The 57,671-nt window shown below is 57.0% G+C and carries 43 protein-coding genes, 2 tRNA genes and 2 pseudogenes (2 of these 47 only partly in view); 25 read left to right on the top strand and 22 right to left on the bottom strand.

Annotation, left to right across the window (positions count from 1 at the left end; genetic code table 11):
• The 8 genes and pseudogenes from mutY to ACXX83_RS26130 all read left to right on the top strand — a co-directional run.
• On the top strand, positions 1-881 hold the 3' portion of the coding sequence (gene mutY, locus ACXX83_RS26165) for an A/G-specific adenine glycosylase (RefSeq protein ID WP_458549994.1). Its footprint begins 187 nt before the window's first position; only the last 881 of its 1,068 coding nucleotides appear in the window; its start codon lies beyond the left edge, outside the window; its stop codon occupies positions 879-881.
• Complete coding sequence (locus ACXX83_RS26160; protein WP_007972770.1) at positions 878-1,150, top strand: oxidative damage protection protein; 273 nt, start codon at positions 878-880, stop codon at positions 1,148-1,150. Before mutY ends, ACXX83_RS26160 begins: the two co-directional genes overlap by 4 nt.
• A gap of 103 nt (positions 1,151-1,253) precedes the next feature.
• Positions 1,254-1,329, top strand: a tRNA-Phe gene (locus ACXX83_RS26155).
• A gap of 306 nt (positions 1,330-1,635) precedes the next feature.
• The gene (locus ACXX83_RS26150; protein ID WP_458549993.1) at positions 1,636-3,798 is read left to right on the top strand and encodes a calcium-binding protein; all 2,163 of its coding nucleotides are present in this window, start codon (positions 1,636-1,638) and stop codon (positions 3,796-3,798) included.
• 87 nt (positions 3,799-3,885) lie between these two features.
• Positions 3,886-5,427, top strand: a pseudogene (locus ACXX83_RS26145) (nidogen-like domain-containing protein); the annotation flags it as partial.
• Positions 5,401-6,939, top strand: a complete 1,539-nt coding sequence (locus ACXX83_RS26140; protein ID WP_458550231.1) for a calcium-binding protein — start codon at positions 5,401-5,403, stop codon at positions 6,937-6,939. The pseudogene ACXX83_RS26145 and the gene ACXX83_RS26140, both read left to right, overlap by 27 nt.
• A 308-nt stretch (positions 6,940-7,247) precedes the next feature.
• The gene (locus tag ACXX83_RS26135; protein WP_458549992.1) at positions 7,248-10,556 is read left to right on the top strand and encodes a beta strand repeat-containing protein; all 3,309 of its coding nucleotides are present in this window, start codon (positions 7,248-7,250) and stop codon (positions 10,554-10,556) included.
• Positions 10,557-10,658: 102 nt separating this feature from the next.
• Positions 10,659-13,697 (top strand): beta strand repeat-containing protein, encoded by a 3,039-nt coding sequence (locus ACXX83_RS26130; RefSeq protein WP_458549991.1) that lies wholly within the window; start codon positions 10,659-10,661, stop codon positions 13,695-13,697.
• Between the two features lie 111 nt (positions 13,698-13,808).
• Here ACXX83_RS26130 and ACXX83_RS26125 read toward each other — a convergent pair whose 3' ends face one another.
• Positions 13,809-14,258, bottom strand: coding sequence for a carboxypeptidase regulatory-like domain-containing protein (locus ACXX83_RS26125; RefSeq protein ID WP_458549990.1), 450 nt, complete (start codon positions 14,256-14,258; stop codon positions 13,809-13,811).
• Positions 14,259-14,512: 254 nt separating this feature from the next.
• On the opposite strand from ACXX83_RS26125, the gene ACXX83_RS26120 reads away from it, so the two are divergent.
• The 4 genes from ACXX83_RS26120 (at position 14,513) to ACXX83_RS26105 (ending at position 17,588) form a co-directional block, all read left to right on the top strand.
• Complete coding sequence (locus tag ACXX83_RS26120) at positions 14,513-15,571, top strand: PDDEXK nuclease domain-containing protein (protein ID WP_458549989.1); 1,059 nt, start codon at positions 14,513-14,515, stop codon at positions 15,569-15,571.
• 68 nt (positions 15,572-15,639) lie between these two features.
• On the top strand, positions 15,640-16,614 hold the full coding sequence (locus tag ACXX83_RS26115) for an alpha/beta hydrolase family protein (RefSeq protein ID WP_458549988.1): 975 nt from the start codon (positions 15,640-15,642) through the stop codon (positions 16,612-16,614).
• A gap of 95 nt (positions 16,615-16,709) precedes the next feature.
• Entirely contained in the window at positions 16,710-17,126 is a 417-nt protein-coding gene (locus ACXX83_RS26110) for a hypothetical protein (protein WP_007972780.1), read from the top strand.
• A gap of 6 nt (positions 17,127-17,132) precedes the next feature.
• Positions 17,133-17,588 carry a hypothetical protein gene (locus ACXX83_RS26105; RefSeq protein WP_015093065.1) on the top strand — a complete coding sequence of 152 codons (456 nt, stop codon included), beginning with the start codon at positions 17,133-17,135 and terminating at the stop codon, positions 17,586-17,588.
• Positions 17,589-17,659: 71 nt separating this feature from the next.
• Here the strand turns inward: ACXX83_RS26105 and gabP are convergent, their stop codons facing one another.
• Positions 17,660-19,051 carry a GABA permease gene (gabP, locus tag ACXX83_RS26100; protein WP_015093062.1) on the bottom strand — a complete coding sequence of 464 codons (1,392 nt, stop codon included), beginning with the start codon at positions 19,049-19,051 and terminating at the stop codon, positions 17,660-17,662.
• A gap of 564 nt (positions 19,052-19,615) precedes the next feature.
• Here gabP and ACXX83_RS26095 point away from each other — a divergent pair.
• The 10 genes and pseudogenes from ACXX83_RS26095 to ACXX83_RS26050 all read left to right on the top strand — a co-directional run bounded on the left by ACXX83_RS26095 (position 19,616) and on the right by ACXX83_RS26050 (position 28,796).
• Positions 19,616-20,389 carry an ABC transporter ATP-binding protein gene (locus tag ACXX83_RS26095; protein ID WP_007972784.1) on the top strand — a complete coding sequence of 258 codons (774 nt, stop codon included), beginning with the start codon at positions 19,616-19,618 and terminating at the stop codon, positions 20,387-20,389.
• A gap of 13 nt (positions 20,390-20,402) precedes the next feature.
• Positions 20,403-21,152, top strand: a complete 750-nt coding sequence (locus ACXX83_RS26090) for an ABC transporter substrate-binding protein (RefSeq protein ID WP_217836916.1) — start codon at positions 20,403-20,405, stop codon at positions 21,150-21,152.
• A gap of 72 nt (positions 21,153-21,224) precedes the next feature.
• On the top strand, positions 21,225-21,920 hold the full coding sequence (locus ACXX83_RS26085; protein ID WP_217836915.1) for an ABC transporter permease: 696 nt from the start codon (positions 21,225-21,227) through the stop codon (positions 21,918-21,920).
• Positions 21,917-22,606 carry an ABC transporter permease gene (locus ACXX83_RS26080; protein WP_217836914.1) on the top strand — a complete coding sequence of 230 codons (690 nt, stop codon included), beginning with the start codon at positions 21,917-21,919 and terminating at the stop codon, positions 22,604-22,606. Before ACXX83_RS26085 ends, ACXX83_RS26080 begins: the two co-directional genes overlap by 4 nt.
• Entirely contained in the window at positions 22,587-23,816 is a 1,230-nt protein-coding gene (locus ACXX83_RS26075) for a methyltransferase (protein WP_458549987.1), read from the top strand. Before ACXX83_RS26080 ends, ACXX83_RS26075 begins: the two co-directional genes overlap by 20 nt.
• Before the next feature lie 343 nt (positions 23,817-24,159).
• The gene (locus ACXX83_RS26070; RefSeq protein ID WP_458549986.1) at positions 24,160-24,984 is read left to right on the top strand and encodes an FkbM family methyltransferase; all 825 of its coding nucleotides are present in this window, start codon (positions 24,160-24,162) and stop codon (positions 24,982-24,984) included.
• A 78-nt stretch (positions 24,985-25,062) separates the two neighbouring features.
• Positions 25,063-25,138 (top strand) — tRNA-Thr (locus tag ACXX83_RS26065).
• 164 nt (positions 25,139-25,302) lie between these two features.
• Positions 25,303-26,632, top strand: a pseudogene (locus ACXX83_RS26060) (tyrosine-type recombinase/integrase).
• A gap of 905 nt (positions 26,633-27,537) precedes the next feature.
• Positions 27,538-28,518 carry an integrase domain-containing protein gene (locus ACXX83_RS26055; RefSeq protein WP_458549985.1) on the top strand — a complete coding sequence of 327 codons (981 nt, stop codon included), beginning with the start codon at positions 27,538-27,540 and terminating at the stop codon, positions 28,516-28,518.
• On the top strand, positions 28,515-28,796 hold the full coding sequence (locus tag ACXX83_RS26050; protein WP_458549984.1) for a hypothetical protein: 282 nt from the start codon (positions 28,515-28,517) through the stop codon (positions 28,794-28,796). The genes ACXX83_RS26055 and ACXX83_RS26050 overlap by 4 nt, the downstream gene beginning before the upstream one ends.
• A 9-nt stretch (positions 28,797-28,805) precedes the next feature.
• Here ACXX83_RS26050 and ACXX83_RS26045 read toward each other — a convergent pair whose 3' ends face one another.
• The 17 genes from ACXX83_RS26045 to ACXX83_RS25965 form a co-directional block, all read right to left on the bottom strand.
• Positions 28,806-32,618 (bottom strand): RNA-directed DNA polymerase, encoded by a 3,813-nt coding sequence (locus ACXX83_RS26045; protein WP_458549983.1) that lies wholly within the window; start codon positions 32,616-32,618, stop codon positions 28,806-28,808.
• A 233-nt stretch (positions 32,619-32,851) separates the two neighbouring features.
• The gene (locus ACXX83_RS26040) at positions 32,852-33,994 is read right to left on the bottom strand and encodes a beta family protein (protein ID WP_443700803.1); all 1,143 of its coding nucleotides are present in this window, start codon (positions 33,992-33,994) and stop codon (positions 32,852-32,854) included.
• Positions 33,991-35,205 (bottom strand): ImmA/IrrE family metallo-endopeptidase, encoded by a 1,215-nt coding sequence (locus ACXX83_RS26035; RefSeq protein WP_421147454.1) that lies wholly within the window; start codon positions 35,203-35,205, stop codon positions 33,991-33,993. The genes ACXX83_RS26040 and ACXX83_RS26035 overlap by 4 nt, the downstream gene beginning before the upstream one ends.
• On the bottom strand, positions 35,195-35,473 hold the full coding sequence (locus ACXX83_RS26030; RefSeq protein WP_458549982.1) for a type II toxin-antitoxin system HigB family toxin: 279 nt from the start codon (positions 35,471-35,473) through the stop codon (positions 35,195-35,197). Before ACXX83_RS26030 ends, ACXX83_RS26035 begins: the two co-directional genes overlap by 11 nt.
• Positions 35,474-36,268: 795 nt before the next feature.
• Positions 36,269-37,414, bottom strand: coding sequence for a dTDP-4-amino-4,6-dideoxygalactose transaminase (rffA, locus tag ACXX83_RS26025; RefSeq protein ID WP_458549981.1), 1,146 nt, complete (start codon positions 37,412-37,414; stop codon positions 36,269-36,271).
• A 65-nt stretch (positions 37,415-37,479) separates the two neighbouring features.
• Positions 37,480-38,283, bottom strand: coding sequence for a class I SAM-dependent methyltransferase (locus ACXX83_RS26020; RefSeq protein WP_458549980.1), 804 nt, complete (start codon positions 38,281-38,283; stop codon positions 37,480-37,482).
• Positions 38,284-38,351: 68 nt separating this feature from the next.
• Positions 38,352-38,762, bottom strand: coding sequence for a GtrA family protein (locus ACXX83_RS26015; RefSeq protein WP_217836907.1), 411 nt, complete (start codon positions 38,760-38,762; stop codon positions 38,352-38,354).
• Positions 38,763-38,767: 5 nt separating this feature from the next.
• Positions 38,768-39,688, bottom strand: coding sequence for a glycoside hydrolase family protein (locus ACXX83_RS26010; RefSeq protein ID WP_458549979.1), 921 nt, complete (start codon positions 39,686-39,688; stop codon positions 38,768-38,770).
• A gap of 29 nt (positions 39,689-39,717) precedes the next feature.
• Complete coding sequence (locus ACXX83_RS26005) at positions 39,718-40,380, bottom strand: acetyltransferase (protein WP_217836905.1); 663 nt, start codon at positions 40,378-40,380, stop codon at positions 39,718-39,720.
• Positions 40,377-41,318: a glycosyltransferase family 2 protein gene (locus ACXX83_RS26000; RefSeq protein WP_458549978.1), complete on the bottom strand. Its 942-nt coding sequence runs from the start codon at positions 41,316-41,318 to the stop codon at positions 40,377-40,379. The genes ACXX83_RS26005 and ACXX83_RS26000 overlap by 4 nt, the downstream gene beginning before the upstream one ends.
• On the bottom strand, positions 41,315-42,007 hold the full coding sequence (locus tag ACXX83_RS25995) for a WbqC family protein (protein ID WP_104451184.1): 693 nt from the start codon (positions 42,005-42,007) through the stop codon (positions 41,315-41,317). Before ACXX83_RS25995 ends, ACXX83_RS26000 begins: the two co-directional genes overlap by 4 nt.
• The gene (locus ACXX83_RS25990; protein WP_458549977.1) at positions 42,004-43,227 is read right to left on the bottom strand and encodes a hypothetical protein; all 1,224 of its coding nucleotides are present in this window, start codon (positions 43,225-43,227) and stop codon (positions 42,004-42,006) included. The genes ACXX83_RS25995 and ACXX83_RS25990 overlap by 4 nt, the downstream gene beginning before the upstream one ends.
• Before the next feature lie 486 nt (positions 43,228-43,713).
• The gene (locus ACXX83_RS25985; protein WP_458549976.1) at positions 43,714-44,424 is read right to left on the bottom strand and encodes an SDR family NAD(P)-dependent oxidoreductase; all 711 of its coding nucleotides are present in this window, start codon (positions 44,422-44,424) and stop codon (positions 43,714-43,716) included.
• 44 nt (positions 44,425-44,468) lie between these two features.
• Positions 44,469-45,125, bottom strand: a complete 657-nt coding sequence (locus ACXX83_RS25980) for a DsbA family oxidoreductase (protein ID WP_217836900.1) — start codon at positions 45,123-45,125, stop codon at positions 44,469-44,471.
• Complete coding sequence (locus ACXX83_RS25975) at positions 45,122-45,343, bottom strand: tautomerase family protein (RefSeq protein ID WP_008046542.1); 222 nt, start codon at positions 45,341-45,343, stop codon at positions 45,122-45,124. Before ACXX83_RS25975 ends, ACXX83_RS25980 begins: the two co-directional genes overlap by 4 nt.
• Before the next feature lie 552 nt (positions 45,344-45,895).
• On the bottom strand, positions 45,896-47,182 hold the full coding sequence (locus ACXX83_RS25970) for an OprD family porin (RefSeq protein WP_458549975.1): 1,287 nt from the start codon (positions 47,180-47,182) through the stop codon (positions 45,896-45,898).
• 260 nt (positions 47,183-47,442) lie between these two features.
• Positions 47,443-48,114 carry a DsbA family protein gene (locus tag ACXX83_RS25965; RefSeq protein WP_458549974.1) on the bottom strand — a complete coding sequence of 224 codons (672 nt, stop codon included), beginning with the start codon at positions 48,112-48,114 and terminating at the stop codon, positions 47,443-47,445.
• Between the two features lie 263 nt (positions 48,115-48,377).
• On the opposite strand from ACXX83_RS25965, the gene ACXX83_RS25960 reads away from it, so the two are divergent.
• Positions 48,378-50,471: a TonB-dependent receptor gene (locus ACXX83_RS25960; RefSeq protein WP_458549973.1), complete on the top strand. Its 2,094-nt coding sequence runs from the start codon at positions 48,378-48,380 to the stop codon at positions 50,469-50,471.
• A 177-nt stretch (positions 50,472-50,648) separates the two neighbouring features.
• Here ACXX83_RS25960 and ACXX83_RS25955 read toward each other — a convergent pair whose 3' ends face one another.
• From ACXX83_RS25955 to ACXX83_RS25945, 3 genes are all read right to left on the bottom strand, one after another.
• Positions 50,649-50,861 (bottom strand): hypothetical protein, encoded by a 213-nt coding sequence (locus ACXX83_RS25955; RefSeq protein WP_217836896.1) that lies wholly within the window; start codon positions 50,859-50,861, stop codon positions 50,649-50,651.
• Between the two features lie 244 nt (positions 50,862-51,105).
• Positions 51,106-52,212 (bottom strand): agmatine deiminase, encoded by a 1,107-nt coding sequence (gene aguA, locus ACXX83_RS25950; RefSeq protein ID WP_458549972.1) that lies wholly within the window; start codon positions 52,210-52,212, stop codon positions 51,106-51,108.
• Positions 52,213-52,487: 275 nt separating this feature from the next.
• On the bottom strand, positions 52,488-55,400 hold the full coding sequence (locus ACXX83_RS25945; RefSeq protein ID WP_458549971.1) for an aminotransferase: 2,913 nt from the start codon (positions 55,398-55,400) through the stop codon (positions 52,488-52,490).
• Between the two features lie 258 nt (positions 55,401-55,658).
• On the opposite strand from ACXX83_RS25945, the gene rfbC reads away from it, so the two are divergent.
• Both rfbC and ACXX83_RS25935 read left to right on the top strand, forming a co-directional pair.
• A complete protein-coding gene (gene rfbC, locus ACXX83_RS25940) occupies positions 55,659-56,204 on the top strand; it encodes a dTDP-4-dehydrorhamnose 3,5-epimerase (protein WP_458549970.1) in 546 nt (181 codons plus the stop codon).
• Between the two features lie 93 nt (positions 56,205-56,297).
• Positions 56,298-57,671, top strand: partial view of a sensor histidine kinase gene (locus tag ACXX83_RS25935; RefSeq protein ID WP_015093044.1) — the 5' portion only. It continues 435 nt past the right edge of the window; the window shows 1,374 of its 1,809 coding nt (coding positions 1-1,374); the start codon lies at positions 56,298-56,300; its stop codon lies off the right edge, out of view.

The following is a 57,671-nucleotide window of genomic DNA, read 5'->3' as shown; positions in this document are numbered from 1 at the left end:
AAGCCCTGGCGGCGGCACCGGAAGACGAAGTGCTGCACCTGTGGACCGGCCTGGGTTACTACACCCGCGCGCGCAATTTGCAGAAGACCGCGAAAATCGTCGTCGAGCAGTACGGCGGCGAATTTCCCCGAGACGTTGAAAAACTCACCGATCTGCCGGGGATCGGCCTGTCCACCGCCGGCGCCATTGCCAGCATCAGCATGGGCCTGCGCGCGCCGATCCTCGATGGCAACGTCAAACGCGTCCTGGCGCGCTTTACCGCGCAAGAGGGCTACCCGGGCGAGCCGAAGGTCGCCAGACAGCTCTGGGCCAACGCTGAGCGCTTTACGCCTCACGACCGGGTCAACGCCTACACCCAGGCGATGATGGACCTCGGTGCCACGCTCTGCACCCGCAGCAAACCGAGCTGCCTGCTGTGCCCGCTGGAAAAAGGCTGCGAAGCGCACATGCTTGGCCTGGAAACCCGTTACCCGATCCCCAAGCCGCGCAAGGCCATCCCGCAGAAGCGCACGCTGATGCCGATGCTGGCCAACGCCGAAGGCGCCATCCTGCTTTACCGTCGCCCCTCTACGGGCCTCTGGGGCGGCTTGTGGAGCCTGCCGGAGCTCGACGACCTCGACGACCTGTCACACCTGGCCGCGCAGCACTCGCTGGAACTGGGCACCCAACAGGCATTGCCGAGCCTGGTGCACACCTTCAGCCATTTTCAGTTATCCATCGAACCCTGGCTGGTTCAGGTCCAGGAGACCGGCCATCACGTGGCCGAGGCCGACTGGCTCTGGTATAACCTCGCCACCCCGCCGCGCCTGGGCCTTGCCGCCCCGGTCAAAACCTTGCTCGAACGCGCGGCCGCCGTATTGAACGCAGGAGAGTCGTCATGACCCGCACCATCATGTGCCGCAAGTACAAAGAAGAATTGCCAGGCCTGGAGCGCGCTCCCTTCCCGGGCGCCAAAGGCCAGGACATTTTTGACCACGTCTCGGCCAAGGCCTGGGCCGACTGGCAAAAACACCAGACCCTGCTGATCAACGAAAAACGCCTGAACATGATGAACGCCGAAGATCGCAAATATCTTCAGGGCGAGATGGACAAGTACTTCTCCGGCGAGGATTACGCCAAGGCCGAAGGCTACGTGCCGCCGTCGGAATAACCCCGATTTATTGGGGGTCGGAACGTAAGCGACGGTAATAATTAAAATTTTTTTGAAAACTTGCTTGACGACCCCCTGAAAAACCCGTTTAATGCGCCCCGTTGCCCAGATAGCTCAGTCGGTAGAGCAGGGGATTGAAAATCCCCGTGTCGGCGGTTCGATTCCGTCTCTGGGCACCAAAATACCGAAAAACCCCAAGCGAAGATGATTCCTTGGGGTTTTTTATTGCCTGCGATTTGATGACCGCCGAACCAGGCCCTTAACACTTTCCCATGACCCATCATTCCAGCCATTCCCCCCTCCTTTCAAAAACAAATGGCTTTCGAAACTCTTGAAGCTATCGCCGAGAGCTCGCCCAAGTCGCATCCACTGACGCCGACTCAGCTACCGATTTGATTACCTGACTGATGGCAGTTTGACGCTATCGTTTTGCCCTGTAGACTGCCAGGCACTTCCGCTTCCTCTTTGCATAAAAGGAATTTGCAATGCCAACCCTGGGCGAAATCCGCGTCAACCCTACGACTGGCTATCATTCCGAGCCCTCCCTCACGGCCCTGAAAGATGGTGGTTACATCGTGGCGTGGAGCGATCAGGGAACAAGCACCACCGATTACATCTACACCCAGCGCTATAACGCCAGTGGCGTGAAGGTCGGCGGGCCAGCCCTCGTCAACACCGTTACCAACAGCGCACAGGAAGATCCCACCATTACCGCATTGGCCAACGGCGGCTACGTGGTCGCCTGGCAATCGGATAGATTCGACGATATGTCGGACATCGCCGCCCAGGTCTACAACGCCAATGGCGCCAAGGTTGGAAGTGAGTTCATCGTCAACACAACCAGAATCGGCATACAGGACAGCGCAGAGATCACCGCGCTTAAAGACGGCGGTTTTGTGGTGTCCTGGGCTTCGTACGGTCAGGACGGCAGTGGCTGGGGCGGTTACCTGCAGCGCTATAACGCCAGCGGGGCGAAGGTCGGTGTGGAAACACGCGTCTCTACCACCACTCAGTACGACCAGGATGGCCCTACCGTCACCGGCCTTGCCGATGGCGGCATGATGGTGGTTTGGGAGGGGAACGGAAAAGACGATACCGCCGGCATCTTCGGCCAGCGGTTCAAGGCCGACGGCAGTAAATCCGGCGCAGAAATTCGCATCAATACCAGGATTGCCGACGATCAGACAGACCCGGTTGTGAAGGTTCTGAGTAGCGGTAACTACGTCGTCACCTGGCAATCGGCTCCCGACGATGGTGATGGCGACGACGAAACCGATGCCCCAGGCGACATCTACGCGCAGCTTTTCAATGCCGCCGGCGTAAAGGTGGGCGCAGAAACCCGGGTGAACACCACCATTACAGGCAATCAGGAAGAACCCAACGTCACCGCCATGATGAATGGCGGTTATCTGGTGACTTGGGCAGGCCAAGGCATCGGTGATGCAAATGGCATCTTCTGCCAACTCTTCAATGCCAGTGGCGTCAAGGTGGGTACCGAAACCCGCATCAATACCACGACCACCGGCAATCAATTGTTCTCCCAGGTAACGACATTGGCCGATGGCGGCTATGTGGTTGCCTGGGAGTCCTCTGTGGTGAATGGGCAAGTTGATGTTTATACCCAGCGCTTTGACGCGAACGGCAACAAGGTTTCCAGCCTGACAGGCGATGCCTTGGCCAACACCCTGACCTGGACCGGCGCCGGCAGCGTGATCATCGACGGCGGCGCGGGCAACGACACGCTTACAGGTGGCCGTGCCAACGACCATCTGAACGGCGGAGCAGGCAATGACTCGCTCAATGGTGCAGCCGGTGCCGACCGCCTGACCGGCGGCGACGGCTCCGACCTCTACTACGTCGACAATGCCGGCGATATCGTCAGCGAAACCAATGCCACGGCCAGCATCGGCGGCACCGATAGCATCTATAGCTTCCTCGGTGCCTACACCCTGGGAAACAATGTCGAGAACCTGCGCTTGCTGTCGACCGGCGCTGCCAGCGGCACCGGTAACAGCCTCAACAACATCATCGACGCCGGGGTCGGCAACAACATCCTCGATGGTGGCGCCGGTATCGATTCCTTGTCCTATGCCTATGCCACGGCGGCGGTGACGGCCAACCTGGCGCTGACCACTGCACAAGCCACCGGTGGTTCCGGTTCCGACACCCTGTTGAACTTCGAAAACCTCACGGGCAGCGCCTATCACGACAAGCTCACCGGCAATGCGCTTGCCAACACCCTCACTGGCGGCGCCGGCAACGACACGCTCACCGGTGGAGCTGGCAACGACCTGTTGATCGGCGGCACGGGCCTGGACAAGCTTTATGGTGGCACCGGGGCCGACAAGTTCGACTTCAATGCCTTGAGTGAAATGGGCCTGGGCGCCGCCCTGCGCGATGTCATTGGTGACTTCAAGACCAGCGAAGGCGACAAGATCGACCTGTCGACCCTGGACGCCAACCTGGCGACAGCGGCCAACGATGCGTTCAGCTTCATCGGTTCCAGTGCGTTCAGCAGCAATGCCGCAGGGCAGGTACGGTTCGCCGGCGGCATTCTCTACGGCAGCACCGACGCCGACACTGCCGCTGAGTTCGAAATTCAGTTGCTGGGGGTGAACACACTGAAAGTTACCGACCTGATTGCCTGATCGGCCGGACATTGCATATCCGATGTTTCATGGTAGTCCCGAAAAAAACTGACAAGTAAGTTATAAACAAATGACAGGGGTGTTGATATGGCTAGCTTGATAAACGGACTTGGTGGTGCGGCGGGTTTCGGGGAGAACCAGCTGACTCGAAACGATGACAGCTACACCTCCTACATTGATATCAGCACTGTTTTCGGGGCGGCCGGACTCAACTTCTTCGGCACCAACTACACCGACATTTCCGTCAACAACAACGGAAACATCACATTTGGCGGCGGTCTTTCCACCTATACCCCCTACGGCATGCAAGATTCCAGCAGGCCGATGATTGCTCCCTTTTTTGCCGACGTCGATACACGTGGTGGAACGGTCAGTGCCACGCCGGGCGGTACATCGACTGGCAGCAACCTGGTTTATTACGACTTCAATTCCGCAGGCAATGGCACGCTGACCGTTACCTGGGATGACGTCGGTTACTACAACAGCAAGGTAGATAAGCTCAATGCCTTCCAACTCCAGCTTGTTGGAAAGGGCAACGGCAACTTCGATGTCATCTTCAGATATGAAACCGTCAACTGGACGACCGGTAGCGCCAGTGGCGGCACCGATGGCCTGGGAGGAACCGTTGCCCGTGCCGGTTACTCGACTGGCGACGGCTCCTCCTGGTATGAACTGCCGCAATCGGGAAATGAATCCGCCATTCTCGGGCTGGAAACCACTCCAGGTAACACAGGGGTAGCCGGTTATTACAAGTTCAGCATCGTCAGCGGCACATCCGGCAATGACAACATGCAAGGCACTGCCGGGAATGACTCTCTCTATGGCTCAGCGGGCAATGACGTCATCAATGGTTATGCCGGAAATGACGTGCTCTACGGCGCAGCGGGCAGCGACAGGCTCTTGGGCGGACTGGGAGACGACACCTATATCGTGGATGCGCTGGATACGCTTGTGGAACTGGCCAACCAGGGTATCGACGTTGTTCAGTCAGAAATCAGCTATACGCTCGGTGACAACCTGGAGAACCTGATTCTGACTGGCAACAGCAGTATCAACGGCACAGGTAACGCACTGAACAACACCTTTGTCGGCAACTCATTCAACAATGTATTCAATGGTGCGGCGGGCACCGACTTTGTTTCGTATGCCTATTCCAACTATGGCGTCAGCGTCGACCTGTCCAACACCGGCTCGCAATATACGTCCCAAGGCTACGATACTTTCGTGTCTATCGAGGGTGTCATCGGTACCGATGATTCCGACACACTAACCGGCAATGCCTTGGCCAATATCCTTTACGGCGGCGCAGACAACGACACCCTCAATGGCGGTGGCGGCAACGACTCCCTCGATGGCGGCAGTGGTGCCGACCAGATGACTGGCGGCGATGGTTCTGACGTCTATTACGTCGACAATGTCGGCGATATCGTCAGCGAGACCAATGCAGTCGCCAGCACGGGTGGTACTGATTCCGTTTATAGCTACCTCGGTACCTACACCCTGGGTAACAATATCGAGAACCTGCGCCTGCTGTCGACCAGCGCTGCCAACGGCACCGGGAACAGTCTCAACAACGTCATCGACGCCGGAGCCGGCAACAACATCCTCAATGGCGGCGCCGGTATCGATACCGCGTCCTATGCCTATGCCACGGCGGCGGTAACGGCCAACCTTGGGCTGACTACCGCGCAAGCCACTGGTGGTTCCGGCTCCGACACCCTGCTGAACTTCGAAAACCTCACGGGCAGCAACTATCACGACAAGCTGACCGGTAACGCGGCCGCCAACACGCTCAGCGGCGGCCTGGGCGGCGACCAACTCAATGGCGCCGCCGGTGCCGACCGCATGATCGGCGGCGATGGCTCCGATCTCTACTACGTCGACAATGCGGGCGATATCGTCAGTGAAACCAATGCTGTCACCGCCACCGGTGGCATCGATACCGTTTATAGCTCCATCAGTGCCTACACCCTGACTGACAATGTCGAGAACCTGCGCCTGCTGGCGACCGGCGTTGCCAACGGCACCGGTAACAGCCTCAACAACGTCATCGACGCCGGGGCCGGCAACAACGTCCTCAATGGTGGCGCCGGCATCGATACCGCGTCCTATGCCTACGCCACGGCGGCGGTCACAGCCAACCTGGGGCTGACCACTGCGCAAGCCACCGGTGGTTCCGGTTCAGACACCCTGTTGAACTTCGAAAACCTCACGGGCAGCAACTATCACGACAAGCTGACCGGTAACGCGCTTGCCAACACACTCAACGGCGGCCTGGGCAGCGACCAACTCAACGGCGCCGCCGGTGCCGACCGCATGATCGGCGGCGATGGCGCCGACCTCTACTACGTCGACAATGCCGGCGATATCGTCAGTGAAACCAATGCTGTTGCGAGCACCGGTGGCATCGATACCGTTTACAGCCTCATCAGTGCCTACACCCTGACTGACAATGTCGAGAACCTGCGCCTGCTGTCGACCGGCGCTGCCAACGGCACCGGTAACAGCCTCAACAACGTCATCGATGCCGGAGCCGGCAACAACGTCCTCAATGGTGGCGCCGGCATCGATACCGCGTCCTATGCCTACGCCACGGCGGCGGTCACGGCCAACCTGGCGCTGACCACTGCGCAAGCCACCGGTGGTTCCGGTTCCGACACCCTGTTGAACTTCGAAAACCTCACGGGCAGCGCCTATCACGACAAGCTCACCGGCAATGCGCTTGCCAACACCCTCACTGGCGGCGCCGGCAACGACACGCTCACCGGTGGAGCCGGCAACGACCTGTTGATCGGCGGAGCGGGCCTGGACAAGCTTTATGGTGGCACCGGGGCCGACAAGTTCGACTTCAATGCCTTGAGTGAAATGGGCCTGGGCGCCGCCCTGCGCGATGTCATTGGTGACTTCAAGACCAGCGAAGGCGACAAGATCGACCTGTCGACCCTGGACGCCAACGTGGCGACGGCGGCCAACGATGCATTCAGCTTCATCGGCTCCAGCGCGTTCAGCAGCAATGCCACGGCGCAGGTACGGTTCGCCGGCGGCATTCTTTATGGCAGCACCGACGCCGACACCGCCGCGGAGTTCGAAATTCAGTTGCTGGGTGTGAGCAACTTGCAAACTGCCGACCTGATTGCCTGATCGTACTGACATGACAAAAGGCTGCCTCGGGCAGCCTTTTGTTTTTCTCGCGGCTGCAGGGTCGGACCAAAGCCATCTGGCCCAATTCTGCTCCCTCCCTGAAACCCGGCACACCTCCCGTGCGAGGCGACGACCGGGCAAGCGCAATGGCAAATGGCTACTTACAATGAATGCCATTACCTGTGCGGCCAAGAAGTTGAAGGTTGCTAATAGGATGCCCGGCGTTTTCACCCCGCCAGTCATCGTTGACAACAAATTGACGCGGCTGCGTGGCTTCCACTCGCCGCACTGAATCAAGGAAATCAGACATGGCCGTGATAACAGGCACAACAAGCAACGATGATCTATTGGGGACAGGTGAGCCCGACAGCATTACTGGCCTGGCGGGAGATGACATTCTCAACGGTGGTGCAGGCCTGGACACGCTGGACGGCGGCAGCGGGAATGACACTTACATTCTCGACAAGATCCCCGAGCTGAAGTCTGACTTTACCACTGTCTCCGGGATTTCCGGCTTCACGAGCCCCACCTATGCCATGTTCAACCACTGGCCTGGAACCGATCAGCTGCAAATCGACGCTATCTACTTTTCCGAGTCATCCGCACTGTATTGGGGCCAAGGCAGCTACTACACCGCTAACGGCAGCTTTGTCACCCAGTGGTTTTCCTTTGCATCCGTGGGGGGATTAGCCTCCGAACAGGGCATCGGTGAAAGCTTTTTCTACAACTACTACGTAGATCAAATAGTGCAGGACAGTGGCGGTACCGATCTGGTCAAGTCCAGCCTGGACAGCTATACCCTGGGCAGCACCCTGGAAAACCTGGAATTGACAGGCAGCGAAAATATCAGTGGCTTTGGTAACAACCTGAATAATCTACTCACCGGTAACAGCGGCGCCAATACCCTGGCGGGCTACGGTGGCGACGATATTCTGGATGGAGGTACGGGTGCCGACTTGATGCAGGGCGGCGACGGGGCCGACACCTATTACGTCGACAATCTCGGCGATGTGGTCAGCGAAACCAGTACGGGAGGCGTCGACCTGGTCGTCAGTTCCCTCGCCAACTACACGCTCGGCGCGAATATCGAGAATGGCCGCATTCTCTCGACCGGGAGCTCCAATCTGGCCGGCAACGCTCTCAACAACATACTCTACGCAGGTAGCGGTGGAAATTTTCTCGACGGTGGCGCAGGCGTCGATACCGCTTCATACCACTATGGGGGCGCTGTCACCATCGACCTGAGCATCCGCGGACCACAAGTCACAGTCGGCTCCAGCGTGGACACCCTGGAAAGCATCGAGTCGGTGATCGGAAGTCAGTTTAACGACATCCTGATAGGTAATGCGGATGCGAATACCCTGGACGGCAATGTCGGCTTCGATCTTGTCGTGGGAGAAGGCGGCGACGATACCCTGATGGCCGAAGGGGGGTATTCGGCGGCGATGACCTGGTCGAGTGCCGGGCATACGTTCGATGAGTTTGGCAATCCGATTGGCGGCTTCGATGCCTGGTACTACCAAGGCGAAACCCTCGACGGTGGCACTGGCCGCGATAGCGTCAGTTATGCCAACGCCCAATCCGGTGTGGTTGTGAACCTGACCAGTGACCTTGGGTATGCGACAGGTGCCATTGCTGTGCTCGACAGCCAGGCAAACGTTCTGGTCACTAGCAGCGGGAATTTCATTTTTTCCGTGACAGAAGCCATCTCCGACTTTGCCGACCATCTGTTCAGTATCGAGAACATCGTCGGCAGCAGGTTCGGCGATTTTCTGACCGGCGATAGTACGGCCAATTTCCTCAACGGCGGGGCGGGTGCGGACACCCTGGTCGGCGGGCTCGGCGACGACACCTACTACGTAGACAATATTGGCGATGTCGTTACCGAAACCAATGCCACGGTCAGCACCGGCGGCAGCGACACGGTCTACAGCTTTCTCAGCGCCTACACCCTCGGCGCCAATGTCGAGAAGGGTCGCCTCCTTTCGACCGGGGTCGCCAACCTTACGGGCAACAGCCTCAACAACACCCTCTACGCCGGGGTCGGCAACAACGTCCTCGATGGCAGTACCGGTATCGACTCGGCCTCCTACCTCTATGCCACCAGCGCCGTCACCGTCAGCCTGGCCGTGACCACCGCACAGACTACCGGCGGCTCAGGCGCCGACACCTTGATCGCCATCGAAAACCTCACGGGGTCCAATTACAACGACACGCTCACGGGTAACGCTGCCGCCAACCTGCTGAGCGGTGGCGCCGGTAACGATACGCTCAACGGTGGGGCGGGCAATGACGTTTTCGATGGTGGCACAGGCCTCGACCGGATGACGGGGGGCGATGGCTCTGACGCCTACCATGTCGACAACGCGGGCGATGTCGTCATTGAAACCAATGCGACGGCCAGCACCGGCGGCAGCGACACGATCTACAGCTACCTCAGTGCCTACACCCTCGGCGCCAATGTCGAGAACGGTAGCATTCTCGCCACCGGGGTCGCCGCCCTGACGGGCAACAGCCTCAACAACACCCTCTATGCCGGGGCCGGCAATAACGTCCTAAATGGCGGCATCGGGACCGATACCTTGTCCTATGCCTTTGCCACTGCTGCAGTCACGGTCAACCTGGGGCTGACCACCGCGCAAGCCACCGGTGGTTCTGGCACAGACACCCTGTTGAATTTCGAGAACCTCACCGGCTCGAACTACAACGACAAGCTCACGGGCAACGCCGCCGCCAACACGCTCAACGGTGGCGTCGGTAACGATACGCTCGACGGTATGGCGGGCAATGACGTTTTGGAGGGCGGCGCAGGCCTCGACCGGATGACGGGCGGTGATGGGGCTGACATCTACTACGTTGACAACACCGGTGACGTCGTCATTGAAACCAATGCGACGGCCAGCATTGGCGGCAGCGACACGGTCTTCAGCTCGCTCAGCGCCTACACCCTCGGCGCCAATGTCGAGAGTGGTCGCCTCCTCGCCACCGGAGTCGCCAGCCTGACGGGCAACAGTCTCAACAACACCCTCTATGCCGGGGCCGGCAACAACGTGCTCAACGGCAGCACCGGCGTCGACACGGCCTCCTACGTCTATGCCGACAGCGCCGTCAACGCCAGCCTGGCCGTGACCACAGCCCAGGCCACCGGTGGCTCAGGCGCCGACACCCTGGTCGCCATCGAAAACCTCACCGGCTCCAACTACAACGACAGGCTCACGGGCAACGCCGCCGCCAACACGCTCAACGGTGGGGGCGGGAGCGACATCCTGATCGGCGGTACGGGCAAGGATGTCCTCACCGGCGGCGCCGGCAACGACATCTTCGATTTCAATGCCCTCACTGAAACGGGGCTGACCAGCGCCACCTGGGACATCATCAGCGACTTCACCCGGGGCGCCGACAAGATTGATCTGTTGACGCTCGATGCCAACACGGCGACGGCCACCAATGAAGCTTTTCATACGGTCATCGGCAGTACCGCTTCCTTCAGTGCGGCCGGGCAATTGAAATTTGCAGGGGGCGTGCTCTACGGCAACACCGATGCCGACAGCGCCGCCGAGTTCGCCATCCAGATCACCGGCATCAGTACTCTGACGACCTCGGACTTCATCGTCTGACCAAAGGAGGGGGGCATCGCAGAGGCATGCCCCTCGACTTGACCACCTGGTGAAGAGGTTCAAAGAACAAGTCCAGGCAACCCTCGCACGGAGCTTTGACCCATGGCAACGCCCACTACCCTGTACGAGTTCTATACCGGTATCGGTCTGACCCTTCCGCCCATCGATACCCGGGCTCAGCTGTACGAGTCATTCGGCCTCGGAAGCAGTGCGAGCTATGTGGGCACAGCCAGCCAGAACGACGCCTTGCTTGGTGTTCTGGTCGAGTACACCAGCCCCCACGGTGCGCTGGATGCACTGGCGCAGTTCAAAGACGCCTTGAGCAGCCTGACCATCGGCGACCTTCTGGCCAATCTGGACCCTGCGGAGCTCGCCAGCGTCCTCGCCATGGGCACCATCCCCGCTGAAGCGGTTGACGAAGGTATTGCCCTGTTAAGCCAGTTCAGTCCGGCCATCAGCGTTTATGACGCGCTGGTGCAATTGATCGAGACCAATTCGATAACCAATGCCAGCAACCCGCAATTTCATGTGCCTGACGATCTTCAGTGGCAACAACCACCCGGCAGCCTGGACTCCGACGTTAATTTCAAGTCCCCTGCATACAGTTTCGACAGCGTAACCAAAGAGTGGAAAGTTACAGACTTGCTACCCGGTGACTTGGCGAACATCCCCATCGAGGATATAAAATTTTATACCGGTGTCGGTCTATCAGCACTGCTGGACGGCGCCACCAGCGAAATGGCCAATATCATTGTCGATAAGATCATCAAACCCAATATCCCTACAGGCGTCTTTAACGCCCTGAGCCAGCTCCACACGCAAGTCCAGAATTCCACTTCGCTAAAGGACCTGATGAAAAGTTGGGTCACGGACACACTTGTCAATCTGAACCAAGGCATGGATGCCGTTGGCGGGAACGGCAGCTGGGATGACAACCAGGTCACCAACAGAACCTCTACCTTATTGAAAGACCTGCAAACCACTCTGATCACAAACCTGGGTGACAAGGTCGGTAGCGTCGGCGAGGCCATCGGGAAGGCACGCATTATTCTCGAGCACAGCGACCTGACCTTCGTCGTCCAAAGCAAAGACACCGCTGCATCCTTCACTGCACCAATCGGGCATCGCATAGCCGTTCTCGGCGCCTCAAGCGGGGACACGCTGACCGGGGGCACAGGTAACGACGTGCTGATTGGTCAGGGAGGTGCGGATAACTTCTCAGGAATGGCCGGCAATGATCTCCTCTCGGGCTTCGCCGGAAATGATGTTTTGTCCGGAGGTGCCGGCAACGATACGCTCAAGGGCGGCACGGGCAATGACGTATTGAATGGCGGCTCAGGCCTCGACAGGATGACGGGCGGCGATGGTTCCGACCTCTACTACGTCGACAACATCGGCGATGTCGTGATTGAAACCAATGCCACGGCCAGCACCGGCGGCAGCGACACGGTCTACAGTTTTCTCAGCGCCTACACCCTCGGTGCCAATGTCGAGAAAGGTCGCATCCTCAACACCGGGGTTGCCACCCTGACGGGCAACAGTCTCAATAACACCCTCTATTCCGGGGCCGGCAACAACGTCCTCAATGGCAGTACCGGCATCGACTCGGCCTCCTACCTCTATGCCACCAGCGCCGTCACCGTCAGCCTGGCCGTGACCACCGCCCAGGCCACCGTCGGCTCAGGCGCCGACACCCTGATCGCCCTCGAAAACCTCACCGGCTCCAACTACAACGACACGCTCACGGGTAATGCCGCCGCCAACCTGCTGACCGGTGGTGCCGGTAACGATACGCTCGCCGGGGGTGCGGGCAATGACGTTTTCAATGGTGGCACAGGCCTGGACCGCATGACCGGCGGTGATGGTTCTGACGCCTACCACGTCGACAACGCGGGCGATGTCGTGATTGAAACCAATACGACGGCCAGCTCCGGCGGCAGCGACACGGTCTACAGCTACCTCAGCGCCTACACGCTTGGCGTCAATGTCGAGAACGGTAGCATCCTCGCCACAGGGGTCGCCGCCCTGACGGGCAACGGCCTCAACAACACCCTCTATGCCGGGGTCGGCAACAACGTCCTCAATGGCGGTACCGGCGTCGACACCGCCTCCTACGCCTTTGCTGGTAGCGCCGTCACCGTCAGCCTGGCCGTGACCACGGCCCAGGCCACCGGCGGATCAGGCTCCGATACCCTGATCGCCATCGAAAACCTTACCGGCTCGAACTACAACGACAAGCTCACGGGCAACGCCGCCGCCAACCTGCTCAACGGCGGCGCCGGCAATGACGTTTTGAATGGCGGCACAGGCGCCGACAGGATGACGGGTGGCGATGGTTCCGACCTCTACTACGTCGACAACACGGGCGACGTCGTTACCGAAACCAATGCCACGACCAGCACCGGTGGCAGCGACACGGTCTACAGTTTTCTCAGCGCCTGCACCCTCGGCGCCAATGTCGAATACGGTCGGGTCCTCGCCACCGGGATCGCCGCCCTGACAGGTAACAGCCTCAACAACACGCTCTATGCCGGGGCCGGCAACAACGTGCTCAATGGCAGCACTGGCGTCGACACGACCTCCTACCTCTATGCCAACAGCGCCGTCACCGCCAACCTGGCCGTGACCACGGCCCAGATCACCGGCGGATCAGGCGCCGACACCCTGATCGCCATCGAAAACCTCACGGGTTCCAACTACAACGACAAACTCACGGGCAACACCGCCGCCAACTTGCTCAACGGCGGCGCTGGTAATGACACATTGCTCGCTGGAAGCGGGAACGACCTCCTGATCGGCGGTATGGGCAAGGATGTGCTCACCGGTGGCGTCGGCAACGACATCTTCGATTTCAATGCCCTCGCTGAAACGGGGCTGACCAGTGCCACCTGGGACATCATCAGCGACTTCACCCGGGGAGCCGACAAGATTGACCTGTCGACGCTGGATGCCAACACGGCGACGGCCACCAATGAAGCCTTTCACTCGGTCATCGGCAGTACCGCAGCCTTCAGTGCGGCCGGGCAGTTGAAAGTTTCAGCGGGCGTGCTTTATGGCAACACCGATGCGGACAGCGCCGCCGAGTTCGCCATCCAGATAGTTGGCATCAGCAACGTGACGACAGCGGATTTCATACTTTAATCCCTGGCGCTTTCCGGTTCTCTTGCGGAGTGTTCTGGCCTCCCCTGGCTGGGGATTGACCTTGCGAAAAGAAAACCCTGAGTTGCAGGACTCAGGGCTTGGAGCTTCCCGTTAACTCGCATCATTCCAGTGGAAAACCAGGTTACGAGCTGCACCACTGCCAACATCGGCAACGTCCTGCCGGGTTTCGCCGTTGCGCGTCGCAATGACCGTGTATTTACCGGCCGGCAGCTTCACGTAAACCAACGGACCGGCGTCATTGAGTGTCAGCACGGTTTGCCCGGGGGCTTTCTGAATAACTACGTTCACGCCAGGAATGTATTTATTTTCCGTCCCGACAGAGAACGTCATGTGCAGGTTGTAGCCGGTGCTCTGCTGGATGGCCCTGGACTCATCCTCGCCGATACCGCCGGACAGGTAGGCGATGCCGTTTTGCTCCTGGCGCTGCACCTGTACGCCAGTGCTGTCGATTGGATCAAGGCTGGCGGCGGGCGACATCAATGGAAACATCAGCACGCCGACGGCGGTGAGAGGCAACAGGAGTGAATGGAGGTACTTCATGATGACGACTCCCGGGTTCTGCAGAACCCAATCGTTACATTCTTTGGATTTCCAGTCGCAGGGCGGGGTTTTAGATTGATTTGGCCTGAGTACGAAACGTACTACGCCATTTGCTCCTCAGCCCTCGCCTGCCCTCCGACACGTCCTGCCGGCGAACCCGGGATTTCCTGCCTGTTTTTCAGTCACTCCTGGCAGCTTCGAAGGGTGCTCACTTGTCATTCTCTTTCGCTATCCAATCTGCTGCGGAAGACCTCATGACGGCCCTCACACCCAACGACACTCACGACCCCTATCTGGCTTCACTGCTTGGGAACCTTGGCAAATCGATCCATCAGGCACGTCAGAAGGTGCTTCGGGCGGTCGATACCGTTCAGGTGCAAACCTGTTGGCAGATTGGTCGACATATCGTCGAGTTCGAGCAGGAAGGCGCTCGGCGGGTGAAGTATGGCAAAGAGTTGCTGTCGACTCTGGCCAAAGAGCTAACTGCGGAATTCGGAAAGGGATTTGACGCTTCCAACCTTCGGTATATGCGCCTGTTCTATCAAGCCTTTCCAATTCGTGACGCACTGCGTCACGAATTGAGCTGGACCCACTACCGCCACCTGCTTCGGGTCGACAACGACAGCGCCCGCCTCTGGTACATGAACGAATCAGCCACACAAAACTGGTCGAGCCGCGCCCTGGAACGCCAGATCAATACGCTGTACTACGAACGCCTGCTGGCGAGCCGAGATCGCGGCAGTGTCAAGCAGGAGGCCGCCACCAACATTCAAAACATGAAGGCCAGCCCTCGGGATTTCATCCGTGATCCGGTGGTACTGGAGTTTCTGGGCCTACCCAATGCCGGCAAGCTTCAGGAAAGCGAGATCGAACAGGCGTTGATCGAACAGCTGCGAGGCTTCTTGCTGGAACTGGGCAAGGGCTTCGCGTTCATAGCCCGCCAGCAACGCATCAGTACCGACAGCAAAGACTTCTACATCGATCTGGTGTTCTACAACTACTTGCTCAAATGCTTCGTCATCTTCGATATCAAGCGCGGTGAACTGACCCATCAGGATGTGGGGCAGATGGACATGTACGTGCGCATGTACGACGACCTGAAGCGCGGCGTGGAAGACGGCCCCACTGTCGGCATCATTCTCTGTGCGCAAAAGGATGAATCCGTGGTGCGTTATTCGGTGCTTGAAGGAAACGAACAGCTGCTCGCCAGCAAGTACAAGCTTGTCCTGCCGAGCGAAGAGGAACTCCGTAACGAACTGGATCGGGAACTGGCAGCACTTGAAGAGCGACTGCTCGATCAACCACTGCCTTGAGGCCAATGGATTGTTCATCAACGGCATCAAGACTATCGTTGGCAGCTACCCGCAAAGGTCCGACGCCGATGAATTTGCAGGAAACGCCTTCACTCGTCTCAACTCAGATCGAGTTGCCGTTGCAACGCGTTGCGTCCGGCGAACCGTTCAAGGAAACCGCTGCAGACGGCTTTGTCCTCGGTGGTTTCACCTGGCGACACCCGTTCCGGGATGCCGCTCGTCCGGTCGTGATCATCAACGCCGCCACCTCGGTCCGTTGTCGTCATTACTCGCGCTTCGCCGACTATCTGTTCGATCACGGCTTCGACGTCATCACCTATGACTACCGCGGCATCGGCGAGTCGCGGCCGGCATCGCTCAAAGGTCTGAAGGCTTCATGGACCGATTGGGGAGCACTGGACTTCGAGGCGATGCTCAAGCGCGCACAGCGTGAGTTCCCCGGGCAGCCTATCGATGTGGTCGGCCACAGCTTTGGCGGCTGCGCAGCGGGACTGGGGGCGTCCGGGCACCTGATCCGGCGTCTGGTGACGGTCGGAGCGCAATTCGCCTACTGGCGCGACTATGCGCCCGCCCATCGCTGGCGGATGTTTGGCAAGTGGCATGTGCTGATGCCACTGCTGACGATGATCTACGGCTACTTCCCGGGCAAACGCCTCGGATGGCTGGAGGACACACCCGCCGGCGTGGTCCGAGACTGGAGCCTGTCCACTGCCCGCTACGAAACACGCTCCAGCGGCCGCGCGATCAGCACAACAAGCGGGCAACTGCCCTTTGCCGACGTCACCGCGCAAACCCTGGCCATCAGCCTCAGCGATGATCCTTACGGCACGGTCCCGGCCATCGAACGCCTGCTCAGATACTTCACCGGCAGCACAAACGTTCACCTGCGTATCCATCCCGAAGACATCGGCGAAGAAGAAGTCGGACATTTCGCCTTTTTTCGCAGCCCATACCAAGCCACACTATGGCCCATTGCATTGGCCTGGCTGCAAAACGGCGAACTGGCCCCCGATACCCCCGGGCGGCGAGTGCCACGCGGCTAGGGGGCGCTCTCAATTAGCTTTCACGCCGCGCCGGGAAGCTAATTGAGAACGCCCCCTAGGCCTCTTGCCCTTTCAACGAATACGGAACGACGCCCATGGCCTCCGCCAACAAGCAACACAAACGCGCCTCCCGCGCCAAGGCCAAGGCCAAGCAGAACCGCACCCAGCGGGCCGCCGCGCCGGTCGAACTGGACCCGAACGACGATCGCATCGATTTCGAATCGGTGGATCTGACCGAACTGTTCAAGAAAATGATCGACGCCGAAAAGATCAGCCAGCAAGCCATGTGCACGGCCTTCCTCGAAGACCCGTTGCTGGAACTGGTGTACGAGCAGGAAGGCGAAGAAGGCGCGATGGACTTCATCCTCGCCGCGCTGATCGAATATCGCCAATGGTCGGCTGAAACAGACGAAGCTGGCGCCCTGGCGTGGATCGAATCCCCGGCCTTCCAGGCCGACTATGTGGCGGCGTCCGACGCCATTGCCGCGCAAACCCAACAGAAACCGAACTGAGTTCCCATGGCCTCCCTGAACAAGCAACAGAAACGCGCCAAGCGTGCAAAAGCCAAAGCCAAGCAGATCAATATCCACGGCAGGAAACCCGCTGCACTGGACGATGATGAACTCGGCCACCTCGCCGAGCCGATCCCGGAATACACCCTGGCGATGTTCAGCAAAATGCGCGACGCCGAAGCCGTCAGCCGCAGCGAAATGCTCTCGGTCCTGCTGACGAACCTCGCCTTTATCATCGTCGACCACCCAGAACTGCTGGACATGGAAAACGCCGACGACGAAGGCATGGCCGCCACCCACCTGGCCGCCGACATGCTGATCGACTACCGCATGTGGGCCGACGGCATGGACCGCGATGCCGCCCAGGCATGGCTGAGCGAACCACAGTTCATTACTGACTTCGGCACTGCGCTGGACGCCTACCGCGAGTCGCAGGAAATGCCGGCAGAAAAAGCCGAGTAAGGGTTACGGCGCAAACAAAAACGGCCGCGTGTCATCACTGACAGCGGCCGTTTTGCATTACGCAATATGGATCAGTTCAGCACCACCGCGCCGCGCTTTTCCAGTTTGCGACGGCGAGCTACTAGCAAGCCGGCCGCTACTACCAGGGCACTGAGCAAGCCGGTCGCGAGGATTTCCACACGATGGGCATCCTGGAACAGCATGATGGTCAGGGCCGCAACGATGAAGACGATCACCGCGTAGGTCAGGCCCGGGAAAAGCCACATGCTGAAGACGATTTTCTCACCACGAGCCATACGCTGCTTGCGCATGCGCAGTTGCGAAATCGCGATCACCAGGTACACCAGCAATGCGATGGCGCCGGAGCTTGCCAGCAGGAATTCGAACACGGCAGCCGGGGCCACGTAGTTGGCGAATGTTGCCAGGAACGCAGCACCAGTGGACAACATCACCGCCCAGTAAGGCGTGCCACTTTTGTTGGTGCGCGTGGACATGGCCGGTGCATCACCGCGCTTGCCCAGGGAGAACAGCATCCGCGACGAGGTGTAGAGCGCCGAGTTCAGGCAGCTGGTCACAGCAACCAGCACCACGATGTCGACAATCATCTTGGCGTTCGGGATGCCCATGCGCTCAAGCACGGTCTGGTAGGAGCCCAGGCTTGCCAGTACCGGGTCGTTCCAAGGCACCAGGGCCACAACGATGAAGATCGACACGAGGTAGAACAAGCCGATCCGCCAGATCACCGAGTTGGTAGCCTTGGAGATTTGCTTGCCAGGGTTTTTCGATTCCGCGGCCGCGATGGTCACGATCTCGGTGCCCATGAAGGAAAACATGGTGGTCAGGATCGCGCCCAGTACCGCGCCCATGCCGTTTGGCAGGAAGCCCTGGGTGTCGAACAAGTGCGAAACGCCGCTGACCTGGCTGTTCGGCAGGAAGCCGAAGATCGCCGCTACGCCGAGAATGATGAAACCAATGATGGCCAGGACTTTGATCAGGGCAAACCAGAACTCGAATTCACCATAATTCTTCACGCTGAACAGGTTGGTCACCGTCAACAGCATCGTGATGACCAAGGCGAAGGCCCAGATGTCCACGCCAGGGAACCAGGCATGCAGGATGGTCGCGGCAGCGTTGGCTTCCAACGGGATCACCAGAACCCAGAACCACCAGTACAACCAGCCGATGGTGAAACCGGCCCAGTGACCGATCGCGCGGTCGGCGTATGTCGAAAACGAACCGGTGTCCGGCGAGGCAACGGCCATTTCGCCGAGCATGCGCATCACCAGCACCACCAACATGCCGGCGGCGGCGTAAGCCAACAGAACAGCCGGACCTGCAGCGGCGATGGCGTGCCCCGAGCCGACGAACAAGCCGGCGCCGATAACCCCGGCAATCGACAGCATGGTCACATGGCGCGGTTTGAGCCCCTGTTCGAGGCCATTAGAGCTTTGGGTACTGCTCATTAAAACTACCTTTGTAAGGAGAAGCGAATGCGTGCATCCCGTTCGGCGGACCTTCTCGTAAAAAGAAGCCAACAGGGCGTTCTGGATTCTGCACGCAATAATTGCGCCAAAATGTTTCATATCCCTCTAGCCCGGCGATCTCACTTCGACCGGACGGTCATCGCAACCCATTGAATTCAATGGCACTTTGCCAGAGCGTTACCCTGCGACCCACTTTGCGGGGCAAATCTGCGCACCGGAAACACACCTGAAAATGGCCCTGCGCACATTAAAAGTGCACAACCGCTGCATTTGGCCGGATAGCGCTTCCAACACCCCGTCAAAGCTGGCAACATCGCGCCTTTTTTTGCGACAGCCACCGCGCTTTTTATCGACAGGCAAGGTTCAAACGGCTGTTCGGTTGTTGATGGGGCGACAGTCTGCTGCGCCGATGCGACAACCTGCCACACGCCAGCCGTTTACTGCCCGTAGCGCTGTTGGCTGCCATTGAAACGCTATGCTAGGTTGGCCGCCTCGCCAGGAAGGCCGCCAAGAGCAGGAGCGCAACATATATGAGGAACGCACATGGCTGAGGCCACGCCCGCGCTTGAAATCCGCAACTTGCACAAACGCTACGGTTCGCTGGAGGTGCTCAAAGGCATCTCGCTGACCGCCCGCGACGGCGATGTGATCTCGATCCTGGGTTCCTCCGGCTCCGGCAAGTCCACGTTCCTGCGCTGCATCAACCTGCTGGAAAACCCGCACCAGGGCCAGATCCTGGTGGCCGGCGAAGAACTCAAGCTCAAGGCTGCGAAGAACGGCGAGCTGGTGGCCGCCGACGGCAAGCAGATCAATCGCCTGCGCAGCGAAATCGGTTTTGTATTTCAAAACTTTAACCTGTGGCCGCACATGAGCGTGCTCGACAACATCATCGAAGCCCCGCGCCGCGTGCTCGGCCAGAGCAAGGCCGAAGCCATCGAAGTCGCCGAAGCCCTGCTGGCCAAGGTCGGCATCGCCGACAAGCGCCACGCCTACCCGGCGCAACTGTCCGGCGGCCAGCAGCAACGCGCGGCCATCGCCCGCACCCTGGCCATGCAGCCCAAGGTCATCCTGTTCGACGAGCCCACCTCCGCGCTTGACCCGGAAATGGTCCAGGAAGTACTTAATGTCATCCGCGCGCTGGCCGAAGAAGGCCGCACCATGCTGCTCGTGACCCACGAAATGGGCTTCGCCCGTCAGGTCTCCAGCGAAGTGGTGTTCCTCCACCAGGGCCTGGTAGAAGAGCAAGGATCGCCACAGCAGGTGTTCGAAAACCCGCTTTCGGCGCGCTGCAAACAATTCATGTCCAGCAACCGCTAACGGAGCTATCCACATGCAGAACTACAAAAAGGTCTTCCTGGCTGCCGCCGTCACCCTGGCGTTCAGCGCCAGTGCCATGGCCGAAACCCTGAAGATGGGCATCGAAGCGGCCTACCCGCCGTTCAACAACAAAGATGCCAGTGGCAATGTCGTCGGCTTCGACAAAGAGATCGGCGACGCCCTGTGCGCCAAGATGAAAGTCGAGTGCACCGTGGTGACCTCCGACTGGGACGGCATCATCCCGGCCCTGAACGCCAAGAAGTTCGACTTCCTGATCTCCTCGATGTCGATCACCGACGAACGCAAGCAAGCAGTGGACTTCACCGACCCGTACTACTCCAACAAGCTGCAGTTCATCGCCAAGAAAGACGTCGACTTCAAAACCGACAAGGCCTCGGTCAAAGGCAAGATCATCGGCGCCCAGCGCGCGACCTTGGCCGGCACCTTTCTGGAAGACAACTATGGTGACGACATCACCATCAAGCTCTACGACACCCAGGAAAACGCCTACCTCGACCTGACTTCCGGCCGTCTGGACGGCATCCTGGCCGACAAGTACGTCAACTACGAATGGCTGAAAAGCGACGCTGGCCGTGCCTACGAGTTCAAGGGCGACCCGGTGGAAGAAAGCGACAAGATCGGTATTGCCGTGCGTAAAAACGATCCGATCCGCGCGAAGCTGAACACCGCGCTGAAAGAAATAGTCGCTGACGGCACCTACAAGAAGATCAACGACAAGTACTTCCCGTTCAGCATCTATTGATTCTGACCTGCCTGACCGGCGCCTGATGGCGCCGGTTCTCGGCCTTGCCTGCCGCGATTTGAAAAGAAATCCATGATTATCGACCTCTACGGATTCGGCCCGGCGCTCGCCGCTGGCGCGCTGATGACTGTGAAACTGGCACTCTCGGCCCTGTGCCTGGGGCTGGTGCTCGGTCTGCTCGGCGCCTTGGCCAAGACTTCCCCGTACAAGCCGCTGCAATGGCTTGGCGGCACTTATTCGACCCTGGTTCGCGGCATCCCGGAATTGCTCTGGGTGCTGTTGATCTACTTCGGCACGGTCAACCTGATGCGTGCCCTGGGCGAGTTCTTCGGCAACCCCGACCTCGAGCTCAACGCCTTCGCCGCTGGCGTGATTGCACTGGGCCTGTGCTTCGGCGCCTACGCCACGGAAGTGTTTCGCGGTGCGATCCTCGCCATCCCCAAAGGCCATCGCGAAGCCGGCGTGGCCCTGGGCCTGTCGAAGTGGCGCATCTTCACCCGGCTGATCATGCCGCAGATGTGGCGCATCGCCCTTCCGGGCCTTGGCAACCTGTTCATGATCCTGATGAAAGACACCGCGCTGGTGTCGGTGATCGGCCTGGAAGAAATCATGCGTCACGCGCAAATCGGCGTGACCGTATCCAAACAACCGTTCACCTTCTATATGGTGGCCGCGTTCATGTACCTGAGCCTGACGGTGCTGGCGATGACCGGCATGTACTTCCTGGAAAAACGCGCCGCTCGCGGCTTCGCGAGGAGCACCCAATGAACTGGGAAGTCATCATCAAGTGGCTGCCGAAACTGGCCCAGGGCGCGACCCTGACCCTGGAACTGGTGGCCATCGCCGTAATCGCCGGTTTGCTGCTGGCCATTCCGCTGGGCATCGCCCGCTCGTCGCGCCTGTGGTGGGTGCGGGCCTTTCCCTACGGCTACATCTTCTTTTTCCGGGGCACGCCGCTGCTGGTTCAGCTGTTCCTGGTCTACTACGGCCTGGCGCAGTTCGACGTGATCCGTAACAGTTCGATGTGGCCGTACCTGCGCGATCCGTTCTGGTGCGCCACGGCGACCATGACCCTGCACACGGCAGCCTACATTGCGGAAATCCTGCGCGGTGCCATTCAGGCGATACCACCGGGCGAGATCGAAGCGGCACGGGCGCTGGGCATGTCCAAGCCAAAAGCGCTGTTCTTCATCATGCTGCCGCGCGCGGCGCGCATCGGCCTGCCAGCCTACAGCAACGAAGTGATCCTGATGCTCAAGGCCAGCGCCCTGGCCAGTACCGTGACCCTGCTGGAACTGACCGGCATGGCCCGCACCATCATTGCCCGGACCTACCTGCCGGTGGAGATCTTCTTCGCCGCGGGCATGTTCTACCTGGTGATGGCTTACGTGCTGGTGCGCGGCTTCAAGCTGCTGGAGCGCTGGTTGCGCGTCGATGCCTGCCAAGGGCGTTGAGGATGGCGTGTTGACGGGCGAGGCCTTGCTCGCCCGCTTCACCGCGCTGGGTGCTTTTCTGACAGAGCATCAGGCACTGTGGAAACCTCGGCCGTTCACTCATCTGCAACTTCCCTGGGAAGCGTCCTACCCAGCTCTGGCCGAATGGCTACGCAAGCGGTCGCTGGAAGACGCGGAAAACGCCCACAATCAACCCGCCCTACTGAATGCGCCGGAACCCTTTGCTTCCTTGGCATCGATGTCCGTTGCCTTGAGTGCTGTGGATGAATTGCCTGCACACACACTCGAAGCGGCCGGCCATCGGCTGAACGTCGATGTACCGGGGCGCAAATGGCAGCAGATCGAAGCTTTCGCCAGTCGATTGCAGTTCTGCGAAACACCGAAGCATTGGCTGGACTGGTGCTCGGGCAAGGGACACCTGGGGCGACGCCTGCTGCAGCCTGGGCAACAACTGACTTGCCTGGAATACGACCCGGCACTGGTAACCAGCGGCCAGGCACTCAGCCAGCGTCATCACCTGCATGCGCTGCATATTGAACAGGATGTGCTCGCGGCAAACGCAGCTACTTTACTGAGTGCGCACCACACGCCCGTCGCGCTTCACGCCTGCGGTGATTTGCATGTGCGGCTGATTCAACTTGCCAGCGCCACAGGCTGTAAACAGCTCGCCATCGCGCCGTGCTGCTACAACCGGATCAGCCTTGCCCAATACTCGCCGATTTCCTCGGCCGCCCAAGGCTCCGGCCTACAGCTTTCCCTCGACGACCTCGCGTTGCCCATGAGCGAAACCGTCACCGCTGGCGCCCGCGTGCGCCGTCAACGCGACACCTCCATGGCCCGGCGCCTGGGCTTCGACTTGCTGCAGCGGCAACTGCGCGGCATGGACGAGTATCTGCCGACCCCATCCCTGCCCAGCGCCTGGCTGGACAAACCCTTCGCCGATTACTGCCATCACCTGGCCGCACTCAAAGAGTTATCCACAGTCGGCCCGCAAAATTGGCCAACCCTCGAAGCCGCCGGTTGGCAGCGCCTGGCCGAAGTGCGCAACCTTGAACTGTTACGCGGACTTTTCCGACGTCCGCTGGAGCTTTGGCTGGTTCTTGACCGGGCACTTTTCCTCGCCGAGCAGGGCTACAGCGTCCGCGTCGGCACCTTCTGCAAAACCCCGCTCACGCCGCGTAATTTCCTGCTCCTGGCCGAACGCGCTTAAACACATCCGCCCTGTGGATAACTCTGTTGATGAAATAATCGTGGATCCAATATCTACGCCTGTTTCAGGCCAAAATCCACACTGTTCATTTTTTGTACACCCGCATAAAAAATCGAAAAAACAGGCATTTGCGGACAAATGAGAACGGATCCACAAATTCGGCCTAAACCCGGTGCGCCGCCAATGCCATTGTGCATAAGCATTTAACCAAAACGACATAAACGCCTAATCCCGGACCGCAGACAGGGGAAATTGCACCCTTTCATTACTCTTGATATACACACACGCAAGGGCGCCGGCAGCGCGGCCACGAACAAGAACATTCCTCCGACAGGATGCGCCAGTGACGTTCATTTCCTACGCACAGAATTTCGAAGACATACGCCTGTGGCGCGCCCTCAAAACCGTCGAGAACGGCTTCTACATCGACGTCGGGGCAAACGACCCCACCCACGACTCGGTCACCAAGGCGTTCTACGACAACGGCTGGACCGGCATCAACGTCGAACCGATGCCCAACTACTACGAAGCCCTGTGCCAGCAACGCCCCAAAGACACCAACCTGCAATGCGCGGCCGGGGAAAGCGCTGACGATCTGACCTTCTACGGCATCGCCGGCACCGGCCTCTCGACCCTCGACCCGGCCATGGCGAAAATGCACAAAGACGCCGGAATGGACGTGCGCACCCAGACGATCAAGTCCCGCACCCTGAGCTCCATCTGCGAAGAACACGCCCGGGGCCGCGCCATCCACTTCCTGAAAATCGATGTCGAAGGCCACGAAGAAACCGTCCTGCGCGGCATGGACTTCACCCAGTGGCGGCCATGGGTAATCCTCATCGAAACCCCTTGGGCCCGCGACCAGACCTGGGAAACCCTCGTCACCGACGCTGGCTACCACTCCATCCTGTTCGACGGCATCAACACCTACTACCTCGCCGAAGAACACCTGAACCTCAAACCCGCCTTCGACATCCCGCCGTGCAACCTGGACGAATTCCAGTTCTGCAAAGGCCACAAGTTCAGCCACCCCGTCAGCGACGCCGAACACCAACTCACCGCCGCCTTGCAACGCGCTGAACAGGCCGAAGCACAGCTGCGCGCAATGCAAAACAGTCGAACCTGGAAAGCCATCCAGAAACTCAAGAAAACCTTGCTACGCGCCTGACCCGAAGCCCGTGCAAAAATAGTCAGAATTCAGGGGTTTACAGAACCTATCCAATCGCTATAATCGTCGCCCTGACACGCCGGTATAGCTCAGATGGTAGAGCAACTGACTTGTAATCAGTAGGTCCCGGGTTCGATTCCTGGTGCCGGCACCACATTAGGCTCCATTGCATTCCACCGAATGCTCTGGAAGCCCCGAAAACCCGCCCTTTGGCGGGTTTTTTCGTTCCAGGACCCTCTGTCGGGATCCAACAAAATCCCCCTTCCCCGAGGGTATGTTAGGGGTACTGCGATTTCCCGATCAGGAGCGCGTACCCCTATGCCACGTCTAGCGATCCCCCTCAGCGACCTGCAATGCCGCACCGCCAAAACCCGCGAACGCGCCTACAAACTGTTCGACGGCGGAGGCATGTACCTTTTCGTCAAACCCAATGGCGTGAAGACCTGGCGCTTGAAGTACACCAAGCCCAGCGGCAAGGAAGGGACGCTCATCATTGGCAATTACCCCATCGTTACCCTTTCCATCGCACGACGTAAGCGAGACGAAGCCAAGGCGTTGCTGCTAGACAACCTCGATCCAATGGAAGAAAAGAAAAAGGCCAAGATCGTAGCCCAACGGGCGGCACTGCTTTTCGAAACCGTTGCTCTGGAGTGGCACGCTGATATGTCCCGCCGCTGGACCGAAGGCCACGCAAAAACCGTAATGAGCCGACTGCGCACCCACGTCTTCCCGCTGATCGGCCAACGACCCATCGCTGAACTCGATACCCACGACTTACTAGAGATCACCCAGCGCATCAAGGAACGCGGCACCATGGATGTGGCGTTAAGGGTACAGAACTACTTATCCACCATCATGCGCGGGGCCAAAAGGGCTCGTCAGATCACCATGAATCCTGCACTGGATCTGGCAGGCTCGATTCACGCACCGCGCACAGTCCATCGCCCAGCCCTCTCCCTCAACCGCCTACCCGAACTGCTGCACCGTATCGACAACTACAACGGCCGCGAGCTGACACGCCTTGCCGTGCTGCTGACGCTGCATGTGTTCGTCCGCTCCAGCGAGTTGCGCTTCGCTCGATGGAGTGAGTTCGACTTCCAACGCGCCATGTGGGAAATCCCCGATACGCGCGCACCGATTGAAGGGGTACGCAACTCCACACGCGGGACCAAGATGAACGGCGACATTCAAATGGTTCCGCTATCGCCGCAGGTCATAGAAATACTGGAGCGCCTGCGCAGCCTGAGTCGCTTTTCAGAGTTGGTGCTACCGGGCGACCACAAGTACTGGAAGCCCATGTCCGAGAACACGGTGAAACACCATGCTCCGCAACGTCGGCTATGACACCAGCAAGGACGTGTGCGGCCACGGCTTCAGGACCATGGCCTGTAGCGCCCTGCTTGAGTCCGGGTTATGGACCGACGCAGCCATCGAAAGACAAATGAGCCACAAGGAACGCAACCGTGTGCGTGCCGCGTATATCCACAAGGCCGAATTCCTCGAACAGCGCAGGCTGATCATGGCGTGGTGGAGCAACTACATCGACGCCAACCGCCATGGGCATGTGACACCCCACGAATTCGCTCACCCAGTCGGCGACAACATCACAGCCCTACAAAATAGCCGTGGCGCATCCAAACGTGGGTAAGCCTGTGAGATCACCGTTGTCCGCCCTTCCACGCGGGTCCATCCAAGCGGGGCTGCAAAGCCGCCCTGCTTGGATGGACCTCATTTAAAAAATCTAAAGCCCACGCAAATTGTCTGTGGAAAACCATAGATTTCCACCGGTGGATAATTTCATCCACATCCGCAGAATTCCCGAAAATTCGAGCCTTGACCCAAATTATCCACAGGCGTAGAAAAGATCGGGCAAAGCGCTGTCTTTGACAGCAACCCAGGTAGCCAGAACCTTTAAGGCTACGCCACACCGTGGTGGTTCTCCCAAAGTGCGATTAGCGTCCGGCGGCTCGCACGGTCACTCACCGAGTGATGGATGCCTACTTTAGATCGTTGCCATTGCGGCAAATACATCCCCCTACCCAGCTGCACTGCAGCAACCTTTCCGCTTGACCATTTCACTGCGCCAACCTGCGCCCGTCTCTTTCTCCCGGAAAGAGACGGGCGCTCCTACCGCTGCTGCAGCCCATCTCGTACAAGGCTTTGCGGCATTCCCCCTCGTGACAATCGGCGTGACAAACACCGAAGTCACCAGCAACAGCGATGCAGATGATGGTGCCGCAGCCCAGGGAATGGACTGCACCTGACTGACAGTCAGGCACGCCCCGGTCATCGCATCACTGCCTTCACCCGGCTCAAGATCTCGCGGCGTTGGTCTCGTCAGCCAATGCAGCCTCCACCCGCCCACTTCCTTGGAAGTGTTCAGGAGGCCAGATCATGAGATGCCCAGGCTCCCGGTCGTAAAGAGCCGCCAGTCCCGCGTTAGTGGACAACCCTCACAGGTCGCAGGGGCCTTGATCCCTGATAACACTCAACATTCTTGGCGGGATGACGTGGGGAAGGTTTTACAAGTGTGGCTTACAGAGGAGTTTGGTCATGGGATTGGTCGGTAGACGGGAGGGGCGTAATTTTGGCTATGGCCGGCAATTGAGCTATGCCGGGCCGCAGGCACTGAAAGACCTGTTTGGCGGTGGGCATTACGGGACGGTCAAAGCACACAGTGATCGTTGGCAGGCGTTTGTGCGCTGGTGTCGCTCGGAGGATGGGCCGGGGTTTAACGATGCCCGGCAAATTGATCGACAGACCCTGCGTGACTATGCCGAACATCTGCGTCACCACGTTGAACAAGGTGAGCTCGCCATCACCACTGCGCAAAATCGATTATCCAGCGTTAACCGGACTATGGCTGCGCTTCGCGGTGATCAGTATGTGAAAGTGCCGAATCCGAGCAAGGCGCTGGGAATGCGGCGCACCAGTGTTCGCTGCTCGGTGCCGCAAGGCCAAGACCCCGAACACGTGAAGCAGATCGTCGACGCGCTCTGCGAACACAAAATGCTGCGCGCGGCGGCCATCGCTCAGTTAGCGAGATCCACCGGCATGCGCTTACGCGAGGCCATTTTGGCGGACCTACCGCGTTTAAAACGTGAGGCCGAACACTACGGCAAGATCAACATCCAGAATGGCACCAAAGGTGGCCGCGCAGGTGCGTCGGCACCTCGCTGGATCACGGTGAACGATCACATCCGCGGTGCACTGGCATTCGCCCATCATGTCTCGCCCGACGGTAGCCACAACCTGCTTGCACCGAACGAAAGCTACCTCGATTTCCAACGGGGAATCGTCCGTCCTGCACGGGACATCCTCCATCAGTACAGTCTCAAAGGTTTCCACGAGTTGCGCGCGGCCTATGCATGCGAACGCTATGAACAAATCACCCATCATCCCGCACCTATCAACGGTGGCCGTTGCTGCCAGCTCGACCAACACCTTGATAAGGATGCCCGAGTGAAAATCACCTATGAGCTGGGACACGGCCGTATCGGCGTGGTGTCGGCTTACATTGGTAGTCGAGCATGAGCAAGCCATTCGACATGGAGCTATTCCTAGTAAGCGTCTTGACCGGGTCGCATTCCACGCGCCAACGCCACATTTGTCAGGCGAAGACAATCCAAACAGCAATCGCTGAGCGTTGGAGTCGAGATAATCCATGGACCTGGAGACGCAAACATATTGCTTGGTTTCTAATAAACAAAAGAAATGGCCGAAGCGAAGCCACTTGGTATTACTATAAGCTTACAATTAAATTAATAATTAAGCGCCTTGGAAAACAAGACGCTTTAGAGCATAACACATGACAGATCAGGTCACCCAGCAGGCTTGGTTTTTACCTTTTTACCAGATTTATAACTAGCTCCAACATTGCGAAAATCAAACATATTCATTTCAAAAGACGATATTGATACTTGGTGGGAGCCATGAACATGAGTTATAAGTTTGTCATGCCGTTCCTTATATGGCGCTTTAGCAACCGAACCGCCAAATTCTCCTGTATTAACCAATGCAACATGCTGATACATGTGATAATACAAGGCATCCACCATTGAATCAAATGTGGTCACATCTTGATTTAATGCAACGACCAGGTATGCATCTGACTTATCTTTCAAGTCGGCACTAATCTTAATATCCGTAGCGTCATAGCATACTGACCCTGAAAGCGTGAATCCTTTATCCTTCGGAAATGCTGGATGCACCAACTCAATTAGCAATTGATAAGGACGCCAAGGTTTCACCTTACCGACCTCGTCCTTCATCATATTAAACTTACCCTGAAGCCGGCTTATAAACTTCTTACCCGACGAAAGCTTTTGAGGTATGAGCCATTTCGCTACGTTATTGGGTCCCTCCACACCAGGGAGATTTATAAAAGTTAGACCTGTAAAAATTATTGCCCCAGTCTTATTCGCGAGCTGGTGCAAAATATCAACATCTTGCTCACTAACTGATAACTCCGGCCAAATTATAAGATCTATACTGCTATCCTTGTAGTTTAGGTCATCGATACTACGCTGACTATGAGCCTTGTGTAAAATTAACTCAGCAACAGAAGCTATATGCCTACGATGCCTAGACCTATATTTAGGTGTATCCAACATAAGCCCATGCTCTTGAAAGTCTCCCTTCAACGGCAACAAAGATTGGACCATAACAACTTTTAGCGATTTCTTGTCCTTCTGCCAACCAAAGCTAAGCTTTTCGACATATGCAGGAATACCAGTCATTTTACAGAATAGTTCTTTCTGATATTCCAAGCGTTCAATTGTTAATTTCTGAAGGGCTTTAATATCCCATACTTTTGGCCATTCATAATTTCCCTCATGCAAATTGGTTCCTGGCCATTGCAATAAAGCAAACAGAAGACTGGATACCCAGTTAGACATAGGTGCCGTCTCACCATTCAACGCTTCAGGAGAGTGCATCATGCCTAACTGCCGCTTCATAAAACTCGATCTCAAGCCTATATATCGAGCCTGACTTGAGTCAGCCGGAGTCATGGAAGACCAGTCTACATTGCCCATGAGGCAACTACGCAGAAAGATACCTAACCTATATAGAGGCTTGTGATTATCCTCAATCCATTCCGGTAAAGGAAATATCGGATCCTCATCGAAACCAATCACGATACTGAACCGAACATCCAACGATTGAATCTTACCCCAATTTGAACAAGTTATCTTACAATTACCTAGATCAATATTAGCAGGAAGATCCAACGTATTGTCAGTTAAAGAATTCAAATTGCAATCGAAGTCCCCACCACTCATCAATGCTAGCAACAAAGCAAGAGCGGCATTCTCGTGTGCAAACGGATTATCAGGCCTTTTAACAACCCCAAGAAGGGAAATAGGTCTTCCATTGAAACGGTTAAGGTCGCCCGTGATTGCTAACTGGAATAGGCCCGCCTTTTCCATAACCCCCTTACATTCAGATATCCAACCGCAATCATTATTTTTCGCATAATCAGCTAAAGCAAACAAAAACTCTGGCGACTCTACAGCAATCTTTTTGCAAAAACGGAATACATCTGCTCTATATAGGCCGCCGACAGGCAGAGGAAACACCTTTACAAAAGATTTTTCTAACAAACAACTGACAGCGCGAACAACCAAGCCCTTGTCGCGTGATAACTGATAGGAGAGAAGTGCATTTGCTACAAAATCAACAGCACTCATTTTTGCTGAGATATTACGATAGCCCTTCATCATTTTTGTAATGATATTAAAGTCATCACTATTCGTATCTTGATCTAAAGGTGAGTCATTCCTAACCAAGCAATAGAACATTGCTTGGTCAAGAAGATTTTTATGCGTAGACGGAGAAGAAATTATCTTAACCGCTAGATTTTGTAGGTGCTCAAAAAAGCCACTTACGTCAGCATGTGCTGGAAATGTCCATTTTTCTTTTGTATGTATTAATGTTGCCGCGTGACGAAAAATCTCTCCCAAGCAATATTGAGCAACTTGCTGCTGTTGGAGTTCGGCCTCACGCTTAGTGACTGACGTTAGCTGGCCTAATACAGGCTTAAGGATTCGTTTATCTGGAAAAAGCTCTAACCCTTTTTTCAACAAAAGAGTTAAAGATGGATCTTTACTCCAACATGAAATAAATTTTCGAGCCATCCGTTCTTGTAAATAATCCCAGGCTCCTGGTTTAGGGTTACCATTCTCGTCTAGCTCCTGCGAAAAGAAACTTCGCTTTTGCTTCAACAAAGCATGAATCTTATTAGCTGAAAATCGTAGCAGCGTGTCATCACGAACGTCATTACTAGGCGCTTCGATAATTGCCAAAGGGTTGGTGTTATCCTGATCCGTTTCGGATGCTCGTAGACTATCCGCCAGACCAATCAATCCCTCCAGATGACCTAGTTGCTCATCCACTTCTGTGGCAGATAGCGGGCCGCTGACCTTGCTTTGAATATCTTTAAGCTTCGTAGAAATCCCAGCACGCTTATATCTAAATTTTTCTATTTTAGTCTTATCATGATTAAACTTCAGACCAAGCGCTAAAAGATGACCACCTATCTTTTCATCAATTACAGACCTTATTTCTTCCGAACGAATGCCGTCATCTACTAAAATAATCAGTCTCATATCGTCGACATAGCGACAATAATCCACAAGATGAATGTTTTCCGAAAGATCCTGACCTATTAGAGCCTGAGCAATCTCATCGAACTTCAAAAGATAAATATTGGCTAGAAACCCACCCACAACCAAACCCTGTGGGATTCCACTTGGAATATTTTCTTGATTACTTTTGCATACTGCTTCATAAATAGCTGGACTAGTTGCATCCCACTTCCAACTAACAAAGCTTGCTAACAACTTCTCAACAATCGGATCCAGATTGTTATCGCACAAGGCTCTAATACCAGATGCTAACTTGCTACGATCTATATTATCGTAGAATTTAGCTATATCTAAATGAACCTCGAAGACGTGTTGCCCCTTGAGCTTTTGCTGCAGCGCCTCCGCTCCAAAATACAAAGGCCTAGCAAGAAATTTTTGGTAATCCGAAAAGTACTTGCTGTAACTCGTACTGTTACCCCATGCGAATGTCGCATCAGAGTCCTTAAATTGACAATAGAGGCGATTACCATAATTTACTATTCTTTTCTGATGAACCTCATTTAGATGAGTAGCCGTATTTCCTTGACTAGATTCGACCTTATTGACCAAGCACATCATGAGCGCCATCAATAAGCTTTGATCACGAATAGAAACATGAGCTAAAGGTCTAAGTGGTTTCGGAGTTTTTGCCTCCGGACACCATTTATGAGTAGAAACCTCAGATGCGTCAAACCCCCAACCGACCATATCCATATCTAATATATTTAGATTCTGAGCTTTAACAAAAGTCCAACGTTCGGCTTTTGGTGCAGGCACTAGCCGTAAATCGTCGAAAGAAAAGTCTGGACTCTTTAAGTCAGCGAGCCAATGATCGAGACGTTCATCCAGATCAATTGCCGACCTATCGAGTTCAAAGTTATCAGCATACCAATTCGTCGAGCGAATATACTGATGTGCTTTTTTCCAGGCTTGGGCAAGCACAACTTTATCTGTCAGATACTCGAAGGTAGGCTGCAGCGCACGATATTTATTTGCAAGTAATCCCATTTTTTCATAGCTCAGAAATGTACAATCAATCTAGTTTATTTTATTAGTTGCAGACTAATTGAGATCAGCTACGTAACGCACGCATGCCTACCCCGCACAAAACCAGATCAGTCACTGGCTAAAACACGAAATCTAAATGGTTAAATAATATTTGAGCAATGAAAAACTCTAAAAAACATCCCCCTCAGCTAACCGTCTGAGGGATAAATTACTAATGGATTAAAATAACGACCTCACACAGGTTGCCTTGCATGTTTAGCAGCAACAAGTTCTTTATACTCTATTACTTCGCGCACAACCGAGTGTATATGGTGATTGGTATCAATAGATATCCAATCTGAAGACGTCCCCGAAAACTCACCTTGGCTGCAACGGAGAATCTCATTGTCTCCCCAACTAAACTTTTCTTTAGCCCAGTGCCCTGATGCAATAACTAACCTTGCAAGCTCCTGATGCTGGGCACCTTTGAGGCCCTCTGTCAAAGGGTAACCTCTAGCGATGAATATCTCCTTATCAATTGTATAACGGATCTTTCCGTTCGCATGTGAAGGCCCACCTGTTTCTTTGGAATTAGGCCCGCGGATGCCATAATCACTGAAACCTAGCGACTCTAATCCAGGTTGCACAATAAGAGATCTCCATGCTGACATCTCTTTCCTAAGAACTAAGCCGGTGCTATTTTTGTCTTTAATCGCGGAAGATATGAAAGCAGGAAGTGAACACCCAGCCACCCTAAAATTATTAAATCCAGCTCTTTTTAACAGGGCTATTGCTTTTTCCGACTTAAATATAATGTCAGGCACAGTGTGCTTTTGAGAAGATACGTCTCCAAAATCGATCATAACCATTACCAGGAGCGGATCAAGATCCAAAGTATCAGTTATCTCGCTCAGACGCTCTAATACAAATTCTTCCTCCGAGAGTTCCTCCACCGTATCCGAATCCATAACAAGGCGCAGAACAAAATCACACCCAGAGGCTAGCCGAGCCCCACGAAGCGCATTAACGTAAACAGGATCATCCCATCGAACATAATCAACAACTAGATTAGCTGTGACACGAAATGACTCCAACTGATTCCGTAGAAATGGAATCACATGCTCGCCACCCTCTGTTTGAGCACTGGTAGACCACTTCGGCATATCTAAGAAAATTTCACGAGTCTTCCAAACCGTGGAGATCTCCGCAGCAATACCGCTCAAGTAGGATTCAATTGGAGGAAACAGCTGACCGCTAAGCTTTTCAAGCTTATCGTCGTTAACTGGTGAAATATCGAACCAAGGTATAACTTTCTCCGCTGCGAACTTCTTTAGCTCTGCAAGAGCGGTGAGCTCACCGAGTTTTGCTTTCAAAATTGGGACGTAAACAAGTTTCATAACTCACCATTAGAATGATTAGAAAGTAGTTTTCTAACTTCACCACGCCCCAACAAATCAGAAAACAACTGGTAGTTTTCTTTTTCTCGTTGGATTCTCCCTGCGATGATCGCAGGATGTATTTTTAATTCTCTGGATAACTTATCTATATTTTCTCTGCTGGGGTCCAAATAGGCGCCGGAGCGTTTCCAAGTTACCCTAGGGATACAGGCCTCTCTTGCTATTCGATTTGCTTCCGCTTCTCTTCTGTCTTCTGAAGAAGCATCTAAATCATCCAGGAAAGCCTCTTCATTTCCTATATGCTTCCATATATGCGCAACTTCGTGAAGCAACGTGAACCAGAAGTTATCTAATCGGTCGTACCTAAGTGTCAAGCCTATCACGGGGGTTCCGTCTACATCCTTCAATGCGGCACCATCTAACATGGTACCCTTCAGATGCGGCTCAATTATCACTGCTATACCATGTTTTTTAAGGAACTCGATAGCAAGGAGAGGTCCATTTTCAAACCAACTTAGCTGGGCCAAATCCTTCAAAAATGAACTCGACAGCTTACTTTGGTCAAATGCACCTAAAAGATGGCTACTCTCTCTAGCGCGCTGAATAACTCTAAGAAGCCATACATACAAAGAATATTTGGTAGTCGGTGAGTATGCATCACCTAATGGCGTACGCCTGAATGCGGCCTCCCCAAACTGCCATCCTATAAGTGACACGAATTCCCGAAGCGTCTCTTCAGTAGTTTTGGAAGCTTTACCTATAGCTTTATCAATCCATCCCCTAGCGACCATTTCTTTCACTGGGAATCGAGACCAGTCAACTTCGTCCGTCGATTTTTTTTCTTCTGTATGGGACAATCCAAGTAAGGTCTCTGCCGAAATCCCCAATCCAACTGAAAGAGCTTTTATCATAGGAACAGTCAGCGGGCGTTTGCGACCCAGAACTTCTGACACCCTGCTCCTAGTACCAAAGTAAGGAATCAGATCCGCTTGTTTTAAATTTCTTTCGTGCATCCTAAACAGAATTGCATCGATTGGGTCGGGGGCATCAATCGGATGTTTTTTATTCTCATAATCCTCAATAAGAAGAATCAGGACCTCAAGGCGATTACTTTCCGAAGAACCAGGTTTAGGCATCATTGACATCAGCCTATCCACCTCACTCAGATAAGCTCGGTGCTGTTCTTCTGTTCTTATGACCTTAGTGTCCATCAATTTCTTCTGCACCTAATAGCGCGGTTATGAGCGCGATTTTTTGAGGAAACACAATTTTCACCTCTAACCAGCACTTTGCTAAATTCACTTCAAAAATAAAAACACCGGTCTTCCGCTCTCTTGCCGAGGGAAATTGATCAAAGAGATCAGCTTCCTGCGTCCACACCGCATGGATAATTTCAGCTACCCATGCGCTGACCCACGTGTCGATTTCTGGTCCGCGCCCTCTCAACCTATCGAGCATGTCCTTACCAACCAGATGCATAGTAATGTTCCCAATTTGGGATCAATATAAATCCCTTCCGAACGCGCGTCAACCGCATAAATTCCCAAAACGGGAACACCATGAGTATCTTCATGGTAGCGTTTTATCATCACCCCCAACAAGCTGCTGAATCTGTGGGGGGATATGGAGGTGGATGGTTAGAGAAAGTCGCAGAGGATTCAGAGTGTGGGGGATCAACAGACTCAAAATTTTCACGCCGTCATGTCATGACATACGCTTGGAATCAAACGAAAAAATCTATAAAAGTCTGTGTCGTAGGTGGCTATGGACATCTTCTGGAACGCTATAGAAAACATGAGATTTGGTAGACGCCTTTTAAAGATGAGACGTGGATGACGTACCGGCTTCGACTCCAACAAGATCCATAACTAGCTGATTTATTTATAGTTACTGGTCGGGGTACGCCAAATTTTCCACCGACGTCTAAACCCGCAGGAAACCTGGCCTCGCCAAAAGCTACCGTTCGTCTGGTGCCGCACCATATAGAACAACGACTTAGGCTCACCTTACGGTGGGCCTTTTTCGTTTCTGGGGTTTCATACCCGATTTGGTCACAGCTTCTCAGTTGATTGGAGCTGGCGACAGCCTTTTGACTGGCACCGCGCTGCACTGCTGGGTGGGCTCCCGCGCTGGTTTTACGCCGAAAGGACTCCCCACCCACACTGGCGCAGTACTTGACCTTCCTGGGCTACAAAGAACGCACCGAGCCGAAAGCTGCGGCGATAAAACTCGGCCTCGGGATCGTGCCGAGCACCGGCAAGAGTGCCTGTCGAATCAACGACACAGTTCGTCCCGCAAGACGTCCACCACACGTTCCTGCTGCTCGTCCGACATACCGACCCACAGCGGCAGTCGCAACAAGCGTTCCGAGAGGCTCACCGTGTTGTCCATGGCGCCATGGACACGGCCGTAACGCTGGCCAGCCGGCGATGAGTGCAGGGGCACGTAATGGAAGACCGAATTGATACCCTCTCGCTTGAGGCCATCGAGCACCGGTTGTCGCGGCACGTCTGCGGGAAGCAGCACGTAGTACATGTGCGCGTTGTGCTGGCAGTCGGCCGGCACGATAGGGCGGCGCAGTGCCCCGCTGGTTTCCTGCGGCGCCAGCAATTCGTGATACCGCTGCCAGATGGCCAGCCGCGACTGCGTGATGTGTTCGGCCTCTTCCAGCTGCGCCCAGAGAAACGCGGCAGTCACGTCCCCTGGAAGGAATGACGACCCGACTTCCTGCCAAGTGTATTTGTCGACCTCGCCGCGGAAGAAACGGCTACGGTCAGTGCCTTTTTCGCGGATGATTTCTGCGCGCGACACATACCCAGGATCATTGACGAGCAATGCGCCGCCCTCGCCCGAAATGACGTTCTTGGTCTCATGGAAGCTGAAGGCGCCGAAGTCCCCGATACTGCCCAGAGCCCGGCCCTTGTAAGCGGCCATGACCCCCTGCGCCGCATCCTCGACCACCTTCAGGTTGTGACGCTGGGCGATCTCCATGATCGTATCCATCTCGCAACTCACGCCCGCATAATGAACCGGCACGATTGCCTTGGTGCGCGGCGTGATGGCCGCCTCGATCAGCGTCTCATCCAGGTTCAGGGTATCCGGACGGATATCGACGAACACGGGCACGCCGCCGCGCAAAACGAAGGCATTGGCCGTGGAAACGAACGTGAACGAGGGCATGATGACTTCGTCGCCCGGCTCGATGTTCAGCAACAACGCGGACATTTCCAGCGCTGCCGTGCACGAGTGGGTCAGCAAGGCCTTGCTCGAACCGGTACGTTCGGTCAACCATTCATGGCACCGCTTGGTGAACGGGCCATCGCCGGCAAGGATATTGCCGAACTTGGCTTCAGCGATGTAATAAAGTTCTTTCCCCGTCATGTAGGGGCGATTGAACTGGATCTTTTTGTCTTCCGCCATTTGGGCCTTCGCACGCAGATTTTAGTCGGGTCGAACTAGACATAACGTCGTTATGCAAAGTGGGGTCATCCACTCTTTTTCCGGACGACAAGCAGCCTGGAAGCACCGACCGGAAAACTCACTCCCACCTTGATGAGCAAACACTCCAGCCACATCACGAAACCAAACAGCATATTGAGCGCCTTGGGTACCGCTAATTCGGCGGTCTCGCTCGTATCGCCCCGCTGTTGCTTCTTGGCGCCGCGTGAAATCATCATCGCCGGCAGCAGTAACGAGACGAACGATGTGCTGCGCACAACGGAAAACCCCGCCTCTTCCACCTTGCGATGCAGATCGGCGGCATCGTAGCGCCGCACGTGGCAGGAATATTCATCCACCTGGCTCCACAGCCACTGATGCTGGGGCACGGTCAACAGCATGATTCCCCCGGGCTTCAGGGCACGGTGCATCTGCTGGAGCACCACGGTATCCGCCTCGATGTGCTCGATGACATCGAACGCGCCAATCGCTTCGAACTCGTCGATGTAAGGGATATCGCGTGCATCCATCTGTACGAACTCCACGCCGGGCAAGCGAGAGGAGGCAAACTTCAGCCCGGTCGAGAACATCTCGCTGCCAAGCAACCTGGCCTTGGGAAACGCCACGGCGACCCGACTCAGAATGAAGCCGGTACCGCACCCGATTTCCAGAAATGAACGCATGCGCGGCGCATATTTCGTCAGCGCCCATGTAATCAACCTGCCGCGCGCCCGGAACCAGAAATGGCCGCTTTCAAGATGCGCGTAGGTCTCGTAGAAATCGGCCTTGAAGCCCTCCTGCTTGTCCTCGAGTTCTGGCGCAAACGCGGCAAAACCGTTCTTTCGAGCCACCTGATGTCCACACTGGGCACAAGTCCATTGCTCCGAGGCATACGGCGTCTCGCATTCAGAACAGATCTTCACGCCTGGTTCCCATGTGGTTGGTCATGACGAAAGACGAATAGCTTGAAGACGACGAACAAGAAACCTCCTACAACGAAAATGGCAGCGGCCTGGACCCACTGATGAGGATATCCCAGCTTGTCGACGAACACCGTCAGCAAGGCGAGGTTGAGCAAATAGCCGGCTGCGTGCGCCAGACCGAAGCGCCATGCCGTCCCCACGACGTTGCCGCGATGCTCGAACGCCCAGTTGCGGTTGCCCAGGAAGCTGATGCAGATGCCAATCACGTACAGGAAGCTCATGGCCAGCTTGAATGGGATGCCCAGCCACGTCAATGCAAGGTAGGCCGCATAACCGATGGCATTGCAGGCGACGCCGACGACTGCGTAACGGAGAATGGGTCTGATCACGGGCCGCCAGCGCTGCATTAGAATCACTCATCTCCCCAGACGGCAATCCCGAAACCCGTCTTGCCATAGCCGTTGCCGTTATAAAGCATGTAGCGTCGACCGGCATGATCGAAGACGAACGGGTAACAGATCATCTCCGAATCCCAACCCGATTCCGATACGTCGATTCCCACCTGCTCATCGTGCCGCGTCCATTGCACACCATCGGACGAGGTCGCGTAGCGGATCCGGTAGGTGGGACAGTCTTTTGTGGCCCGGGAGCAGAACCACATCCGGTACATGTCCGCATCCTTGAGCACGCGCGGCACACCCAGGGCGTACTCGTGTTCGTCACGGAACCCGATGGCAACCATGCCGTTGCGCTCCCACTCGATCCCGTCGGCGGACTCGGCATACTCGAGATGGTAGAAGTGCTTCGCTTCCGAAGGGCCTTGCTCCCATCGCACACAGGAGGTGAACCAGGCCCTGAATCGTCCGGCCTCGAACTGCACCTCAGGGGTGGCGACGAAGTGAGGAAGATCGCGGGTGCGGTCGATGACGGGGCCGCGGAACAGCCTCTCGAAGCGCTGGGTGGCCTCGTTCCATTCGGCCAGGCCGATGGAGTTGCGGATCTTCACCGTTACGCCCAGGTTGATCCCGGTGTAGTACAGCAGCTTGCGGCCACCGACGTTGACGATCGAATTGGGCAAGGCGCCACTGTCGTCGAAACATCCGAGGTCGCCCGGTTCGAGGACCGGATCCGGATGGACGCGCAAGACCTTGGTCGGGTCCCGCATGTCGATCTCGAGGAAGCCGCCGTGTCCGCGATTATTCTTGTCACGCGATGAGAAATAGATGCGATACAGGTCGCCGTTCACCTGCTCAGCAATGGGAATCATCGCGTGAGAATACAACCAATCGCTCTGCCCTTCTGCGCAAAATATCTTGCCTAGTTTTTTCCACATGGGATTTCTCACGCCAATGATGAGGGTCTTCAGATGTTCCTGACGCGGGTACTCGGTACGCGCGACCGTTCGGTGGCTTGTCCGACGTATACGCCTTCGGCAGCGGCATCTCCAAGAATCAGGGCGCCGGCGCCGATGATGCATTTCTCGCCGATGGTGACGTGATCGCGAAGGGTCGCGTTGACGCCGAGAAAACAGCTTTCCCCGATCGTCACACGGCCGGATACGACGATGTGCGAGGCCAGGAAACAGTGGTCCTCGATACGCGAATGATGTCCGACGTGGTTGCCGCTCCACAGGGTCACGTTGTTGCCGATGCGCACGAAGGGCTGAACGGTATTGTCTTCCAGGATGAAGCAGTTCTCGCCGATGTCCTCTGTCAGCACCGAGGCTCGCGAACTGATGTAGCTGACCATTTCGTAGCCCAGCGCCTTGACTGCCAGATATTTTTCCTTGCGGATCTGGTTGAGCTTGGAATAGCCGAGCGCGACGAAAAAGACATACCGGTCTGGCGGGTAGATCTGGGCGACTTCATCGAATGCCACCACCGGAAATCCCATGAAGCTCTTGTCGGCCGGCATGTAGGCGGGATCGACGGCAAACGCCTCGACCTGATAGTCGGAGTCGTTGGAAAAATAATAGAGTGCGAGCTCGGCGGCGTCGGTGAGACCAAAAATAATGAGTTTTTTCATTCGATGCTCCGCGTCTCAGCCTGACGGTAGACGTTCCGGACGATAGTGTAGGGTCTCTGTTTGACTTCGGAGTAGATCTTGGCGAGATAAATCCCGACCACGCCGACGAATGCGATGATCAGGCCGCCGAGCAGCCAGATCGAAGCCATCAGCGACGTATAGCCGCTGGGTGGGTTCGCCAGGAGCAGCCAGTTGACGACGAGATAGCTCGTGTAGGCGGCCGACAGCAGGAAGATCGCGCAGCCCACCACGAAGATTCCCACCAGCGGCGCACTGCTGAAGGCAGTAATCGAATTGACCAGTTGCGCCACTTTCTTTCCCAGTGTGTAGGTCGTCTCGTCACGACTGCGCTTGTCGATGGTCTGCGCACGCTGATCGAAGCCGGTGATCACCCACAGCCCCGCCATGAACAACTCGCGTTCGTCGTGCTGAATCAGCGCGTCCACATAGCGGCGCGTCATCAGCCTGGCGACGACGATATTGTCGGGCATATCCAGCCCGCTGAGGAACCGGAAGAGTTTGTAGAACACCCGCCCGGTCCAGCGCTCGAAGTGCTTGCCTTTTCGCTGCTGCTGGACACCGTAGACCACATCGGCCTTTTCGCGCTCCATCTGCTCGCTGAACGAGAGCAACCATGTCGGATCTTCCTCCAGGTCGCTATCGAGCAGGAAGACACGTTCACCGCGGGCATGTCGCAGGCCCGTCATCATGGCCTTGTGGTGGCCGAAGTTGCGCGAGAGATCGACCACCACCACGTGGTGATCGGCTTCGCTCAACTGGACGGCCAGCTCCAGGCTTGAATCGGGCGAGCCGTCGTTGACCAGTACGATCTCGTAATCGTCTCCGACCAGTTGTTGTGCCGCCTGGCTTGCACGGAGATGGAACTCCTCGATGAACTTGGCCGAGCGGTAAAGCGTGGCGACGATGGACAGCTTCATGCTTTGACATGCCTCATGTAACGGCGCGCGTCTTTGCCGCAATTGAACAGCAGATCCAGGACGGTGACGCCATGGGTGAATTCCCCCCAGAGTTGCGGATACTCGGGGAAGCCGGCGTAATCGAACCATTGCAGCGCAATGCCGGCGTCGTCGAACAGCGGCGCCTCGATGTAGTCCTTTGCCGCCGGCCCCGACAGGTATTGCGTCGCACCGGCCTGCTGACAAAGGTCCACCAGGCGGGCGGTCCGGGTTTTGTCGCCGGCAGACATATAGTCCCAGCAATTGGTAATGCGGGTTTCAATACCGATGTATCGGCAAATCGCTTCCATGAACTTGCGGTTCATCGACGACAGGCCCGTGTGGGTCTCCGCCAGATAGAGCGGCTCGAGCCACTGGGCGACCTCATCGAAGAAAGGCGCGCGCCGATAGTTGCTCTGCAGCGTTTTCCAGTGCTTGACCTGCCAGGCAGGGGCCAGCTCGACATCGCGAATGCGGCGGCTGATGCCTTGCCCGACAGGCACACTGAGCCACTGGACGCCTTGCGGCGTCTTGATCTGGTTGCGATTGCGCCAGTCGTTCTTGGTGAACTGCATGTCGTCGTAGAGGATGAACTCATCGACCGCAGCGATCATGTCGAAATAGCCCTTCCAGGGTATGTAGTTCGACTGAAGAATGGCGACGGTCTTCATGGCTGCTTGATGCTCGCGTCCCAGGCGCCCGGGAAGTAACACCCCTGGCATTTTGCCTGCGCGACCTGCTGGAGATGGAAGGAAATGCAGAACAACAGCACCAGCGCCCAGAAACGCAACGCAACCGGTGAAGGTTTGAACGCAAAATTCAGAACAATCGCGACGAACACCGGTGCCATCAGCAGGTAGTCATACAGGTACGGATGAATGGCAACGGCCTGCGGCCACAGCAGGCTGGTCATCACGTATTGCGAAAAAAGCAGGAAGTAGAACAGGCCGATGCCGGCCAACGGGGAGGTCCCCGTCGGTGCCGCAACGCCGGCAGGTTCACGCCGTTTGATCATGCGCAAACAGGCCAACTGGGCTACCAGGAACAGGATCGGCACGGCAATGGTCGCAAATGGCCGCGGGAACTGCGGAACAAGTACCGACTTCACGACGTTGGTGAAATAAGTGGTGTCGCCATCCAGGCCAGCGCGAAACAGCCAGCCGCTGTTGGACGAGGTGAAACCCAGTGCCTTCGATATCAGCGGGGACGGCAGATAGAAGGCAACGGCCGCCACGATGGCCACCAATGCCAGACGACACATCCGTCTGTCGAGACCGTCGCTGCGGCATGCCCAAACCATCAAGGCGAGGCCCAGCAACGCTGCCGAGATCGGAGAAAACACGGCAAACAACACGATCACTGTCATGACCGCTGCGGACCGTTCCGGATTTTTCCAGATCAAGAACGCAGCCAGCGCCTGAAACGCAAATATCAATGGGAACGTATTGTCGACGTTGAATCTGGCCGAAGTAATCCAGAATCCCGGTATCGACACCATGAATACGACCGATAACAGAATCAGCAGTCCCTGACCGAATGCCAGGCGCTTTTCCACCAGACGGGACAGAAAAAAGAACGTAACGCCTGCCAGCGAAATAATGTTCAGGAAAGCCCCTGTCACTCTCATCGGTAAGGCCGACACATACATTTCCACTTTATAGAGGGCGTACATGTAGAACAGATAAGCCGTGGAGTGGTTGGAATACGCGATCTTTTTTGCGTAGTCCTCCATCGAATAGAAGACGAGAAAACCGTGCTGCGAAAAAGCGTGTTGCTCCCAGATGGGGAACGTGAAGTTTCTCAGGCGCTCGGGCGCGATCGCAATCTGGCTTGCCGCTTCCCGGAAGCCCAGGGAGTACACCACGCCGATGGTTATGACGACTGCCAGCAAGTATAAGCAGGAGAAAAGCTTATTATTTTTTATAAAGATCATCTTTTCTGATATTCGCAATACGCTTGGGATAATTGGTGCCAGTGCGGGAGGCCCAACGCGGCATTTGCTGCCAAACGAGGTAAGAATCGGGTAGCGATCGGGGGAATGGCCCGTAGTTATAGAGGATTACGGTCAGGCGGCAGCGCGATCATAATCTAGATGTACGGTCTGGTGAAGCGCTCCTCCCGGAGAATGGCGAATTGATTCATCGTACTTTTCCAGTCGTGGGCGGGTGTTGGCGAAGCTGCCAATGGTCTTTTCCTTGTTTCGTATACAACGGATTTTTCTGGTTTTAGTTATCTGGCGAATCATGGAAAAACGCCGGGACAAGCCGCTTGTATTCACTAGTTCCCGGGGGCGATTCCTGGTGCCTGCCCCCTACAAAACAAAGCCCTCGTAGAAATACGAGGGCTTTGTTGTTTCTGTCGTCCGGAAAATCAGGCCTCAGTGACCTGCACTCTGCCCGCCATCCACGTGCAGGATTTCGCCAGTAACAAACTTGGCGCCGTCCAGATACACGACCGCCTGCGCAATATCGTCTATCTCGCCCATGTGCCCGACCGGGTGCAGATTGCCCAGTGCTTCATGGGTTTCTGCGCCGTGCATCGGGGTCTTGATGATGCCCGGGCTGACCGCGTTCACCCGGATTCCGCGCTTGGCGTATTCGATCGCCAGGGATTTGGTTGCTGCGTTAAGGCCGCCCTTGGTCAGCGAAGCCAAGACCGATGGCACACCGTCGATGGCGTGATCCACCAGGCTGGTGGTGATGTTGACGACGTGGCCGCTGCCTTGCTTTTCCATCTCGGCGATGGCGAGTTGAGTGATGTAGAAGAAGCCATTGACGTTCACCGACAACACATTGGCGTAGTCTTCTGCCGTGTATGCGGTGAACGGCTTGGCGATGAAGATCCCAGCGTTGTTGACCAGGGTATCGATGCGACCGAAACGGGACATCGTTTCACGGATGACGCGCTGGGCAGTTTCCGGCTCGCCGATGTCACCGGCCACGGTGAGAATGTCCGGATCGGTGGATGGCTTGATCGAGCGCGAAGTGGCGACGATCCGGTAACCGAGTTCACGAAAGGCTTTGACCATACCGTCGCCGAGACCTTGTGACGCGCCGGTGATTACGATGACTTTTTTCGAAATGCTCATGATGAAGACCTCTGACAATTAAAAGTGGGGTAGAAAATCTGTAATCAGGCGTCGGCCGGTGCCTTGGCCATTTCTCTCAACATCTGTTCGTAGTACTCGACCGATTGCGAGCCGGACACCAGGTGGCGACCGTTCAGCACCATGGCCGGCACCGAATTGATGCCGCGCTGCTGGTAGTACGCTTCAAGCTCCCGCACCTCAGCGGCGAACGCACCGGACGCCAGCACCCCTTGTGCAGCTGCACCGTCCAGCCCCGCTTCAGTCGCCAGACTCACCAGTGCCTGGTGATCGCTCGGGTTCTGGCCTTCACTGAAATAGCCCCGCAGCAGGACCTTCTTCAGCTCGACTTGCCGCCCTTCCTGCAACGCCCACAGCAACAAACGGTGTGCATCAAAGGTGTTGTAGAAGTGCGTGCGCTTCTCCAGATCGAATTTGAAGCCGATGGCCTCGCCGCGAGTGATCTGCATGGCCTTGCCGGCGGCGACGTCGGCGGCGGTTCTCCCGTACTTGCGCATCAGGTGCTCGACCGCTGGCTCACCTTCAGCCGGCATGTTCGGGTTCAATTCGAACGGCTTGTAGGTCAGCTCGACCGAGACTTCCCCGGCCACGTTCTCGATCGCCTGCTCCAGCGCCGTCGCCCCCAGCGCGCACCAGGGGCACACCACATCGGAAATGAAATCGATGGTGACGGAGGACGTCATGACTGCCCCTCCGCCTCGGCCAGTTGCTTGCGGTACTGGGTGGTGGTAATTCCGGCGTAACCCCAGTTATCGGTGTCGACTTCCTCGATCACGATGTGGGTCAGGTCAGGGCGCTTGTTGAGAACGCGTTCCAGGGTTTCAGTGATTTCGGCGATCACCTGAGCTTTCTGCTCAGTGGTAACGCCATCGCGGGTGATGCGTACAGTTACGAAAGGCATGAGGGCAACTCCAGTGACCTTCCCGTCGGGATGATGGGAGAGGCGTTGGAGATGAATGTATGGGGTTGGCGGGAGGGGATAAAGGTGGGGGCGGGAACTTCATTCGTTACGTGGTGTAATGATTACTGTAGGACTCTATGCCGTTTTTTCTGTCGTCCATTTGCTTACGTGTCGCAATTTTCCACTTTTTGCGACACGTCTTCGGGACATGTCGCTGCGGGCGACACGTTCGCGTTGAAGCGCGAATGCATTGTTAAGGCTTACCCTCCGCGATAGGGCTGACGCGGCTCTCATTCATTTCGCGAACAGACGCCAGCAAGTCCTTCTGAAACTGATTTGTTCGATATCCTCTAGCGCGAAACCAACTGCCATCAGGTGGCGATAGTCGGCGCTAGGAACCCCGTTGATGACCTGAAAATCAGCGCCCGGGTGAGACCTCTTTTAAAAAGCAGCCTTATCGGTTGCTTTTTTTATGCCCACAAAAAAGCCCCGAACCAGTCGGGGCTTTTTCTTTCTCAGCCTCTGATCAGGCCTCGACACCACACCCCATCATCAGAAGATATTGATCGGGTAATCCACAAACACACGCACTTCGTTGCCGCTCACGTTGTACTCGCTCGACTTCTGCGACACGCGCAGGACCGAGCTGCGAAGTTTCACGCTGAGGTCTTTGGCCGGGCCGCTTTGGACGACGTATTTGATCTGGTTGAAGATCTCGCGCTCGGTGCCGCCTTCGCTGGTGGAGGTGGTGATGTTGTCACCGCGTACGTAGGCGAAGTTGTAGCTCAGGCCCGGTACACCGAAGGTGCTGAAGTCCAGGCCGTAGCCCAGCTGCCAGCTGCGTTCGTCTTCGGCGTTGAAGTCGGACCAGTAGGAATTTGCCAGGTAGATGGTGTTGCCACCGTCGCCAACGCGACCTTGATCTTTCTGGTAGCCGCCGTAGGCGTAGCCCAGGTTGCTGTCACCGGTGCTGCGCTGGTGCGCGAGGGTGAACGAGTGCGGGCCGGTGATGAAGGTGGCCGCCAGGCTCCAGATTTTGTTGTCGTCGCCGGTGATAGCGTTTTCGCGGACGTAGGAATCGTCCAGCTTGGTGCGGTAGCCGTTGAAGTCCAGGGCCAGGGACTGATCCTTGTCGATCGGGAACACGTAGTTGGCGTTCACGTATTGCTTCTTCAGCACGTCTTCGACGTCGGAAGCGTACAGCGCGGCCTTGAATTGTTCGGTGAACTGGTAGCTACCGCCCAATACGTTGATCGACTTCAAGCCACCACTGTCACGGCCTTCAGCGCTTTTACGCGATTCGGCGGTGAAGCGCCCGGCGTCCAGTTGCAGACCTTTGATCTCCCTGGAGGTGATCAGGGTGCCGGTGTAGCTTTCCGGCAGCAGGCGCGAGTTGTCGTAGCTCAGCACCGGCAGGGCCGGCATCTGGTCGCCGTAGGTCAGGGTGGTGCTGGACAGGCGGAACTTGATCGCTGCGCCGCCCTTGGACAGGTCGTCCGCCGGCTGGCCGCTGTCGCCCTTTTTGAAGAAATCGATGCCTTGCGCGCCGCTACGGTCTTCGCTGCGCTCCAGGTTCAATGCGTACAGGCCGAAAGCGTCGACGCCCACACCCACGGTGCCCTGGGTGAAGCCGGACGAGAACGTGCCGATGGCCGCCTGGCCCCACTCGGATTTATCCGGGTTGCCGTCTTTGTAGTCACGGTTGATGTAGGCGTTGCGCAGCAGCACTTTGAGGCTGCTGTCTTCAACGAAACCCTTTGATTCGGCCTGGTCGTTCGCCATGGCCTGTGTAGCGCTCAACATCCCCAGAGCAATCAGGCTGATTCTCTTGTTCAACATTTTGTTTTTTTCCTTGATACGGTTGATACGCGCTGTGTCGAATGGCCGAAACGGCGCTATTGCGCTCTTATTTCAAGGCGAAAACAAAAAGGCCCGCCCACGATTTCTCGCGGCGGGCCTTTTATTGTTTTTGAGTCGTGGCGGTCGGCCACAGGCGTTGGGCCGAATCGTAGCCGCGCCTTTGACGATGTGTCAATTTCATGAATCTTCTAAAAACAGGCGAAAAACGTCTAAGAAACTGCTTTACGCGGCAGGAATATTCAATCGACGCAGCCTTCGAGACCACAGGCTGCTACGGTATTGGATGAGTGCTGCTCCGGCAGCGACTGACCCAGCCATTGCGCAAATGCCTGGGGTTTGCCCAGCCATGGCCCGATATCGATCAGGGTGAATTGGCCATTGTGTTCAAGCACCAGGGTCGGAAAACCCTGCCCGCCCACCTTGGCCAGCAAAGCCCGGCTGTCCTTGATATGGCCTTCGGTGTCGGCTGCCCCGAAGGCTCTTTCGAAGGCTTGAGGCTCCAACCCCATACCGTGGGCCAGTTCAAGCAGTACCGACTCGTCGGCGATGCGGCGCCCTTCCACGTAGTGAGCACTTTGCAAACGCCCCAACAACTCCAACCCGCGACCTGCCATTTGCTCGGCCGCCAGCACCGCAGCGATGGGTGGAGCCGAATCGAACACGGCACTGTGATCTCGCAGCAAACCTTCGAAATAAGCTTCACCGAACGGCTGCCCGCTGTATTCGGCAATGCGCCGGTCATGGGGCATGACGTAACTGCGCAGTTGTGGCGAAACCTTTTGCCGATTGGCTCCTGTCATCATGCCGCCGCCGTGGGCAAGCACGGGCAACACAGCCTGGGCGGCTTGCACCAGCGGTTTGGCGCCGTAGCACCAACCGCACAACGGATCGTAGATGTAATGCAGGATCATGGGAAAGCTCCGACAGACATTCAGGAAAATTCGATGTCGGCAGATTAGTGCCACAGCGGTTTCGGAAAAACGCCGGATCAGCTTTCAGTCTGTTGCTTGAATCGGTCGAATGACTGCACAAACCCTTTGTATCAACTCAGAAATAATTCGAAACAATCAAATGAGAAAAGCTCTCAATAAGCACTAACAACAGTAAATGACAAGCATTACTATTCGCGCCCTCCAGATGCTTCAACCTAAAAATCCCACGGATGCGCTCTTCAATGCCTGCCCCTTTTCGCCTTGCGCCCTACAGCCTTGGGCTCTCTGCCTTGTTGTCTGCCGGTTTTTCCTTCGCTGCACCGACCACCCTGCCTGCCACATCGATCAGCGCCGAAACTGAAGCCGACGACCCGCGCGTGACAGAAACCAACACGGCGACCCGGACCGCCACGCCGGTGCGCTACGTGCCACAAGCCATCGATTCGATCAAAACCTCGAACGTGATGGATTACGGCACCAACGATCTGGGCACGGCGCTCAGTGGCATCCCCAACGTCAGCAGCGGCGCCGACACACGCTTCGACAGCCTGCGCATCCGCGGTTTCGACGCCAGCAACGATTTCTACCTCGATGGCATCCGCGACGACAGCCAGTACGTGCGCGACTTGCACAACATCGAACGCATCGACGTCCTGAAAGGCCCGGCCGCCGTGTTGTATGGCCGTGGCAGCCAGGGCGGGATCGTCAACCGGGTAAGCAAACTGCCCGAGTTCGGTCGCCGCTCGACCCTTGAAGCCCAGGGCGGTAGCGAGGACTTGCGCAGTCTGTATGCCGACCTCAGTACCGATCCTTCCGAAAACATCAGCCTGCGCCTGAACATGGGTAACATGGACGAGAACAGCTTCCGCGATGGCGTGAGTGGCAATCGCCAGCTGTTCGCACCCTCGATGAGCTGGCAGCTGACACCCGACCTGAACTGGTTGGTGCAGTACGAATACAGCCGCTACAACCGCACGCCGGATCGTGGCATCCCCGGTGTAAACGGCCGCCCGGCCGACGTAGGACGCGATACCACCTACGGCAGTGAAAACGATTTCATCGACGACAAGGCGCAATCCCTGCGTTCGAAACTCACTTATGAACTGAGCGACAACTGGCAGCTGCGCCAGACTCTGGGTGTGTTCAAGCTCGACAGCGATTTCGACAATACTTACTTGAGCGGCTATGTCCCGGCCAGCAACAAGGTCACGCGCCAGCACTGGCAGCAGGACCTGAATACCCGCAATGTCTACAACAACGTCGAGCTGGAAGGTGGCTTCGATACTTTCGGCCTGGAGCACCGCTTGCTCACCGGCATCGAGATCGGCAGCCAGCGCCGCGACCCGCTGCTGTACACCGCCGCCACTTCCGGGCCGGGCAGCTCCCCGGTGCCGGCGCTGGACCTGTACGCCCCCGACCGCAATTTGCGTCATACCGGGCGCATGGTGGTGTCGAGCAACACCCATACCGAGGTCGAGAGCCGTGCGGTGTATGTGCAGGATCAACTGCGCCTGAACGATCAATGGCAGTTGCTCGCCGGCCTGCGTTACGACACGTTCGATATCGAGTCGACCAACAAGGTGCGCAACATTTCCGAAGACAGTGATAGCCATAGCACCAGCCCTCGCGTTGGCGTGGTCTGGACGCCGCTGCAAAATCACTCCTTCTACGCGTCCTGGAGCAAGACGTTCTCGCCGGTCGGTGGTGGCTTGATCGGCATCACCCCGGGTGCGGCCGGTAACAGCAATGACCTGAGCCCCGAGCTGACCAGGCAGAAGGAAATCGGGGTCAAGAGTGACTGGCTCGATGATCGCCTGAGCACCACGCTGGCCATCTACGAGCTGGAGCTCTACAACCGCCGCACCAGCGATCCGAACAACCCGACCATTACCCTGCTCTCCGGGCTGCAACGTTCTCGCGGCATCGAGCTGACCGCTGCCGGCAGAATTACCGGCAACTGGTACGTGCGCGGTGGCGTGGGTCTGCAGGACGCAACCATCGAAAAGGACAACAACGGCCTGGAAGGCAAGCGCATCAACAACGTGGCCAAGCACAACGGCAGCCTGTTCCTGACCTGGAAACCGGAAATGGGCTGGTATGCCGAAACCGGTTTGACCCTGGTTGGTGACCGCTATGCCGACAACCTCAACACCGTCGTGTTGCCGGGTTATGGCCGCTGGGACGCCTTGGCGGGCTTCCGTCAGAAAGATTGGGATTTGCGCGCGGCGCTGAACAACATCAGCGACAAGACGTATTACTCATCGGCGACCAGTGCATTCCAGATCCAGCCTGGGGCACCGCGTAGCTTGGTGGTGACGGGTACCTACAGCTTTTAAAACACCGATCACCTGTGGGAGCGGGCTTGCTCGCGAAGGCGTCGTGTCAGCCAATGGCAATGTTACTGACACACCGCTTTCGCGAGCAAGCCCGCTCCCACAGGGTTCCGTGTGCTGAAAAAAAAAGCGCTGCCATCCCGGCAGCGCTTTTTCTTGATCAATCCGTTGTTGTTCTTCTTATCCTTCCATTACATCCCACAACGCATCCAGTTCCGCTTCGCTGAATAAACCAGCAGGGTAACGCTCGATCATCGTCCGGCGCGGATCAGTTTCACTGATCTGACGCATTCCATTGGACTTGAACCACTGCGCCAGAATCTGGAGCGATTCGCTGTTTACGGCCAGGGGATGCAACGCCTTGTCGCTCACTACGTCCACTTCGGCGTTCATTTCAGCGCTCTCTCCCGGTTTGTGAGCGGCTAACTTATCCAAGGTTTATGACAGAACATCGAAGTTCTCCCCCTCCCCGAGTTACAACAACAGAGATACAAGAGCTGTGCCAAGGTGTCTGAAGTGTGGCCTCGCGGATACAAAAAAGCCCGCAACCCTGAAGGGCTGCGGGCTCTGCGAATTGCGGGAGGTTGATTTACAGGTTGAGAAATTTCGCAATCAACTCAAGATGTTACGACCTCACTCACTCCTTGTGTGGCGCGGGTTGCTGCTGGGTAAGGCAGTGAATATTGCCGCCCCCCAGTAACAGTTCACGACCAGGCACCATCACCACTTCATGCTGTGGGAACAGGTTCTGCAGGATTTCCTTTGCCGGGCCATCCTGCGGGTCGTCAAAGCATGGCGCGATGATGCCGCCGTTGACGATCAGGAAGTTCACGTAGGAACCGGCCAGACGAACAGTCGGGTTACGTTCCTGAGTACCATCTACCGGATCGACTCCGGCACATTCTTCCTCGGTCGCAAACAGCGGGCCCGGAATCGGCATTTTGTGCACCGTGAACGGGCGACCCTTGGCGTCGGTGCTGCTTTGCAGCACGTTCATCGCCGCCTGGCAGCGCGGGTAGTTCGGGTCCTGCGGATCATCGGTCCAGGCCAGCAGCACTTCACCCGGACGCACGTAGCAGCAGAAGTTATCCACATGGCCGTCGGTTTCGTCGTTGAACAAGCCATCCGGCAGCCAGATGATTTTATCCACAGCCAGGTTCGCACTCAGGACCGCTTCGATTTCTTCGCGGTTCATGTGCGGGTTGCGATTGCGGTTGAGCAAGCACTCTTCGGTGGTGATCAGCGTGCCTTCGCCGTCGACGTGAATCGAACCGCCTTCAAGTACGAAGCCTTCGGTGCGGTAACGCGGGCTGCGTTCGATCTCGAGGATCTTGCCGCCGACCTGCGAGTCACGGTTCCACGGCGAATACAGGCCGCCGTCAAAACCGCCCCAGGCATTGAAGTCCCAGTTCACGCCACGGACTTCGCCACTGTTATTGATGACGAAAGTCGGACCTGAATCGCGAACCCAGGCGTCGTCACTGGACATTTCCACTACGCGAATATTCGGCACATCCAGACGGGCACGTGCGTTTTCGTACTGGCCGGCGGAAACCGCCACGGTGACCGGCTCGAAACGGGCGATGGCCTTGGCCACGGCCACGTGCGCGGCCTGTGCCGGTTTGCCACCCAGGCGCCAGTTGTCCGGGCGCTCGGGCCAGATCATCCAGGTCTGGGTTTGGGGTGCCCATTCGGCTGGCATGTAGAAGCCGTCGGCGCGAGGGGTGCTGCTCAACGTGGTCATGACTCAGGACTCCGGAGTGGCGTTGATGCCTGACAGAAAAGAAAGCGCATGGATACACGCCGTGGACTGGTCACTTTATATCCGATAAATATCGGCTTTTAAAGCACCGCCAATCCGTAGCTACAAAAATAATCGACAAAAAGCCGATATCAATCGAATTAACACCACCACCTCTGTGGGAGCGAGCTTGCTCGCGATGAGGCCATTCCAGTCACAGATTTTTCGACTGAAAGACCGCTATCGCGAGCAAGCTCGCTCCCACAGAGGGAATGTGTTTACAGACCTTCTGCGAGCACCTTCGACAGCATGTCCACGAAGAAATCCACGCTCTGGCGCGAAGTGACCATCGGCGGCTTGATCTTGAGGATGTTCAGGTAATCGCCGGTCGGCTGCATGAAGATCCCCAGTTCCCGCAAACGATCGCACAGTGTGGTGGTTTCCTCGGTGGCCGGCTCCAGGGTGTCGCGGTTGCGGATCAACTCGACGCCCAGGTAGAAACCGGAACCGTGCACCGCGCCCACTAACGGATGAATATCGATCAACGCTTCCAGGCGCTGCTTGAAGTGGCCGCCAACGACCTGAGCGTTCTCCCAGAGTTTTTCCTCTTCCATCACATCCAGCACGGCCATGCCGACCTGGCAACTGACCGGGCTGCCACCGGCGGAGGAGAAGAAATAACCCTCGGCCTCCAGCGCCTCGGCGATTTCCCGGCGGGTGATGACCGCGCCCAATGGCTGGCCGTTGCCCATGCCTTTGGCCATGGTGATGATGTCCGGCACCACACCTTGCTCTTCGAAGCCCCAGAAGAAATCGCCCATGCGTCCGTAGCCGACCTGCACTTCGTCGGCGATGCACACGCCGCCCTGGGCCCGGACCATGCCATAGACTTGCTTCAAATAGCCCGGTGGCAGCGAGATACCGCCGGCATTGCCGTACACCGGTTCACAGATGAAACCGGCCAGTTGGCGTTTCTGTTCGGCGATTTTCGCCAGGTTGTGCTCGACGCTGCGCACATAATCCGGCGCACTGTCGGGGCCACGGAATTCACCGCGGTAAGTGTTTGGCGCGGTCACCGGGTGTACCCAGTCCGGGCGGCTGCTCAAGGCCTTGGGGTTGTCGGCAATCGAGGTCGACACCGAGTCCGCGCCCACCGTCCAGCCGTGATAGGCCTCCAGCACGCTGAGCATGTCGCGGCCGCCGCTGTAGGCCCACGCCAGCCGAATCGCCAGGTCGTTGGCCTCGCTGCCGCTGTTGACCAGGAACACGCGGTCCATGCCGTCAGGGGACAGTTTCAGCAAGCGTTCGGAAAACTCGGCCACGGCCGCGTAGTTGAAACGCGAGTTGGTGTTGAGCAACGACCACTGGCGACTGGCGACCGCCGCCATGCGCGGATGACCGTGGCCCAATACCGCGACGTTGTTGAGCATGTCGAGGTAGGAACGCCCCTGCATGTCGATCAAATGGTTGCGCCAGCCACGCTCGATGCGCGGCGGGTCGACGTAATAATGTTTTTGCGTTCGGGCGAAACTGGCGTCACGCCGGGCCAGCAAGGTCGCGCCGTCGAGTTCTGCTTCGGCATCACAGGCCAGCCCCAGCAGTGCTGCAGGTGATGGGCACAGTGCCTGCCAGGCAGCGGCGCGCGATGGTGTGCAGAACAACGGGGCATCGATCGACGCGCCACGGCTCAACTGCACGATCAACGGCCCGCTGACCGAACCCAGTACCTGGCCTTTGACCAGTGCCGCGCCGCTGTGCAGCGACGGCGTGACACCCCAAAGCCGCACACTCAATTGCGGGCCGTCCAGTTGCAGCACGCCCACCGACGGGTGGTGCACCACACCGGCAAACGGTGCTTCGACCGTCGTGCCCTGAGGTACACGCAGTTCAACGTGCAAGGGGCAAGTGTCCGGTTCGGTGGCACTGTCCGGGCGGGTGTGGGACAGGCGGTACTGTCCATATCGACTGGCCGCCAGGCCATGAGCTGCGGCGGCTTCATCCAGCAAGCGCTGATCGACACCCTCCTGCTCCCAGTTCCCGGCCTCGAAATGCGGGCTGAGCACCCCCAGGTCGATCAAGGCGAACTCACGCCCCACCAGGCTTGGCAACAGCGGCGCAAAGCCTTCACTGCCAATGGCCGGAAGACTGTGGCCGACAGCGGTGAGGATCGCCGCTTCCATCAATGCCAACGGCACCGACGTGGCCACACGGAAGATTTCCCATTCATGGACCAGGTTATCGCGACTGTAGGCATTGCCCGGATCGATGCTGACCTGCTGTTCGCCACTGAGCACCAGCACCGCCGCACGGGCGACGATCAGCGGCCACAGCGCCAGCAGCTCTTCGTGTTGCAAAGGATTGACTGCGTGGTAAGCCTGGATTGCCGGCAAAATGCAGAACGGATCGCCCTCGCCATGATGCAGCAGCGCGGCGCAGGTGACCGACAGATCGGTAATGCGCCAGGTACGCACCAGGTCACCGAAATCGATCACGCCTTGCAGTTGCCAATGGCGTTGCGCATCGCGCTGCCACACCACGTTGTCGTCGGTGATGTCCATATGAATGGCCTGCACCGGCAGCCTGGCTTCCAGCGGCTGCAAATGCCGCTCGGCTTGTGCGCACGCTTCGACGATCAGTTTGCGTTGGGCTTCATCCTTGATCACCGGCAGCAAGTGCGCGATCAGGGCGTGAGCATGGCGAGCGTCCCATTGCAGGGTTCGCACCAGGCCCGGATGGTCGAAATCCGCCAGGGCCAGGTCCATTTCACCGCACAGGCGACCGAAACCGGATACCACCGTCGGGTTGAAATGGCCGAGGCTCGTCAGCGGCTGGCCTTCGATGTAGTCGAGCAGACGAACGTGCACTGCCTGGCCACCCACGTCCAGAGACAGCAGGTCTGCACCGTTTTTCGCCGCGATAACACGCGGCACATGGACATCGGGGTGCTCGCCCAAGTGCTTGAGCCCGGCATGCTGTGCCTGAAGCTCAACGACCGAGTAGTCGCCACGGCAGATTTTCAGGACGAAACGCCCCCGCTCGCTGTCGACGCGGTAGTTCAGGTCTTGCTGGCTGCCGAGGGGCTGCAGTCTGCCGCTGAACCCGTAATGTTCTTCCAGCAGCTCTAGCGCTTGCTCCGCAGACACCTGCGGGCTGGGCAAACTGGCGCGATGAATCAACGTGGCGAGCGGCATACAACAACCCCTGAAATTTTATTAGGCGCCTATATCGCCACTGCTTCGGGCGATACGCAACCCCCCGCAAGCCGCTATGAGGGCATTTGTGGGAGCGGGCTTGCTCGCGAAGAGGGCGTGTCCGTCACATTCAGGTTGCCTGTCACTCCGCGTTCGCGAGCAAGCCCGCTCCCACAGGTTTTGGTTCTGGCACTCGCCTCCAATGGCACTTTGCGCAAGAATGACGGCCCTAAACACATGCATCTGGAGATGCCTACCATGAATGTAGTGACCACCGACCTGCCCGGTGTTCTGATCCTCGAACCCAAGGTCTTTGGTGACGATCGTGGTTTCTTCTACGAGAGTTTCAATGCCAGGGCGTTCAAAGAGGCCACCGGGCTGGACACCGAATTCGTTCAAGACAATCACTCCCGTTCGCAGAAGGGTGTGCTGCGCGGCCTGCATTACCAGCTGGAAAATACCCAGGGAAAACTGGTCCGCGTCACAGTCGGTGAAGTGCTGGACGTCGCCGTGGACATCCGTCGCAGTTCGCCGCACTTCGGCAAATGGGTCGCCGTGCGGCTGTCCGCCGCCAATCATCGGCAGCTCTGGGTCCCGGAAGGCTTTGCCCACGGGTTCGTCGTACTCAGCGAATTTGCCGAGTTCCTGTACAAAACCACCGACTACTACACGCCATCGGCCGAACGCAGCATTCGCTGGGATGACCCGGACCTGGCCATCGACTGGCAACTCGAAGGCACGCCGCAACTGTCGGCCAAGGATCAGGCCGGCGTGTTTTTCAAGGACGCTGACGTCTTTGCCTGAAAGGCCGGCTGAAACTCGCCTTTCAAGATGCAGCTGACCCAAGGCGGGCAAGCCTAGGCATAATGCGCCTGTACCCACAGGCGCATGCTGCTCATGAAACCGACTCTCCCCCCCAGACCCCGTTGGCGCAGCCTGGCCCTGCTGGCACTGTGCCTGGCGCCGTTGCTGTGGCCGCTGGAGCATCTGGCCGAGCGCTATTACCGCAGCGAACTGGCCAGCCAGAATCGTCAGACCCTCGACCTCTATGTCGCCAACCTGCTGGGCACCCTGCACCGCTATGAAGTGTTGCCGCAAATCCTCGGTGACCTTCCGGCCCTGCGCGCCGTGCTCGGTGCACCGGACGATGGCGTCACCCAGGGCAATGCCAACCGCCTGCTGAAAAATATCGCCACCCAGACCGGTGCCGAAGTCATGTACCTGATGGACGCCACCGGCAAGACGCTGGCTGCCTCCAACTGGGACAAGCACGACAGTTTCGTCGGGCGCAATTTTTCCTTCCGGCCTTATTTCAGCGAAGCCATGGCCGGGCGGCTCGGGCGCTTCTTTGGTTTGGGTACCACCTCCGCCAAGCGCGGTTACTTCTTCGCCGCCGGCGTGCGTGATGGCGAAAAAATCATGGGGGTGCTGGTGGTCAAGGTCGACCTCGACCACACCGAAAGCCTCTGGGGCAAAACCCCGGAACAACTGCTGCTGACCGACCACAACGGCGTGGTCATTCTCACCTCGCGACCGGAGTGGCGATTCCGCTCGACCCGCCCGTTGAGCGAGGCCGAAAGCAAAGCCATCACTGCGATCCAGCCCTATCCAACCCGCGATCCCAAACCGCTGGAGCTCAACCCCAACGCCTGGCTGACCCAGACCCAGCAGATCGCCGAAACCGGCTGGAATGTCAGCATCCTCGCCCCGCGCACCTTGATCGACCGTCCGGTGCGCACGGTGGTGGCCATCGGCGGTGCAACGCTGCTGGTGTTGATGCTGTTGCTTGGCCTGATGATGCAGCGCCGCCGCCATTACCTCGATCGCATTGCTTTCGAAGCCAAGGCCCGCCGCGAACTGGAAGGCCGGGTCGCCGAGCGCACCAGCGATCTCGAAGGCCTGAACCGGCGCCTGAAACAGGAAGTACTGGAACGCGAGCAGGCCCAGCAGGAGCTGGTCCGCGCCCAGGACGATCTGGTCCAGGCCGGCAAACTGTCGGCACTGGGTACCATGTCGGCAAGCATCAGCCATGAACTCAATCAGCCGCTGGCAGCGATTCGCAGTTATGCGGAAAACGCCGAGATATTGCTCGACCACCAGCGCACCGACGATGCCCGCGGCAATCTCAAGCTGATCAGCGAACTGACCGGTCGCATGGCCTCGATCATCGCCCACCTGCGCGCCTTTGCCCGGCGCGACCGGCATGCCCCGGAAAGCGTGGCCCTGCAACCGGCGCTGGATGATGCCCTGGCCTTGCTGGCCAAGCGCCGA

The sequence above is a fragment of the Pseudomonas sp. GNP012 genome, assembly GCF_054343835.1.
The sequence above is the reverse complement of the archived record's forward strand: the minus strand, read 5'-3'. Positions and strand labels throughout refer to the sequence as shown.

What these genes read in the sequence shown, in the direction of transcription:
- aguA (WP_458549972.1), bottom strand. Translation starts at nt 52,212, where the DNA reads ATGACCACGTTGAGCAGCACCCCTCGCGCCGACGGCTTCTACATGCCA.
- ACXX83_RS26090 (WP_217836916.1), top strand. Translation starts at nt 20,403, where the DNA reads ATGCAGAACTACAAAAAGGTCTTCCTGGCTGCCGCCGTCACCCTGGCG.
- ACXX83_RS25970 (WP_458549975.1), bottom strand. Translation starts at nt 47,182, where the DNA reads ATGTTGAACAAGAGAATCAGCCTGATTGCTCTGGGGATGTTGAGCGCT.
- ACXX83_RS26120 (WP_458549989.1), top strand. Translation starts at nt 14,513, where the DNA reads ATGACGGCCCTCACACCCAACGACACTCACGACCCCTATCTGGCTTCA.
- ACXX83_RS26000 (WP_458549978.1), bottom strand. Translation starts at nt 41,318, where the DNA reads ATGAAGCTGTCCATCGTCGCCACGCTTTACCGCTCGGCCAAGTTCATC.
- ACXX83_RS26030 (WP_458549982.1), bottom strand. Translation starts at nt 35,473, where the DNA reads ATGCATCTGGTTGGTAAGGACATGCTCGATAGGTTGAGAGGGCGCGGA.
- ACXX83_RS26105 (WP_015093065.1), top strand. Translation starts at nt 17,133, where the DNA reads ATGGCCTCCCTGAACAAGCAACAGAAACGCGCCAAGCGTGCAAAAGCC.
- ACXX83_RS26150 (WP_458549993.1), top strand. Translation starts at nt 1,636, where the DNA reads ATGCCAACCCTGGGCGAAATCCGCGTCAACCCTACGACTGGCTATCAT.
- ACXX83_RS26035 (WP_421147454.1), bottom strand. Translation starts at nt 35,205, where the DNA reads ATGGACACTAAGGTCATAAGAACAGAAGAACAGCACCGAGCTTATCTG.
- ACXX83_RS25960 (WP_458549973.1), top strand. Translation starts at nt 48,378, where the DNA reads ATGCCTGCCCCTTTTCGCCTTGCGCCCTACAGCCTTGGGCTCTCTGCC.
- ACXX83_RS25955 (WP_217836896.1), bottom strand. Translation starts at nt 50,861, where the DNA reads ATGAACGCCGAAGTGGACGTAGTGAGCGACAAGGCGTTGCATCCCCTG.
- ACXX83_RS26130 (WP_458549991.1), top strand. Translation starts at nt 10,659, where the DNA reads ATGGCAACGCCCACTACCCTGTACGAGTTCTATACCGGTATCGGTCTG.
- ACXX83_RS26045 (WP_458549983.1), bottom strand. Translation starts at nt 32,618, where the DNA reads ATGGGATTACTTGCAAATAAATATCGTGCGCTGCAGCCTACCTTCGAG.
- ACXX83_RS25980 (WP_217836900.1), bottom strand. Translation starts at nt 45,125, where the DNA reads ATGACGTCCTCCGTCACCATCGATTTCATTTCCGATGTGGTGTGCCCC.
- gabP (WP_015093062.1), bottom strand. Translation starts at nt 19,051, where the DNA reads ATGAGCAGTACCCAAAGCTCTAATGGCCTCGAACAGGGGCTCAAACCG.
- ACXX83_RS25965 (WP_458549974.1), bottom strand. Translation starts at nt 48,114, where the DNA reads ATGATCCTGCATTACATCTACGATCCGTTGTGCGGTTGGTGCTACGGC.
- ACXX83_RS26125 (WP_458549990.1), bottom strand. Translation starts at nt 14,258, where the DNA reads ATGAAGTACCTCCATTCACTCCTGTTGCCTCTCACCGCCGTCGGCGTG.
- rffA (WP_458549981.1), bottom strand. Translation starts at nt 37,414, where the DNA reads ATGGCGGAAGACAAAAAGATCCAGTTCAATCGCCCCTACATGACGGGG.
- ACXX83_RS25985 (WP_458549976.1), bottom strand. Translation starts at nt 44,424, where the DNA reads ATGAGCATTTCGAAAAAAGTCATCGTAATCACCGGCGCGTCACAAGGT.
- ACXX83_RS26050 (WP_458549984.1), top strand. Translation starts at nt 28,515, where the DNA reads ATGAGCAAGCCATTCGACATGGAGCTATTCCTAGTAAGCGTCTTGACC.
- ACXX83_RS26055 (WP_458549985.1), top strand. Translation starts at nt 27,538, where the DNA reads ATGGGATTGGTCGGTAGACGGGAGGGGCGTAATTTTGGCTATGGCCGG.
- ACXX83_RS26110 (WP_007972780.1), top strand. Translation starts at nt 16,710, where the DNA reads ATGGCCTCCGCCAACAAGCAACACAAACGCGCCTCCCGCGCCAAGGCC.
- rfbC (WP_458549970.1), top strand. Translation starts at nt 55,659, where the DNA reads ATGAATGTAGTGACCACCGACCTGCCCGGTGTTCTGATCCTCGAACCC.
- ACXX83_RS26040 (WP_443700803.1), bottom strand. Translation starts at nt 33,994, where the DNA reads ATGAAACTTGTTTACGTCCCAATTTTGAAAGCAAAACTCGGTGAGCTC.
- ACXX83_RS26085 (WP_217836915.1), top strand. Translation starts at nt 21,225, where the DNA reads ATGATTATCGACCTCTACGGATTCGGCCCGGCGCTCGCCGCTGGCGCG.
- ACXX83_RS26075 (WP_458549987.1), top strand. Translation starts at nt 22,587, where the DNA reads ATGCCTGCCAAGGGCGTTGAGGATGGCGTGTTGACGGGCGAGGCCTTG.
- ACXX83_RS25995 (WP_104451184.1), bottom strand. Translation starts at nt 42,007, where the DNA reads ATGAAGACCGTCGCCATTCTTCAGTCGAACTACATACCCTGGAAGGGC.
- ACXX83_RS26010 (WP_458549979.1), bottom strand. Translation starts at nt 39,688, where the DNA reads ATGTGGAAAAAACTAGGCAAGATATTTTGCGCAGAAGGGCAGAGCGAT.
- ACXX83_RS26160 (WP_007972770.1), top strand. Translation starts at nt 878, where the DNA reads ATGACCCGCACCATCATGTGCCGCAAGTACAAAGAAGAATTGCCAGGC.
- ACXX83_RS26095 (WP_007972784.1), top strand. Translation starts at nt 19,616, where the DNA reads ATGGCTGAGGCCACGCCCGCGCTTGAAATCCGCAACTTGCACAAACGC.
- ACXX83_RS26115 (WP_458549988.1), top strand. Translation starts at nt 15,640, where the DNA reads ATGAATTTGCAGGAAACGCCTTCACTCGTCTCAACTCAGATCGAGTTG.
- ACXX83_RS25975 (WP_008046542.1), bottom strand. Translation starts at nt 45,343, where the DNA reads ATGCCTTTCGTAACTGTACGCATCACCCGCGATGGCGTTACCACTGAG.
- ACXX83_RS26135 (WP_458549992.1), top strand. Translation starts at nt 7,248, where the DNA reads ATGGCCGTGATAACAGGCACAACAAGCAACGATGATCTATTGGGGACA.
- ACXX83_RS26015 (WP_217836907.1), bottom strand. Translation starts at nt 38,762, where the DNA reads ATGCAGCGCTGGCGGCCCGTGATCAGACCCATTCTCCGTTACGCAGTC.
- ACXX83_RS26005 (WP_217836905.1), bottom strand. Translation starts at nt 40,380, where the DNA reads ATGAAAAAACTCATTATTTTTGGTCTCACCGACGCCGCCGAGCTCGCA.
- ACXX83_RS25945 (WP_458549971.1), bottom strand. Translation starts at nt 55,400, where the DNA reads ATGCCGCTCGCCACGTTGATTCATCGCGCCAGTTTGCCCAGCCCGCAG.
- ACXX83_RS26080 (WP_217836914.1), top strand. Translation starts at nt 21,917, where the DNA reads ATGAACTGGGAAGTCATCATCAAGTGGCTGCCGAAACTGGCCCAGGGC.